Raw genomic sequence first — 54,971 nt, forward strand, 5'->3', positions numbered from 1 at the left:
CGGATCGCAAGCGCTCCTGCTGCAACTGACCACCAACCTCGTGCACAACGCGATCGTCCACAACCTGCCTGATCAGGGCACCGTGTGGATCAATACGAGCGTCCTCCCCAAGACTGTGATGCTCACGGTCGAGAACACCGGCCAAGAACTCACCCCCGAACTGGCCTCGACACTCACCGAACCATTCCAGCGCGGCACCGAACGCGTACACGCCGACCATCCAGGCGTCGGCCTCGGCCTGGCAATCGTCAAGACCATCACCCACGCACACGACGGAACACTCACCCTCACCCCGCGCTCTGCCGGCGGAATACGTGTCACCGTGGAACTACCCGCGACGGCCCCGTACGTCCCGCCACCGGCCACAAACAAAGCCTGTTGCTGACAGGCAGGAACGGCCGGAGCCGTTCCCACATGATCGGCCGGACAGTCCTAAGAGGTGATGATGCCGCGTTCGTAGTCGTCGACCGCCTGGCGTACGGCGCTGACGAAGCCGTTCCAGAAGTAGCTCTCGTTACGGGTGCCCACGCCCGCCGTGTTCCTGCGGTTCGCGGCACTGGTGATGTCGCCGAACATCCCGTCCCGCAGGGCGCGGGAGATTTCCAGTTGGGCGCCGAATCCCGTGCGGGTGCGGTTGACGATGTTGTCGGCGTCGTCGCCGTCGAGCCGGTCACCGGGGCGGGCCATCACCACCTCTACCGCGCGGGCGGGGTCGCTGCCGCCGGCGGCGTAGTACTTGGCGAAGGCGGCCCGCAGGTTCTTCTTCAACTGCAACGGATTGTCGGGTCTGCCCGGGACAGGATTGTTGAGGTCGGGATTGTTCGGGTCCTCGGGTGCGCCCCCGATGATGATCTTCCGGGCCGCGTCGCCGTCATCGAACCCGTGCAGGGAGACGGCGTACATGCTGCCGCCGCAGATATGGAGCGCAGCCGGGTCGTCGCAGAGGGTGGACGTGACATGGAGATTCCTGGAGTCGGCCACCCCCTCGAACATCCAGTAGTCCCGCTGCGGCACACCCGGAAGCGGAGCGGGAGGGGTGGCTCCCGGTCCGGTGAGCGTGTAGCCGGCTATGGCCAGGCACAGTTCGCTGGTGCCGTCTTCGATACCGCCGCCGTGCGGCGCGATGATCGCCGTGCTGCGGATGGGTTCGCTGGTGGAGCTGGAATTTTCGATCAGCTCGAACGGCGTACGGCGGAAACGGCGCGCCCAGTGCTTGCCTTGCGTGTGGATCTTGCTGTTGAACAGGTTGGTGTAGGAGGTGTACGGCGGCTGTGGCTCGGCCGTGGCCGCCGCGGCGGTCTGACTCCGGCCTGACAGATCGGTCAACAGGGGCAGGCCGGCAACGGCCGCCACGGAGGTCAGGACGGTACGACGACTGGTGGGTTTCATCCGAAGATCATCTCTGAAAGCCCATCACCTGCCAAGGGAGATCGATTTCCTCACCGGTGCCGGGCTGGTGTCGGAGGGTGGTGGCACAGTGGGTCTCCGAGGCTGATCGACAGGAGGTGGGGGACGGTGGGTGACTTCTTCGAGCGCATCGTTGATGTCGAGGTGACCGGGGAGGAGGCCGGGCCGCTGGCGGAGCGGGTGGTCGACTGGATGGTCACAGAGGGTGTGATCACGCGTGAGCTGTCCAGAGACGGGGTGTACAGCCTGACCATGGACCAGGGCTATGTGCCAGGTCCCCACTGGGCACGGGCCGTTGCCGACTCATCTGACCCGGACTGGCTGCCGGGCCCGGTGGCCGTCATCGTCGGACGGGATTACCACGTCGGCGGTCAGGGAGCGGACGAAGCGGCGTACGCCGTCTGTCCGAGGTGCGAAACCAGGACCGTGATCATCGACTATCCGGAGGAGTTCGAGGCGGACGAGGACGCGTGGCGGCCGTTCAGGGACGGCATCGCCGCCTGGAAGGAAACGGGAGAGGGGAGTGCCCCCTGCTCCACCTGCGGAGCCTCGGTCCCGGTTACCGACTGGCAGTGGGAGTCCGGTTTCGCGGTGGGCGCCCTCGCCTTCGACTTCTGGGGCTGGCCCCCGCTCTCCGACGAGTTCTGCACGGCCTTCAGTCGGCAGTTGGGGCATCGCACCGCGCAGCACATGGGCAAGTTCTGAGCTTGTCGTTTGTCGTCTGGCCCCGGCGGAGGCTCGCGGCGAAGGACGTTCAGATCCAGTTGCCCCAGCCGAACGTGGCGATGTAGGCCCGGCGAACAGCGTCCCAGCCACGGCCGCTACCGACGTGGATCACCGCCAGTGCAAGAAGGAACCAGGCCGTGAACGCGCCAGCAACGATCAAGGTCCATCGAGGGCCGGAGAAACTGGCGACGACGATCAAGGCGATGACGGTCACACCCAAACCCAGATGGGCGGCGGGCAAGTCAGAACGCAAAGCCTCGCGCAGAGCGTGCCGTTCTGCCTGCATGTCCCGGGCGTACCGAGAACGAGCGGCGCTTTCGCTGTTCTTCTGCCCAGAGCTGTGCTCCATGGCTGCCCCCTGAAAATCTCCGACTGAAGCTGCAACCCGAGCAGCCTGTTGACAGCCATCATCGGCTGTTCGCCGGGGCTTCGTCCCCTTCTTGTGGTGTGCGGGTTGGCTGTAGGACTCGCCCCTGGCGAGAACCCGTCCGACGTCGTAGCGGGTGGCTCTCCGCCGGCTCTTCGAGCCGAGTGGGCGGCCGGGGCCGGGCCGGCTGGGTTTCGGTGCACGGCAAGGACGAGTCAGGTTCAGCGGTCGGCGGCCCGCGGGTCCCGCAGCTTGGGCCGGCTCCAGTCGAGGGTCTGCTTGAGCGTCGGAAGGTGTGCTCGGCGTCGAAGCGCCTCAGGAAGGACTGCCAACAGCGGTCGGTGTCCTGTGTGGTGGCACCGGTGCCGGACCACCACAGCCAGACGGGGGTGGAGCCGGTCCCACCTCTTGGGTAGGCGCCTGGCCCGGCAAAGTGCCACCTGTAGCCGGCCCAGGAAACTGGTGTCGTCCGAGGGCTGACTAACCCTGCTTCTCCGCACTCGCGTTGGCACCGCTATTCATCCGTGGCTGGGATGCCCTCCAGCGGCAGCCGGTCTCGGTAGTACTCCGACTCCAGCCACTCCTCCGCTACGACGAGTGGGCGGGAGAGGCACACGTCCCCGATCTGCTGTGACCGCATAAGTATCCCGAGGTCGGTCAAGGAAAGCGAGTTATCGGGGTGTACAGCAGGCAGTTCCCATGCTCGGCGGCGAAGTCGAGGAGGTACTGGTGCGCTTGCTTGAGATCGCGGCCTGCCAGCGCAAAGCCCCCAAGGAAGACCTGCGGGCCGGTGACCGCGTCCAGCGACACGCACACCAGCTTGCCCGCGTCGTAGAACGCCTTCACGCCGTCGGCGAAGTCTTCCTGCCCGTATGGGCCACCCACCTGTACCTGCGGCCAGACACCTGCAGTGCGTCGGCGACCTCGGCTGGGCTCATCTCGAACCGCAGGGGTCCTACACCGACTTCGGGCAGCAGTTCCCAGCGCTCCCGTGTCTCACCCGTTCCCACACCCACACCCGTTCGTCCGGCGAGCTTATAGCCGCGTCCATACCCGTGCCCCAGCGCCGCGTGTGCGGTCACACCCCCAAAATGCCAACTGAGCTGTTCAAGTACCAACTCAAGACGAGGGCCATGCGATCAGAGACACCCACTGACGGGAACCGGCAGCCTCACATCCGACCAGAACCAGCAGTTTGGGCGGGGATGAGTGCGTCCCACTGCTCGCGGGTCGGGCCGTCGTGTTGAGGCGCGAAGTCCGGGTGGGCGGTCAGCCAGGCGGTGACGTGTCGGTTCACTTCGTCGGTGCCGTAGGCGTCGTGGGCCGGGCGCAGGAGGTGGCGTACCTGGGCTCGGGCTCTCATGACGACGGGATCGTCGAAGGCGCTGGCCGCCAGAGCGGCTGCCCGCCGGTCTGTGGGTGGTGAGCTTTCGGCGAGGCGCTGCCCGTCGGCGCGGTCGGACCTCACCTGTGTGTCGAACCACGGGCGAAGGGTCTGCGCTGCCCAAGTGTGGTAGCCGGTGGGGTTCGTGGCGATCTGGTCGGCATGGGTGGCCAGGTGTTGGGCGGCGCGCAGGCCGAGGGCGACGCCATGGCCGAAGGTCGGGTTGGTGTGGATGAGGCTGTCCCCGGCATGGACCAGGCCGGTGACGACCGGTCCGTCGTCATCGGCGAGCGCGGTCCAGCGGTTGTCCAGCCCGGCCATCGCCAGGACCGGTGACTGTGGTTCGGGGCCCAGGTCGAGCCAGGCGGCGGTGGCTGGGAAGCGGCGGGCGGCGGCCTCGAACACGGCAGGGTCGGTGAGTGCGCCGCGAGTCGGATCACTCGTGGAGAGCACCAGGCTCACCGCGAAGGTGTCGTTGTCGGAAGGGAAGACACCGGCGAGGGCGAACGGTGCGGTCGAGCCGGTCTTCACCCGCCCGGGGTCACGCGGGCCTTCGGCCCTCACGCGGTACCAGCGGCACAGATAGGCGATCCCCGTGCGGTGGCTTTCGACCACGGGCGGGCGGCAGCCGGCCGCGATCAGCCAGGCGGGAACCGGCGAGCGGCGACCGGACGCATCGACGACGAGGTCGGCCTGGTGCCTTTCCGTGCCCACCTGAACGCCGGTGACCCGGGCAGGGCGGTGGCCCTCCCGCAGGGCGAGGGCGTGCACCCGGCAACCTTGCCGTACATCAACGCCGGGTTCCCGCCGCACGGCCGCGCTCAAGGCGGCCTCCAGCACGATGCGGCGCGTGCGCAGGGTCACCAAGTCCTCATCACCGGCCCGATGCGGCGGATGCTCACCGAACCAGTCGAAGTCGTGGTACTCCCGGGCTCCGCGCGCCAGCAGATCCCCGTACACATCAGGGGCCTCCGTACGCAACACGGTGCGGACGGGCGCGAGGAGGGAGTGGGGCTGGTTCGCCTGCGGCACTCGGGGCCTGGCCCACCGGAAGAAGTCCCGGTTCAAGTCCTCCCCGGCCTCACGCGCGTCCTGCTCGAACAACGTGACCGTGTGACCCCGCCGGCCAAGCATGAGCGCCGTCCCCAGCCCGCTGATACCCGCACCGATCACCGCAACCCGCGCCACTGAGCTACCCCTTCGCGTCGTGTTGCGGAACGAGCCTACTGCGCGGCGATCTTCGATCGGCAACCGGCGTTGCCCCGATGCGGATGCGGATGTGGATGCGGATGCGGACCTGCGCATACGTGTCCTTGACGGTCCGGAGGGACAACGCGTCGCCGCGCCAGGGCTTGGGGGATGGGGTCAGCCCAGGGATGCGCTCGCCGCTCGCAACTCGTCGAGGGCCGCGAGGGCGTATCCGGCGAGTCCGTCCTCGGTGCCGCGATCGCTCTCGGACCATTCGGCGAAGCCGCGTTTGAAGGCGAGGACGCCGAGTTCGCCTGCGAGGGCGGCGGTCGGGTCGGGTATGCCGCGGGCGATGAGGGCGGTGGTCATCGCGGCGGCGAGGCTGACGGTCTTGAGGGCGTCGCGTTCCTGGAGTTCGGTGCTGGCGGCGACGGCTGCTTTGAGACGGGGGGCGAGTTCGCGGTTCATGGGGCCCATTGCGCCGGCGGCGCGCTGGAGTCCGGCGGCGACGGCTTCGAGCGGGCTCGCGCTGTCCGGCGCCTCGGCGATTCCTTCGGTCAGCAGCCGGCTCAGCGTCTCCTGCCCGGCGACCAGCAGTTCGCGTTTGTCGGGGAAGTGCCGGAAGAAGGTGCTTTTCGTGACTCCGGCGCGCTCGGTGATCTGCGCGACTGTCGTGGCGTCGTAGCCCTGTTCGGTGAACAGGTCGACGGCGGCTATGACGAGGCGTTCGCGTGCACCTGGTTCCCATCGGCTCATGGGTCCACCTTATGTGATGGGACTCTTGTCCCGTCACCCTGTTAGAGTGACGGGACAAGAGTCCCATCACTTGTGGGAGGGTTCCATGCGTGTATTTGTCACCGGCGGCACCGGTCTGATCGGTTCCGCCGTCGTCGCCGAACTGGTCGGCAACGGCCACACCGTCCTCGCGCTCGCCCGTTCCGACGCGTCCGCACGGGCCGCCGAGGCGGCCGGCGCCGAGCCGCTCCGGGGAGCCCTCGCCGATCTGGACGTCCTTCGCGCGGGCGCCGCCCAGGCCGACGGGGTGATCCACCTGGCGTTCAGCAACGACTTCAGCAGCCCCGATGCCCTCGCAAAGTCGGTCGCCGAGGAGAGTGCCGCCCTCGCGGCCCTCGGCGAGGAACTCGTCGACAGCGACCGGCCCTTGGTCACCGTCTCGGGTACGCCCCATACGCCGGGCCGCGCCTCCACCGAGGCCGACCCGCCGCCGACCGACGGGCCCGTTGGCGGCCGTGGCCGCGCGGTCACGGCTGCGCTGGACCTGGCCGAGAAGGGGGTGCGCAGCACAGCCGTACGCCTGCCGCGCACGGTCCACAACCAGGGGACGGGTGGGTTCGCCGGAATGCTGACCGGCATCGCACGACAGTCCGGAGTGTCCGGCTACCCGGGAGACGGCACGCAGCGCTGGCCGGCCGTGCACGCGCTCGACGCCGCAGTCCTCTTCCGGCTCGCGCTGGAGCAGGCGCCGGCCGGTTCCTCCTGGCATGCCGTGGCCGACGAGGGGGACGAGGTGCGTGACATCGCGGCGGTCATCGGTCGGCGGCTGGGCCTGCCGGTCGAGCAGGTGCCGGCGGCGACCTACGGCCCTCTCGGCCCGATCTTCGAGGCCGACCAGCCCTCGTCCAGCGCCCGCACCCGGCAGACGCTCGGCTGGGAGCCCAAGCACCCCGGTCTTCTGGAGGATCTGGAGAAGATCCAGCCCTGACGGGTGACCGCTGCCCCTTACCTCCCGGCCGCGTTCGGCTCGCCGCAATGCGCGGACGCGCGCATGCGTGCTTCGGCGTCGCGAAGCAGTCCCGGAGCGAGTCGCCGGTGGACGGCGGACAGCGGGCGCCATATCGCGCGGCCTGGAGGGCGGCGGTAGTGGAGGAAGGTGCCCAGCGACAACTGCCCGCGGGGTGACCGGACGACAAGGGTGCAGTCCAGGAACCAGGACGTCGCCTCAAGCCGGATCCAGTCCTCACCACGACCGGCGATACGCCAGCCGGCCACGGTGTCCGGTGACCGTCCACCGCTGAGCCGCAGACCCAGCAGGCCGCGCCAGATGAACCGCTCGGCCGGGCTCGGGATGTCGCCGAACAGGGCACGGGCCCATCGCTCCGGCGTGGCGGTGGCCTCGGTTGGAAGGGCGAAGTGATCGGCGTAGTCGAGTCCCGGCAGAGCGCTCAGGGTGCGTAAGGGCCCGGGGATCCGATGCACTCCCACCGTGCCTGACACGGTGCCCGGCGAACGGGTGGTGCGGTCGGGCCCCCGGCGCACGGGTTCCGGCTTGCGGCTGTAGAAGGGCATGGTGTCCTCCGCCTGGTTGTACGGTGGCGTATAGGACGACGCTAGCTCAGTTATACGCAGCCGTATAGTGGCTGCGGGTGAGGTGGGAAACAGTTGGGTGCGCTACGAACCCCGCGGGAGCGATGGATCGAGGAGGGTCTTCGGGCGCTGGCCACAGCGGGCCCCGACGCCGTCCGTGTCGAGGTGCTCGCCAAGCGGCTCGGCGTCACGAAGGGTGGCTTCTACGGGTACTTCGCCGACCGGAACGCACTGCTGGCGGCCATGCTCGACACCTGGGAGCGCGAGAGCACCGAGGAAGTGATCGACCGTATCGAGGAGGAGGGCGGAGACCCGAAGTCCAAGATCCATCGTGCTGGCATGCTCACCTTCTCCGATGACCGACTGCTCCCCATCGACCTCGCGATCCGCGCCTGGGCCCGGCACGACGAGTCCGTCGCGGAACGCCTGCGCCGGGTCGACAACCGGCGGATGGCACTGCTGCGCGAGATGATCGGCACCTTCTGTTCCGACGCCGAGGAAGTCGAGGCCCGGAGCCTGCTCGCGTTCTGCGCGGCGATCGGCGCCCACTTCCTGGCGGCCGACCATGGTGAGTTCACCCGGACCCAGGTACTCGACCGCGCCGCCGACCTGCTCCTCGACCGCCCCCGTACCACGCAGGTCGGACAGGCCGGACAGGGCAGGGGCGCCGCATCCCCACCGGCCGACGTCTGACGCCTGCGGCTCCGTCGGCATCCGGTGTACGGGCCGCCCTGTGGCAAGGTCACGAAGGTCGCGCGGGTCACGACGTGCCGACGCCGTCGACGTTTTCCCGTCCGGCGGGCGTCACCTCCTCCAGGTAAGGTCCGGCCATGAAGTCCGACGGTGCATAAGACGGCGGCCGGGAAAGAGCCTGCCTGACCTGCGGATATGTCACAGTGGTCGGCTTTCTGCCGCTGCTTGTCACATTCAGCGGTGTGCCGGTCGTCGTGTTCATGTAGTTCATGAGGGCGGACAGCCCAGCAGTAGTAAGAGAGGCCGTGGAAGCCGTGCCGGACGAGGACAAGAAGCGGGCAGCTCACCGAGCCCTGGTGGATCGCGTGCTGAGCGGGGAGGGCAGGGCATCCAGGGAGCAGCGCTCACGTGCCTTCAGCAACGACGGCCTCGCCCCGCCGTTGGACGCGCTGATCGGCAAGGTCGCGGACAGCCCTGCGCAGGTCACCGCGGCTGACTTGGATGCGGCGAAGGCGTCGGGCTGCACCGAGGACCAGCTGTTCGAGCTGGTGGTATGCGCTGCGGTGGGCGAGTCCGACCGGCTGTACGAAGCCGGACTGGCGGCCTTGGCCGAAGCGAGTGGCGAGGGCGGGCCGGATCATGCGGCTTGACATCCTCAACCACGGTTACGGCCCCGGAACCAAGCTGCTGTTCGCGGTCATCCGGCTGTTCTCCAGGCACCCGCTACCTGACGCCGCCAAACTGGTCTTCTACCGGCCCGACTTCTACGGAACCCGGGCGAAGGTGTTCACCCACGAGGCGATGCGCGGGCCGTCCGACTGGTCGGTGGGCGACCGGGAGCTGATGGCGGCCTACGTGTCCAAGGTGAACGGGTCCGCGTTCTGCGTCGGCGCACACACCGCGACGGCGAGTCAGGCATACCAGGACGGCCCGCGCGTCGCGGCGGTACTGGCCGACCTGGAATCGGCCCCCGTCGCGGAGCCACTGCGGGCAACGCTACGGATGCTCGGGAAGCTGACCCAGGAGAGAAACATCAGCGCCGAGGACATGCGGGCAGTGCTGGCCGCCGGCGTCTCCCGCAGGCAAATCCAGGACGCACTGGCGGTCTGCGCCGCCTTCAACACCACCGACCGTCTCGCCGACGCCTTCGGGTTCGAACTGCTCAGCCCCGAGGGCTTCGAGGCAGGGGCCAAGTACCTGCTCAAGCGGGGGTACCGGTAGCCGCGCAGCGGGGGCCACGATCGGTTTCGCACATTCCCCATTCCACATTCCCAGGAACAGCATGTGGGTGCTGGTTTTTGGTGTGTCAGCGTGAGAACGGTGACGGGTGCTGTGGTGCGGTCGCCGGGGTCGGCGGGCGCTGGATGTCCACGACGACCGCCGTTCCGGCGAGGGTCCGGTCCTCGTGCATGGTGATCACTTGACCGGGTTGAAGGTGCTGCCAGTTCGACGGGGAGAGTGGTGCGAGGCGGACCGTGGCGCGCCCGCCGGGTTCCATGGAAGGCGTGAACTCCGCCCACAGGGCGGCGACGCAGAGGTCCGGTTCGCCTGTCGGGGTCCGGCGCCCGATGTCCCACATGGGTCGGAGTACGCCGGCTCCCGAGAAGGGTGTCTTTCGGCGGGCCTTGTCGGCAGGTGTGAGGGTGAGGTCGGCTCGGATGATGCCATGCCGGGTTTCGTAGCAGCGCCAATGAGACCAGGCCGCGCTTCTCTCCAGCCGCAACTGCTCGGCGGCGGTGGCGAGTGCCTGCCAGAAGCCGAGCGGAAGCGGGTGGACCTCAGCTCGTTCCTCCAGTAGCTCCTCCAGCAGACCGAGAGTCACTTCCCACTCGTCACGGGTGAGGTACTCCCAGACGTCGTTCACCGTGACGTCGTTCTCGGTGGCGACCTCCTCCGGGACCAGCAAGGAAGCCGCCTCCAGCAGCCTGGGAACGTCCATGCACTGATTCTGGACGATGGTCTGCTCCTGCGGGTCGGCGCATCTCCCGCTCGCAGGTTCCGTCCGGCGCGGTCAGCCGGTGGTGGTGGGGGACGCCTCGGACCGCGAGACCTGCGGGGCGGATTCCGGGCCGGAGCCGTAGTCGGATTCGGGGCGGGAGTCGGAGTCGGCCGGGGTGGCGTCCGGTTGGGCCAGGGTGCCGGCGACGAAGAGGACGCCGAGGATGAGGAGCAGGGGTACGCACATGGCCGCCCGGTATGAGACGGCCGCGCCGACCGCGCCGACCAAGGGCGGGCCGATCAGGAAGCCCACGTAGTTGAAGAGGTTCACGCGGGCCACGGCGGTGTCCACGGCCCCCGGCAGGCGCTGCGCTCCGACCACGAAGAGCTGGGGCAGGATCACGGACAGGCCCGCGCCGAGGACCGCGAAGCCGAGCGCTCCGGTGAAGGGTTCCGGCGCGGCGGCGATGACGGCGAACCCCAGGGCGGCCAGCAGGGCGCCCACCCGTACCACGGTCACCGCTCCCCACCGCCGTACCCAGCCGTCCCCGAGACCGCGCCCCACCAGGGTGGTCGCCATGTAGAGGGCGTACGGCACAGTCGCCATGGCCTCCGAGCTGTGCAGGGTGTCCTCAAGGAACTTGGCGCTCCAGTTGGTCGCGGTGGAGTCGGCGACGACGGCCACGGTCATGATGAGGCAGAGCGGCAGCAGCGGCTTCCAGGGGACTCCTCCGCGCGGGCGGTCGGACCGTGAGGAAAGGGGCTGCGTGGACGAGGAGCGCGCGGCCGGTTCGGCCGCGGCACGGCCGTCGGCCACCGTTCCTGCCCCGCCGGTCTGTCCGGTCAGGCGCGAGCCGACCAGCACCGCGAACGGCAGCAACAGGGCCACCGAACCGGCGAAGAGGACGAGAAGAGAGAGGTGCCAGTGGGCTCCGGCCCAGGCGAGCACCGCACCGAGGATGCCGCCGAGGCTGGCGGCACCGTGGAAGCCCAGCATGATGCTGCGACCGTAGCCGCGCTGGATCCCCACGCCCGTCATGTTCAGGCTCGCCTCCATGGCACCCACCAGCAGCCCGAAGACCCCCAGACAGGCGACGAGTTGCCAGACGGCCTCGCCCGCGCCGACCCCGACCAGGCACAGACAGATCAGGGGCTGGAGGACACGTACCACCACGGGGGCGGGAACCCGGCGCACCACACGCGAGACGGTGACGCTGCCGACGCCGGCCAGGACCGGCACGGCGGCGAGAAACATGGGGAGCGCGGCGTCGCTGAGCCCGTAACGGTCCTGGATCGCCGGGATCCGGGTGACCAGCAGCGCGAAGACCGCGCCGTGGACGAGAAAGACCAGGAGCAGCGCGGAGCGGGCCCTTCGCAGCCGTACGGGGATCTCCATGGCGCCTCCATCGGTAGCCGCCGCCACCCACCCGAGGGCAGCGCCGGGCGTGACCATAGACAGCGCCGCTGAAGCGCGGCTTGAGCGGGGGCGGGACGACGGTCCCGAGGAGGCCGCCCGGGGTGCGGAGGGCGCGGGTGCGCTGTGGAGCCCGTGAGTCGAAGCGGCGGCTTCTCGACCATTGACACCGCGTTCCGTCCTTCCTAGCGTGACGCCCCGTCATTACATCGATGTAAAGGCATGTCCGGCATGTCGATGCGAAGAGCTGCGGAAAGGACCCCCATGTTTCCCAGCGCCGCCAACCCTCCTCGGGCGCGTACCGCCCTCCTCGTCGCCGCCCTCCTCGGGCTCCTCGTGAGCCTGCTGCCCGTGTCCGCCGTTCCGGCCGGCGCGGTGGAGCCCGCACCTGATGCCGCGCCGCGCGTCCCCGCCGCGGCGGCCGGCACGTTCCGCAACCCCCTCAACACCGGCCCCGATCCCTTCATGACGCACTGGAAGGGGAACTACTACCTCACCTCGACCCAGGGCAGCAGCATCCGGATGTGGCGCTCGCCGTCCCTGGGCACACTGGTGACCGCCGACCCGGTCACCGTCTGGACCGACTCCGACCCGTCCCGCAACCGCAACATCTGGGCGCCGGAGTTCTACCGCTTCGGTGACCGCTGGTACCTCTACTACACCGCCGACGACGGCGTCGACGAACACCACCGGCTGTACGTCCTGGAATCGGAGGGCGACGACCCAGCCGGTCCGTACCGCTTCAAGGCGAAACTCGCCCCGCCCAACCACGCCAACGACTTCGCCATCGACGCGGGCATCCTCCAACTGGGCGGCCGGCTCTACCTCGCGTACAGCGGCATCAACCAGTACCAGCACAACGGGCTCAACATCGCCCCGATGTCCAACCCGTACACCGTCTCCGGCGACGCCGTCGCCATCAACGGCGCCGGCGGCTGCCCCGAGGTGCGGGAGGGGCCGGAGTTCCTGTATCGCAACGGGCGGGTCTGGATGACCTACTCCACCTGTGACACGGGCAAACCGGACTACCAGGTCTGGATGATGTCGATGCCACTGGGCGCCGACCCGCTCGTGCCGGGCAACTGGAGTCAGCACCAAGGTGCGGTGTTCTCGCGGGCCGACGACCGGGGGGTGTTCGGACCGGGCCACCACGCCTTCTTCCAGTCTCCCGACGGCACGGAGGACTGGATCGTCTACCACGCGAAGACCACGTCCGTGAACACCTACAGCAACCGCACGACACGGGCGCAGAAGTTCACCTGGCGGGCCGACGGCAGCCCCGACTTCGGCCGCCCCCTCGCCATGGGCGCCACCCAGGACCTGCCCTCCGGCGACCCCGGGTCCGGCAACTACTGGATCAACGACGACGGCCGCTCCAGCGGGCCCGGCGGCGTCACCTACACCGGTACGTGGAACTCCGGTACGGGCTGTGCCACGCAGTGCTTCTGGAGCGACGACCACTGGAGCGACCGGGCGGGCGCCACAGCGACCTTCACCTTCACCGGTACCCGCATCGCCCTGCTCTCCGTCAAGGACACCGGCAACGGCTACGCGGCCATCAGCGTCGACGGCGGTCCGGAGCAACAGGTCGACTTCCACAACGCGATTCGCGTCGGCGAGGCGGTGCAGTACGTCAGCCCAAGGCTTCCCCACGGCAACCACACACTGCGCGTCCGGGTGACGGGAGAGCACAACTCCCAGTCCGGCGCTTCCTTCGTGAGTGTCGACCGTGCCGAGGTCTATGTGAACTGAGCCGAGGTCTACGCGAAACGAACTGACAGAGCCGGCCTCCGCCCCCTCGGTGGCGGAGGCCGGCTCTGTCTCACCTCCAGCGCAGTCGGTTGCCCGTCGCGTTGCGGGCCAGGAACAGCGTGAGATACAGCTGTCCCGCCATGGCGCCGATGCGGTGTTCCCGCCCGTAGTAGGTGTTCTCGCCGGTGGCGCCGTAGGTCCGGCCGTCGCTGAAGCGGGACATCAGGGCGAGCTGTGCGTCGTTGTGCAGGCGCTCCCACTCCGCCGCGCGCGGGGTGATGCCCCGGTCCTGCCCGGTGAGGGAGACCAGAAGGTCGAAGTTGCCGAAGTAGAAGGGGAAGTGACTACCCCAGTCGTTGCCCTCGGGATAGTGGATCTCCGCGGAGCCCGGTCGGTAGATGGGTGTGGCTCCTCCACCCGGCAGCGGGAACGGCTTGTCCACCAGGGCCGCGTACGTCTGCTTGATGTTGTGCAGTGCCGCCTTCGGCGCCGCCCGGCCCGCGAGGCCGAAGACGAAGCCCTGGTAGAGGCTCTGGTCGAACGACACCATGTACAGGGGGTGCAACCGTGCGTGGTTCTCCAGCGTGCCGTCGTCGGCGATGTTGGTCCCCTGCAACCAGGTGGACAGGCGAATCCCGTTGACGGTCGTGCAGCCGGTGAGGTCGGCCGGTCTGGCTGCCGCTGCCAGCAGCAGCTCGATGTTGCGACGTGTCCAGCGCGCGGCGCCTGGGTGGCCCGGCATCATCGACGCGGCCAGGGAGAGCGCGGCGGCGCTCCAACTGTTCTCCTCGGCCTTGCTGTCCCCGGGGGTGACGACGGTGCCGTCCCGGCGGGTCATGTAGAGCTGATCACCGCTGGTCCCGATGAGGTGGACGCCGTTGCCGGTGGTGAGCCGGCCCGCTTCCCACACCAGCATGGCGACGAGATGACCGCGCGTGGTGTCGTCCAGCCGGTCCCAGAAGAGCCAGCCCGACAGCGCCGTGTAGTACGCCCACAATGCGGTCTGCCAGCCGCCGCCCCAACGGGTCGCGGTGTCGGTGTTGTTGGCCAGGTGCCGGGCGGCGAGGGTCCGGATCAGATTGCGGGTACGGATGGTGGCGTTCGCGGCCGACAGCGTCCGCGGGTCGTATACGCCCGTGACCAGGGCAGTGGTGGCGGCGACCGCGGCCATTGCAGGCAGGCGGACGGCCCGCTCGTCGCTTCCCCTGAGATCGATGTAGCCGTCGGGAAGATAGTGGGTGTACGTGGCGGCGTACCAGGGCCCGATCAGGTAACGGGCGCTCCCGGCCAGGACAGTTGTCACCCGGACCCCGGCCGCGTCCGCTCCTGAGTAGGAACCCAGCCCCGGCCAGTTGATCGGTACGACGCTGCCGCCGTCCGCTGCCTGGGCGGAGACCGTCGTACCGGCTCCGATCACACCGGCGATTCCGAGGGCGCCCGTCGCTTCCAGGAAGCGGCGCCGGGAAAGCGGAGACAGGTCGAACACAGCAGAACTCCTCCTCGCGAGAGGTGTCGGACGGGTTCCTACTCGAAGAACTTGAGGCTGTACCCGACGTCGGTCGGGGCGCCGGGAACATTGGCCCTGCGGTACGTGGTGTTGCTCCACCAGACGGCCGTACCGGAGTACCAGTAGCGGTTGGACCACGAGTACGGGGTGCCTTTCGCGACCGCGTGGAACATGGTCGGGAACCGGTTGCCGGACGGCGGCCCTGCGGCGACGTCGCCGCGCGGCAGGACGAACGTGTGGTGGCCGGGGCCGTCGACGTTCAGCGTGGGGGTCCAGCCCGACATCATCGTGGAGGCGTACGAGCCGAACAAGCAGCCGTTGCTCTTGTACCAGTCCCATACGTACGTGGGATCGCCGCCGGCGCGCAGCCGCAGGTCGGCGATGCAGTAGTTGCTGCTCCAACTGCCGTTCGCGGAGTACACGATGTGCAACTGCCCGCTGGGGTCGACAATCGGCTGGGGCGCCTCGTTGATGTACGGGTTGCCGACGACCCGCTCCCACGGCTCGCGCGGCTGCGACACGACGTAACGGCCGCCGGTCGCCGCGGTGGGGCTGCTCATCCTGGCGACGTAGAGGTTCTGCTCGACGTTGGTGTCACCGGACCAGCCGGACCACACGAACCAGCGCTGGCCGCCGAAGGTGAAGGGCACCCCGTCGATGGCCCATTTGTCGTCGGGCAGGGCCACCTTGGTGGCGGCGGAGTATCCGGTGTCCGGGCTGGCCGAGCCGATGTGGTACATCCGATGGGCCGCGCCTCGCCCAGCGGCGAAGTAGATGCGGTACTGACCGTCATGGTGCACGATTTCCGGAGCCCAGACCTCGCCGAGATCGCCGGTGTCCTGCCACACCTGGTGCTTCGGCGCGGTGGCCACGTCCTCCAGGTTGGTCGCCGTCCGCACCGCGATCCCGCCGTCCACGGACTTGGCCGAGACATACAGATCGCCGACCTTGATGACGCTCGGGTCGGCGCCGCCCACGAGGGGGCGGCCGAGCGTGGACGGCCGTCCGTCCGTCACCGAGGCGTGTGCTTCGGCGGGTCCGGCGGTGGTCGCGACGTGCCCGAGGACAAGTACGCCGACGAGTCCGAGCGGGATGATGCCGGCGAGCCAACGGGAGAGGGACATCAGGCTTCCTCCTGATCATGTCCGCGACAGAAAGCGCTCTCAACTAATCACCATGAGGTGAGCGGCCGTCAAGAGGGCGACCATTTCTACGACGTCAGGAGACGGCGTTCCTCGGCGACCAGGGCGCGTATTCGCTGCCGCTCCTGGCGTCCCCATGTCTCTTTGGTGCTGAGGATTCCGACGAGGCCGATGACGGCAGCGCCGAGATACAGCAGAGCGGCGCCGGGCCAGCCGAAGGCCCCCACCAGGGCGGCGGCGAGCAGCGGCGCGAAGCCGCCGACGGCCGCGGCCACTTGATAGCCGAGCGAGGCTCCCGAGGTGCGTGTGGCGGTACGGAACTGCTCGGTGAGCAGCGACCCCTGCGTCCCGGTGAGCGAGGCGTGGATGAACCCGATTCCGATGATGAAGACCGACACCACGAGTACCGGCCGGTCGGTGTTGGTGAGCAGATACATCGGGAAGGCGAACAGGATCGCTGCCGTGCAGCCCGCGATGTAGATCGGGCGGCGCCCGATGTGGTCGGTGAGCGTGCCGGCGAGGAAGGTGACCACGATGGCCAGGATGCTCGCGGCCGTGATGGCCCCGAGAGCGACGGGGCGCAGGTCCGCGTCGCGTTCGGTGATATAGCTGAGCAGATAGGTCGCGGTGGAGTAGTAGGCGAAGGACTCGACCACGCGCAGGGCGATCACCCGCAGAATGCTCCGCCAGTCGTCGCGGAGGGACGCACGGAGCGGGTTCTTCTCCGTCCGGCCACTGGCCTGGGCCTCCTGGAACTCAGGGGATTCGGAGAGCCGGGAGCGCACGATCAGCGCCACGACGACGAGGACGGCACTGAGCAGGAAGGGCGTTCGCCACTGCCAGTCGCCGTTGAGTGTGGCGCTCCAGGCGAACACGCCGCTGGCGAGTGCGATACCCAGGGGGTTGCCGGACTGGGGGATGGCGGCGAACATGCCGCGGCGGTGCCACGGGGCGTGTTCGTAGGCCATGGTGATCGCCCCGCCCCATTCGGCGCCGAACGCCAGGCCCTGGACCATGCGGATCGCCACAAGCAGGATCGGTGCGAGCACACCGACCTGCTCATAGGTCGGGAGCACGCCGATGAGGAAGGTGGCGGCGCCCATGACGACCATGGCGGCGACCAGGACGGGCTTCCGGCCGAACTTGTCCGCGAAGTAGCCGCCGATCGCGCCTCCGAGCGGGCGCATGACGAAGCCGACCGCGAGGGTGGCGAACGACAGGAGGGTGCCCACGAACCGGTCGCTCTCGGGGAAGAAAACGGCTCCGAAGTAGAGCGCGGACGCCGTTCCGTAGGCGATGAAGTCGTAGTTCTCGACGCTGGTGCCGACGGCTGCGGCGACCGCGGTCTTGAAGCGGTCCTTCGAGCCGAGCACGCTCCGCCGTCCGGCAACGGTGCTGGTGGACATGACGGTTCTCCTTGCGGGTGGTCTCCGGATCGCGTGTGTGCGTGGTGGGGGTGAGCGTGGTGGGGGGTGTGCGTGGTGGGGGAGTTCCGGGCCGCCGCACGGGCTGGGCCGGGGGCCCTTTCCGGTGCATCTGGGTATGGCGAGGCGACGCACGTCGATGCACGGCGGCGTTCGGCGGCGTTCGGTGGGGGTGTACGGGGAGGGCGTGGCGGGATCTCGCCCGCCGGCGACCAGTCAGGCGGGCGGTATCAGGCCGGTGGGGTCAGAGTGTCGAGCGCGTTGAGTTTGGCGACCCTGCGGCGGGTGTCCTCGTCGTCGTCGAAGGTGGCGGCAAGGAACTCGCGGACGATGTCCGGCACGAGTGCGTGCGGGACGAGCCAGGCGCCCATGGCGATGACATTGGCGTCGTCGTGCTCGACGGCCTGGTGGGCGGAGTAGGGCTCGTGAGCCAGACCGCAGCGGATGCCCGGCAGTTTGTTGGCGGCCATCACGGCACCCTGACCGGTGCCGCAGACGAGCACGGCCCTGTCCGCCGTGCCGGAGAGCACCATGTCGCAGGTGGCGCGGGTGATGTCTGGGAAGTCGACGGGGTCGGAGGTGTGGGTGCCGCAGTCGACGATCTCGTGGCCGAGGTCCTCGATGGCCCTGCGCACGGCGTCCTTCAACGGGTATCCCGCATGGTCTGCTCCGAGAGCGACTTTCACCGGCTGGTCCTTTCGGAGGGGAGGGCCTGAGTTCGGCCCGGTAGGGGATGGCGGCGCACGGGGTGTGCGCAGGGAGGTGGGGTCACGTGGCCGGCGTCGGACGCCGTGGTGATGGGGTGCTCCACCGCGTACTCAGGCACATGGCATCGCCCGAGCTGACACGGCCCACGGCGGTGATTCACGCGCTCATCGGACGACCCCTCATCGGACGACCCCGGGGGACCGGTCGACAAATGAGGTGGCGATACGTTGCCCGGGTGCGTCGCGGCCGGCGAGGAGGTCGACCAGTCCGCGCACCCCGAGGCGGCCGATCGACGACGCGTCGTTGCGGACCGCGCTGATGGGTGGTGACGCGAACTCGAACCAGTCGAGATCGTCGAAGGAGACGACCTCGACGGATGCGGCCCGCTCCACACCGAGCCGCTCACGCAGCGCGCGGACGGCTCCGAGCGTCGTGAGGCCGTTCGCACCGAAGACGGCAGTGAAGGGCACGCCCCGGTCGATGATGCGGCCCATCGCATCGGCCGCGCCGTCGGCCAGGAAGTCACCGGCGTCGAGGAGCCTGTCGTCTGTGCTGATCCCGTATTGCTCTCGCCCGGCCAGATAGGCGGCACGGCGTTCCGCGCCGGTGGAGATCGTGTCGGGTCCGCCGATGAACGCGACGTCGCGGTGCCCGCGTCGGCGTAGCCAGGCCAGGACGTGTCCGACGCCCTCGGCGTTGTCGGTGCCGTACAGCGGGGCGTCGACGCCCTCGATCGTACGGTTGAGGAAGACGAGCGGCAGCCCCGAGGCGAGCGTGGCCGCGAGCTGCGGCGAGACCGTGCCCTGCGGGGAGAACAGCAGGCCGTCGATGCGTTGCGACGCGAACGTCCGCAGGTATGCGTCGGCTTGTTCGGCGTCCTCGTTCGCGTTGGCCAGCAGCACGGTGTACCCGTGGTGACGGGCTTCCTGCTCCGCGGCGTGGGCGAGTTCGGAGAAGAACGGGTTGCGGATGTCCGAGACGAGCAGCCCCAGCACATCGGTACGGGAGCGCCGCAGCGAACGGGCAGGACCGTTGGCGATGTAGCCCAACTCGGCCGCGGCGGCGAGAACGCGGGACCGGGAATCGGGCGACGTCTGGCTGCTCCCGCTGAGTACGCGGGACGTGGTACCCAGCGAGACTCCGGCCCGTGCCGCGACGTCCTTGATCGTGGTCACCGGCTCCACCTCCTCGTGGAAACGTTTCCATGGCGCGAATGCCTCAAAGATTGCACACGGAACGCGAAGGGGGCAAGACCCGTCCGTGTCCCGGTACGCGGCGAGCGGATCGACGCGGCGAGCGGATCGTCGTGTACGCGGGACACCGGCGACGGCGGGGGAGTTGAACGGATGCCCGGATCGGCAGATGGCTAAATCGTGGCCCTGCGCGAGTGGTGTGCGGAGTTTCCGTTCACCGCCGTCCGTACATACGGCTGATTCGCCTTGGAGGCGTTATGGGCTTCCGCTGATCCTTCCCTGGGGCCGTGGTTCTCGTATCCTGCGACACGGAGCGCGGCCACCTCGGCCATTGCGGTACTGCCTGGAGCAGTGGCGGGCCGGGGAATGGAGTGCGCGGGCATTTGATGCAGCAACGCTTCAGGGTCTGCGGTCCGGCTGTTGTGCACGGGAAGCGGCGGACAGTAATTCCCTGCATCCTGAGGCAGAAGGTTGGTGGCGTAGTAAGTCATTCCCTGGGTTATCGCACCAACCCCACCCGCTACGGGGCCGAGGATGCCGGCGCTGTACGCACCGTAGACCGCGGCTCCGGCCATGTTGGCGAATCCGCTGCCCATCCTGTAGTAGTTCGGCTTCGGGTGGGCGTCGTTCGGATGCCAGTATATTTTCAGACACCGTTCGGCTTCGTTGACGACTTGCTGGAGTCCCACGAGTCCATTCACCGCGATTCCGGCCCCATAGACGGTGAGATTGTCCGTGACCGTACCGATCCCCTGAAGGATGAGCGGAAACCCCTCACGACTGGCGTCCGCCATCTTTCGACTGAAAGAGGAATCATTGAATTCCCCCACGGCCCGGGGGAGGAACTTTGCCGCATAGTAGGACAGTCCCTGAGCTATAGCACCCACTCCACCCAAGGTGGAACTGAGTGCGCCCGCACTGGATGCGCCGTAGATGACCGCTCCAGCCGTATTGACGATCCCGCTGCCTACTTGGTAGTAATTGGGCTCCTGGCTCTCCCGGCTCTCCTGAATCGGGTGCCGATGGATGTGCAAATATCGACCGGCTTCATCGGCGATCTGCTTTATTCCCACCGCCCCATTCACAGCCACCCCGGCCCCGTACACCTTGGTGTTCTTCGCAATGGTGCCGATTCCTTGCAGGGTGTGCGGAAATCCCTCAAGGCTGGACTCGAATATTCGCTCTGAATAAGAGGCATCATCGTTCGTCATTCAGGCTCCCTCGCCGGTTCTCGCGGATGGCATGTCTTGCATCCGATCTGGACGACGTACGGGAGATTCCTTGGTTCGGAGCGCTGACGCGTTCGATACGGTCAGGGGCGCCTTCTTAGCGGGTCTCGAACGAGTCGGCGGCAGCGGAGACATGTGTGACCGACCGAGGCACATTACCTGCACGCCACCCACAACGCGCCGGCACGACCGGCGTCATGCCGCACGAACATCAAGTCACGCGACATGTCCCGGTACGACGAGCCCGATTCCCACGGCGAGAAGCGTGGGTGAGTGCACGTTCCATCTGACGAGCATGAGCACGGCGCCCGCTCCCCAGAGCCTGGGCTGCCGCCAGGGTCTCGACAACACACATGATCACACCAGAGCCGCACCGCCGCCGCGCACCAGCCCCGAGAAGCCGGCGAGCGCCAACTCCCCGTCTCGGTAACGACGTTAAAAACTAGCTATGCCTTGATCGGTGCGGCCGACCTGGCGGCCTCCTCGATCTTCGCGCAGTACGCTGCGCGGGCTTCTTCGTTTATCTGCTGCTCGTGTTCTGCGCGCAGCCCGGTCCGGCCGTCGAGGCCCTCGCGCAGGATGTCGGCGTGTCCGGCGTGCCGGACGGACTCGCTGAGGACGTGGGCCATGACGGCGAACAAGTTCGTGTTGAGATATGGCTCAGGCCACCACGGCACGTGGCCGGGGGCGTCGAGGGGAAGCTCGTTGATCGTCGCGTCCGAGTGTTCCCACGTGCGCCGGTAGAACCCGATGATCTGATCGCCGGTCTCGTCCTCGGTGGCCCACAGATCGCTGCCGTCGTGGTCCTGCCATCGGGGCAGCGGTTCCGGGGAAGGGCGGTCGAAAACCTCGCCGAAGTACCTGGCCTCAACGGTGGCCACGTGTTTGACCAGGCCGAGGAGGTTGGTCCCGGTCGCCGTCAAAGGTCGGCGGGCGTCGTATTCGGACAGGCCGTCGAGTTTCCAGAGCAGCGCCTCGCGGTCCCGCCGTAGTCTCCCGTGCAGATTGTCCTTCGCGAACTCATCGATCATGCGGCTTGAGCCTGCCATGGCCTGCTCATGGTCTCAAGATCCCGTACGTGGTCAAGGGGTGTCGGTAGTGGTGAAGTCCCGATCACCTGTCGCTTGCTGACGGTGGTTCGGTGAAGGCGCCCGCTGTTGCGGCGAGGGCGGCGGTTCTGGCCGCGCAGGCGGGTAGGTGCGGGTCGGGTGGCGTGCGGAGGAGCACCAGCTCGTGGTACAGCGGCGCCGTGGCCGCGACGAGCAGTCGCCGAGCGTCAGTGCGCGGCGGAAGTTCGTCGCGCCGGACAGCTCGGCCGACGATGATCTCGCAGCGGGCGTAGCGGTCCTCCCAGAGCCGCTGTTGGGCGTCGGCGGCCTTCTCGGAGCGGAACGAGGCGGCGATCAGAGCCGTGACGATCGGCGGCTCTGCGGTCAGGGCCGCCTGGATCTCCTGGTTCAGTGCAGCCAGGTCGCCTTCCAGCGAGCCGGTGTCCGGTGGCTCCCAGTCGTCGTCGCCCGCCGCGTCGAGAACGTCGGCGAGCAGGCCGCCGACGTCCCCCCAGCGCCGGTACACCGTGGTGCGGTGCACGCCGGAGCGGGCGGCGACGGCGTCCATGGTGAGCCCGTCGTAGCCGTGTTCGCCCAGCTCCCCGAGGACCGCGTCGAGTACCTGCGTACGAATACGGGCGGTACGGCCTCCGGGGCGGCGTCGTCGGGTCGTCGGCGGCCGGGTGCCATCCGACTCAGGGGCTGGGTCTCGGTCTGGGGCTGGGTCGGTTGGAGTCATCACCGGTTATCTGTTTGCTCAGCGGGCGGCCTTGTGGCAGCATCTTAATGCATCAGTTGTCGCACTAGTGGAGTGATCGATGTTCTTCCGAAGCGTTCGCCCGGCCGCACGGCTCTCGATGGCCGTCTCGTACCCGAATGCTTTGGAGTCTCCGCATGCCTACACAGATCACCGCGCTCGCCGTCAGCAAGTCCTTCGACGGCAGGCTCGTTCTTGACTCGGTGACCTGCTCGCTCGCCGCGGGCGAGCGCACCGGGGTCATCGGTGAGAACGGATCCGGCAAGACCACCTTGCTGCGCCTGCTCGCCGGGCGTGAACGGCCCGATGAGGGCAGGGTTGTCGTCCAGGCCACCGGCGGCGTCGGCTACCTCGCCCAGGACGAGCGGATGGAGTCGGCCACCGTCCAGCAGATCATCGACCGGGCCCTGAGCGATCTACGCACCATCGAGCGGCGCATGCGCCGCCTGGAGGCCGTGATGGCGGGCGGTGACGAGTCGGGCATGGCCGAGTACGGCGAACTGATGACGGTCTTCGAACTGCGTGGCGGCTACGACGCCGACGCCCGCGTGGAACGCGCACTGCACGGACTCGGCCTGGGGTTGGTGGGCCGTGACCGTACCGTGGGCAGCCTGTCCGGCGGAGAACGGGTCAGGCTGCGGCTGGCCGCCGTCCTGGCGGCGGCGCCGGAGGTGCTGCTGCTGGACGAGCCGACCAACCATCTCGACGACGACGCCCTGAGCTGGCTGGAAGAACACCTGCGTACCCGGCGGGGCACCACGGTGGCGGTCTCCCACGACCGGGTCTTCCTCGAACGTGTCGCCACCAGCCTGCTGGAGGTGGACGCCGATCGGCGCCGCGTCGTCCGGTACGGCAACGGCTACACCGGCTACCTCGCCGAGAAGACGGCCGCCCGGCAGCGCTGGGCCCAGGCACACGACGCGTGGCGGGCGGAGATCGACCGGCTGCGCGAGGCCGCCGCGACCACCGCCCGCCAAGTGGCCCCCGGCCGGGCGATGAAGGACGGCAACAAGATGGCCTACGACCGGGCGGGCGGCCGGGTGCAGCAATCGCTCGCCAGCCGGGTGCGCAACGCCGAGGAACGGCTCCGTCGCCTCCTCGCCGACCCGGTCCCACCCCCGCCGGAGCCGCTGAGCTTCACCCCCGTACTGCGAGCCCGACGCCTGGACGGCGTCGTACTCGAAGCCGCCGACATCGCCGTCACCGACCGACTCGACCGTACGAGCCTCGCGGTCAGGGCGGGCGAGCGCCTGCTGATCACGGGGCCGAACGGGGCGGGCAAGAGCACCCTGCTACGCGTCCTGGCCGGGGAAGTCGCCCCCGACAGCGGAAGCGTCACGCGCCGCGCCAGGATCGGCCACCTGCCCCAAGAGCCGCGTCCCGGGAACCCGGACGAGACCGTGCTGGTCGCCTTCGCGCGAGGACGGGCGGGAGATGCCGCCGGATTCGCCGAACAGCTACTGTCCCTCGGCCTGTTCGACCACGAACAGCTCCACGTGCCGCTCGGCCGGCTGTCCGCCGGGCAGCTCCAGCGACTCGCCCTGGCGCGATTGCTCAGCGAGCCGTCCGACGTCCTGTTGCTCGACGAACCCACCAACCACCTGTCGCTCGCCCTGGTCGAGGAGCTGGAAACCGCTCTGACCGCGTACGACGGCAGCCTCGTCGTCGTCAGCCACGATCGCCGACTCCGCCGCAACTGGCGAGGCACCCACCTGGCCATGCGGGCGACTCCCCTGTCCACCGCCAAAGCCTGAGCCACTCCGGACACAAGCCGTACCGAAACCCCTTGAGAAAGGAAGCAATTCCTCATGCCGCCTGTTCCCGCCGACCCGACCGCGCTCCATCCGATGCCCGAGCAGCCGCGAGTAGTGCTGCTGAAGCCGCTTATCACCTCGCCGCTGATCGAGGTCGGTGAGTTCTCCTACTACGACGATCCCGACGATCCGACCGCCTTCGAGACCCGCAATGTGCTGTACCACTACGGGCCGGAGAAGCTTGTCATCGGAAAGTTCTGTGCGCTGGGCGAGGGTGTGCGGTTCATCATGAACGGCGCCAACCACCGCATGGACGGCCCCTCGACGTTCCCTTTCCCCATCATGGGCGGCTCCTGGGCCGAACACTTCGACCTCATCACCGGCCTGCCCGGACGGGGTGACACCGTGGTGGGCCATGACGTCTGGTTCGGATACCGGGCCATGGTGATGCCGGGCGTCCGCATCGGCCACGGAGCGGTCATCGCTTCCGGCTCCGTCGTCGTCGACGACGTCCCCGACTACGGCATCGTCGGCGGCAACCCCGCCCGTCTGATCCGCCGCCGCTACAGCGACGAAGACATCAACCGCCTCCTGGCCGTGGCCTGGTGGGACTGGCCACTCCAGCACATCACCGAACACCTGCGCACGATCATGTCCGGCAGCATCGACGACCTGGAGAACGCGGCGCCCGGACACACGACAGACACCTGAACGACCCGCCACACAGGACGAACGGGCCCGCTCGTCATCAGACGCCACGTCCAAGCCGACGGCCGCACCACTGATGCGTTTCGCAGGCACCGACACCCCGGCGGCCGGTGGATCCTTGCTTCCCGTCCTGACACCGACAGAGACAGGTGCCCAGCGCGTCAGACGTGCGGCGGATCGTCCCCGACAGCAAGTCCGACCTCCTCCCGCAGTTCGCGGCGCAACGCCGCAAGTGGCGTCTCGCCCGGCTCGATCCTCCGCCGGCAGTTGCCCACACCCCACCCCCTTCCGATTGCGACATCACGTCCGCGCGGTGGGGCAAGGTCAGACGCTGACCACGATCTTGCCCCGCGTGTGTCCGCGCTCCGCGTATGCGTGCGCTTCCGCCGTCCGTTCGAACGGGTACGTCCGCTCGACGCGTGGTGTGTAGCGGCCTTGCCTGCCGAGTTCGGCCGCTTCGGCGAGGAGCGTGGAGTCGTTCTCGGCGTTGGCCACACGTACCCCCAGTCGATGCGCGTTGGTGTGGTCGGCGACCGTCGACACACGAGCAGGGTCGCCCACGATCGCGACGAGATCGGCCAGGGACCCGGAGGCCGCGGTGTCGAGCGCGATGTCGACACCGTCCGGAGCCAGAGTGGCCACGCGCTCCGCGAGGCCGCTGCCGTAGGTGGTGGGAACGGCTCCGAGAGAGCTGAGGAACTCGTGGTTGCGCTCGCTGGCCGTCCCGATCACGGTGGCGCCCTGAGCCACCGCGATCTCGACCGCGGCACTGCCCACACCTCCGGCGGCGCCCTCGATGAGAAGGGTGCGCCCCCGCAGCGGACCGAGCGCCTTCAGCCCGCCCATCGCGGTCACGGACGCCAGACCGGCGCCGGCCGCCTCCTCGTCGGTCCACGTGGTGGGCGCGTGGGCCCAGGCCGACAGCACGGCCAGCTCCGCTGTCGCGCCGGTCACGCCGCCCAGCCCGAACACACGATCGCCGATGCTCACCCCCTGCACACCCTCACCGGTCTCGTCGACCACGCCGACGACATCACGCCCAGGAATGGCGGGCAGGTCCACGGGAAGCACCTCGTGCACCGCACCGGAACGCACCTTCCAGTCCACGGGATTGACACCGGCCGCCGCGACGCGGACGCGGATCTCGCCGGGCCCGGGATGCGGGTCCGGCACCTGCTCGACCACAAGGGTCTCCACACCGCCGTACTCGTGATAGCGGACTGCGCGCATGACGTTCTGCCTTTCCACGCGGCCTGAACTGGCCGTTCGTGAGATCAGTGGGGTGAATGTCCGGCCGACGCCGACGCCCCTACGCTAAAAGCTGACGCCGGTGTCAGGTGCAAGTCGGAAGGGCGTAGAAGGGGACGGCGTTCGGCGGTGGTCTCCGCCCCTGGTCGGAGTTCGGGGTTCGACCGTGGGGGGATGACCGGGAGATCACCGCGTCGGAAGCTTCGGGCATGACCTCTTCACAAGCATGCGTCGGGGACCCGGTGGCCATCAGGGTCGAAGGGCTGACCAAGAGTTACGGCCGTAGAGCGGCAGTGGCCGACCTGTCGTTCACCGTCGGGTCCGGAAGGGTGACGGGGTTCTTCGGCCCGAACGGGGCCGGAAAGACCACCGCGCTCAAAGCGGTCGTCGGCCTGTCACGGCCCACCGCGGGCCAGACGTTCGTTCAAGGCACGCCGGTTACGGCGATCAAGCCCGACGCCCGCCTGCTCGGCGTACACATCGAACCGTGCGGGGCCCATCCCGGGCGGACCGGCCGGGCGCATCTGCGGTCGCTGGCCGCGCTGGCCGGACTACCTCGTCGCCGGGTCGGCGAGGTCCTGGAACTGGTCGGCTTGGCGGAGGCGGCCCGGGTCAGGGTCGGCAAGTATTCGATGGGCATGCGGCAGCGGCTCGGGCTTGCCGCGGCGCTGCTCGGCGATCCGGAGATCCTGGTCCTCGACGAGCCGGTGAACGGCCTGGACCCGCAGGGAATTCGCTGGTTGCGGACGTTGCTGCGGGATCGGGCCGCGAACGGCGGCACGGTCCTGCTGTCCAGCCACATGTTGGGTGAGGCCGCCCAGACCGTCGACGACGTGATCGTGATCGACCGGGGCCGGCTGGTCCACGAAGGCCCGATCCGGGACCTCGAACGCTCCGGGGAGAGCGGGGTCGTGGTACGTACCGCGGAGGCCGAGCGCCTGTCGGACCTGGTGGTCGCGGCCGGTGGCCGCACACAGAACGAGGACGGCGGCGGGCTGCTGGTCGAAGGTCTTGATGTCGCGGAGGTGGCACGGCTGGCACACCGCGAGGACGTTCTGCTGGAGGAGATCGTCCAGCGGACCGCTTCGCTGGAAGATGTGTTCTTCGGTCTGACGGGAGGGTCCAGCCGATGAACCATCTGCTGCGAGGCGAGCTGATCAAGACCGTGACGACCCGGACTGTGCTGGGTTTCGCGGTGGGCGGGGTGGCGTTCGCGGTCCTCAACGTTCTGGTGGTCGCGTTGGCGTCGGGCACGCTGGACGAGGTGGCCGAGAAGGAGGAGGCACTGTCGGGGTTGCCGATCCTGCTGCTGCTCTGGGGGTTGGTCGGCGCGGCCGGGGAGTACCGGCACCGGACGGCCGCGCCGGCGGCTCTGGTGGGCCGCCGTGACCGAGGGGTCGTGCTGTCGGCGAGAATTGCCGCTTACGCGCTGACCGGGCTCCTGCTCGGCGCGCTGACGACCTTGGTGTCGGTCGGGCTCGCGTTGCCGCTGCTGAGTGACCAGCCCGGTCCCGACCTCACCTCGGGAGACGTCGGCGGCGTCGTGGCGGGCAACCTCGTGGCGTTCGTCCTGTCCGCGATCCTGGGTGCCGCCCTCGGCGCCCTGATCCGTAGCCCGGTCCTGGGAGTGGTCGTCCTGCTGATCGTGAACTTCGCCGTGGTCCCGCTGCTGTCCGGGGTCTGGGAATCGGGTGTCAACCTCACACCGTTCGGTGCGGTAGGAGTTCTGAGCCGGATGACGCACAACACGACCCTGTCGGTGGTCTCCGCCGGATGGGTACTGGCCGCATGGACGGTCGCGGTCACGCTCGTCGCGGTCTTCGTCGAGCGACGGCGCGATCTGGCGTGAACCGGTTCCTTGAGCGGGTCCGGGCGGCGTACGACCTGCTGGTCGCGCGCCGCTCGGCGCTGTTCGACATCGCGCTGGCGGTGATCACGACCGGAGTGGAACTGGGGCTGCTCTTCGACGACGGGACCCCGGTCGGCGTGATTCCGGTCGTGGTGACGGCGCTCGCCGGCTCCGCCCTGCTCCTCCGCCGCCGCGCACCATTGGCGGTGCTCATCGCGGCCTGTGCGGGCGCCGCGGTGCTCGTGCCGCTGGGCTACTCGCCGGGCGGGGCGCCCGTCGTGGTCGCCCTCGCCTCGCTCGCCGACCTGCGGGACCGGCGGATCTCGGGGGCGGCGCTCGTGCCGACGGCGCTGTTCCTGCTGCTGGCAAGCATCTCCTCGCTGCCCATCCCGATCGGGGCGTGGGCCCTCGGCTCGTACGTGCAGACCCGGCGGCGCTACACCTGGGCGCTGGAGGATCGCGCGGCCACCCTGGAACGCGAGCGCGAGCAGCTCGACCAGATCGCGGCACAGCGGGAACGCACATCCATCGCCCGCGAGTTGCACGACATCGTCGCCCACTCGGTCACCGTCATGCTGATCGGCGTGCGCGGCGCCCGGGACACCCTGCCGACCTCACCTCAGGTCGCGGCTGAGACCCTGGAACGGGTCGAGGTCAGCGCGGAGCAGAGCTTGGCCGAGCTGCGCCGGATACTCGGCCTGCTGCGGACGCCGGACAACAGCGCGCAGTGGAGACCGCAGCCGTCGCTCGACCAGCTCGCCGAGTTGGTCGCCGAATACCGGACAGCGGGGATGCCAGTGCTGTTGAAGCTCACCGGCGAGGCCCGGCCTCTGGCCGGCGGCCTCGAACTGTCGGCGTACCGGATCGTCGAGGAGGCGCTGACCAACGTGCTCAAACACACCCACCCCACTCAGGTCACGGTGACGCTCGACTACAGCCGGACGCATTTGAACGTCACGGTCGAGGACGATGGCGGCGGAGGTGGTGGCGGTGGCGGTCGCGGAGGTGGTGGCGGTGGTGGTGGCGACCCGGTCTCCTCGGCCGATGGGCACGGCATCCTCGGGATGCGGGAGCGGGCGGCGGTGGCAGGAGGCAGCCTCGACGCCCGCCGTACCGCGGTCGGATTCCTGGTGACCGCCCGGCTGCCCGCCGGTGATACGGGTGATACGGGTGATACGGCATGACCATCCGCCTTCTGATCGTCGACGACCAGGAGTTGATCCGGACCGGCTTCCGCCTGTTCCTGCAGACCCAGAACGACCTGGAGGTCGCCGGCGAGGCCGCCGACGGTCATGAAGCACTCACCCAGGCCGCCGCGCTGCGCCCCGACGTCGTCCTGATGGACGTCCGAATGCCGCGCATGGACGGTGTCGAGGCCACCTCCCTGCTGACCGCCGCCGGGTCCTCACCCCGGGTGCTGATCCTCACGACCTACGACCTGGACGAGTACGTCTTCGGCGCACTACGGGCGGGCGCATCGGGTTTCCTGCTCAAGGACGCCTCACGCGAGCGCCTGCTGGAAGCGATCCGGGTCGTGCACGCCGGTGAGGCGCTGCTGTCGCCGTCGATCACCCGCAGGCTCATCGAGGACTACGCCACCCGCACCGAACCGCTACGGCCCCGCGCCAAGCTGCTGGCCGAACTCACCCCCCGGGAACGGGAGATCCTTCTCCTGGTGGCCAGGGGCCTGTCGAACCCGGAGATCGCCACGCACCTGGTCGTGACGGAGGCGACGGTGAAAAGCCACGTTGGCAGCATGTTCGCCAAGCTGCATCTGCGGGACCGCGTCCAAGCAGTGGTGTTCGCCTACGAGAACGGCTTCGTCCTCCCAGGCAGCTCGGGCTGAGTCCACAACCGCCGCAGCAGAGATCTGAGCGTCCCCGCCGCCGACGTCGCATCGCTTCACTTGAACGACATCTTGATGCGGTCCGGGGAGGCCCAGCCCTCGTGGGCCGGCACCATGAACCAGTACTCGGCCTTCACCTTGCTGAAGAGCCACCGGCCGTCGACGCGCCGGTACTCGTCGTCGAACCGGCCGGACACCAGGAAGCTCTCCCCTCGGTATACCGGTTTGGCCTCCAGGAAACTGATGCCGATGGCGCGGTCGGAGTCCGCTTCGTCGAAACGTACGTCGTGCGCGTGGATGAACTGTTTGACGAACGGGGGCTCTGTCGGGGACTCGCTGCCGGTCACCCCGGCGGCAGCCCCGTTGAAGAATGCGGCGATCTCCTCATGGCCGTGGCACACGCCCAGATGTCCGTAGTCCATCACCGCGTCGGCCGTGAACAGCTCTGCCCCGTGCTCCTCCCACGTGTTGGTGTTGACCAGCTCGTGGTAGCGGTAGCGGAGCTTGTGGAGCGCCTCGATGTCCTCAAGCCGTGTGAGCCGGCGCTCGATGTTCGCGAGTCGCGCTGCGTCCAGATCGGTCATGACGACCCTCTCCGTCCTTCGATGGGTTGACCCTGCCTGGCCCCGGCCTGCCCGGCCGCGCCGAGCGGTTCGTCCTTCCCAGTCAAATCCGCGGGGCAGTGAACCTGAAGGACCGATCCCGTCTCCACCGATACCCCTCCGGTATCAATCGACCGGCACGACCGGTACCACCGTCGGGATCCGGTTCAACAGGAAGGGCGGGTGTCTACCAGCACACCGGCAGCTCTCGCAGGCTCCGCATGAGACTGGTGCGCCACTGCGGTGTGCCGTCACCGTCGAAGGCCAGGCCGGGAAAGCGGTCCAGCAGGATGCGCAGGGCGAGGGTCGCCTCCAGGCGGGCCGGCGGGGCGCCCAGGCAGTGGTGCAGGCCGTGCCCGAAGGCGAGGTGGGCGCGGGTGGCGGCCGGATCGCGGTGGATGTCGAAGCGTGCGGGGGCGGAGAAGCGCGCGGGGTCGCGGTTCGCGGCGGCGAGGGAGAGTACGACGCGCGCGCCCGCCGGGATACGGACGCCGCCGAGGTCGACGGGTTCGGCGGGGTAGCGGTACGTACCGGCCGGCGCGGGTGGTTCGAAGCGGAGCGTCTCCTCGACGGCGCCCGTCAGCAGCTCGGGGTCGGCGCGGAGGGCGGCGAGCTGTCCGGGACGGCCGAGCAGCAGGTGGACGGCGTTGGCGATGAGGTTGACGGTGGTCTCGTGCCCTGCGACGAGCAGCAGGAAGGCCATGCCCATCAGTTCCTCCGGGGTGAGCCGGTCGGCGCCGTCCCCGTCGTGGGTGCGGACCAGGGCGTGCAGTACGTCGCTCTCCGCCGCGTCCCGCAGCCGCCGCTTCTCCTCCGCCAGCCCCGCGAGGTACGCGGCCATCTCCCGCGAGGCGAGGGCGGATTGTTCCGCGTAGTCGAGAGCGACGACCTTCGTCGACCACGCCCGGAAAGCGGCCCGGTCCGCCTCCGGCACGCCGAGCAGCTCGCAGATGATGGTGAGCGGCAGCGGGTAGGCGTATGCGGCCACAAGGTCGGCTCGGCCGTCGGCGGCCACGGCGTCCAGGAGCGTACCGGCCGCCTCCTGGATGCGGGGCCGCAGCGCCTGGACACGGCGGGCGGTGAACCCGCGGGCCACCAGCGTCCGCAGGCGCGTGTGATCGGGCGGATCGACCTGGAGCATGTTGCGGCCGACGGAGTACAGCCCGTCGTCCTCGAAGTCGGCGGAGTGCCGCACGTCGTTGCGCAGCCTGGGGTCGGCGAACGCCGCCCGCGGCAGCTGACCGGCTTCTGGCTCGTGGCCGGTTGCGGCCTGGTCGGTCACCAAGTGCGATGAGGTGCGCCATGCCTCCGCCGACCCTCGGCTGGGGAGCGATCTTCTCGTTCGGTGTTGTCTGTCGGGAGGTGGTGTCAGTGGGGGCGCGGGCGGCAGCGGAGTAGTTCGGGGGCGGGTCTGCCGGTCACGAGTTCGTCCGCGATGAGTCGTCCGGCGGTCGGTGCGAGGGTGACGGCGGAGTGCATGACGGCGACGTAGACGGACCGGTCGTGTGTCGGGTATCCGATGACGGGTCCGTGCGCGGGCACGGGACGTCTGGCGGTGTGGTGGCTCACCAGGCGGCACTGGTCGCTTCCGTGGAAGGCCGACTTCAGGCGCTGGAGCACGTCCTGCGCGTCCCGTTCCAGCGGTGCCGGGCCGCCTTCGGGGTGCGGCAGGCCGAGCAGGAGGTCGCCGTCCCTGACTTCCCGGACCTCGAAATCGGGGCTGGCCACGATGGTCCTGACGAGGCCCGGCGGAGCTGTGACCCGCGCCAGGGCGGCCGGGGATGCGGCGATGGCGAGGTCGGCCGACAGCGGCTCGCAGAGTTGGGGGATGTTGGTTCCGGCGGTGAGTACGACGGTTGCGGCGGCGTGGAGTCCGCTCGACGACAGCACTCCCTCGACGCGTCCGTGTCTCATCCGCAGGGAGGTGACGGCGGTGTTGTGGAGGACGGTTGCTCCGTGGGCAACGGCGGCTGCCACGAGTGCGTGGGTCAGTGCCGTGGGGTCGACGCCTGCGTCGCTGGGGATGTGGATGGCCTGGGCGGGTGGGTTCCGGAGGTTGGGTTCCAGGGCTTTGATGTCACTGCGCCCGACGCGGAACTGGCCTGGCCCCGGCCGTGAGCCCTCGGCCGGTGTGTCGGTCCAGGACAGCGACCCGGTCCGGCGGACCGTGACATCGGGCAGTTCGCTCTCCAGGCGCCCGTAGTCCGCCAGAACGTACTCGCGCAGGTCTTGTGCCCCGCCGGGCCACTCGCCTCCCGAGCCGCCGACCCAGGCGAAGGAGCCTCCTGTGACCCCGCAGGCCGGCGCGGGCCCCTGTTCGAGAAGGGTGACGCGGACGCCCCGTCGTGCCAAGTGGTAGGCCACGGAGGAGCCGACGATTCCCGCACCGACAACAACTACATCGGCTGACATAGAGGCCCCTCTTCCACAGGTCGACGACCGTTTCAGGCTGTGGTTGGTTGCAGCCGTAGAGACACAGTCGGGTGGCTGCCGGGCCGGCGCAACGGGATTTTCTGCGAGGCGACTTGTGGTGCGCGCGCCTATTCGTCGGCGTCGGCGTCGGGGCCGGGTTCGGCGTCGAATGCAGGCCCGATGCGGCGCGGCTCGGTGTGACCGGCCAGGTGTGCCTGGAGCAGGGAGACTCCGTCCGGGACGAAGTGCTCGCAGATTCTGATGTGGTTGGCCTGGTTGCGGCGCTTAGCCTCACGTAGACGGGCTGTGGTGCTCCGGATGTCTACGCGGTCGTGCTCCGGTGTGTGGGGGAGATCCTTGACGGTCCGCAGCAGTGTCTGCAGCTGTGCCGTCATGGTGCGGTGCTCGCGGTTGAGCCTTCCGGAGAAGCCTGCCGGCAGGAAAGGTGGCTCCATGGTGGGCCGCACATCGCGCCGGTAGGCGTCGGCGCTGAACGCGGCGGTGTAGGTCATGGTGGCGGTCGCGGCGTCGTAGAGAATGACCAACTCGTCCATCGCGAGGGTGAGTTGCCGGATCCGGCCATGCCGGGCGGCGGCCAGTGCGCCGTCCAGGACCGTGAGCATCCGCCCCAGTTGCAGATGGAAGAGCTGGTGCCCGAGCCGCCAGCGGCGCAGCGCGTACGACTGGTCCTGGTCCGTGTCGCTGCGGGTGGGCGGCTCAGCGGGCGTGGCGGTGTCCGGTGGGTCGGATGTGGGCTGTGCCCAGGCCGCCAAGGCAGCGCGGTTCAGCAGCGCCAGTCCTGCGACGAGCCGGGCGCGCTCCGCCTCGTCTAGGTCGGCTGCCGGCAGATCCTCAAGGACGCTGTCCTGGATCTGCAGGCAACTGCGTGTCCAGGTCAGCAGCCCGGCCTGGGTTCTCGCGATCCGGAAATACTGTTCGTACTCGGCGTCGCTCGCGTGCTGCGGTGCCCGTAGGTCGTCAGGCAGCGACACCTTTTCGACGGGGGCGCCGTCGGGTGTCTGCGGCGCTGTCATCGCAGAACGTCTTGCGGGTCCGCGTCGGCCTGGCTGGAGGAGGGCCCGGGGGCGCCTGCCAGCCGCTCGACTCGCTCGTGGAGCCTTTCCACATACAGTTCGGCCTCCGGCTTCATCAGCGCACTGCGCAGGATGCGCGCCTGACTCAGGTCGGCGTGGATCTGCGGGTGCCGTGCGGTGAAGGCGTGGGCGTCGACACGTGCCACGCTGAGGTAGACAGGGGCTTCCCGCCGCGCCATGCCCTGTTCCAGCACCCTGGCGCTGGAGTTGTCGATCGCGCTCAGCGCCGCAGGGCGCGTACGCGGGAAGTAGGTGACGATGTCGAGGGCCGGTGGCTGGACAGATCTAGGTGCTCGGAGGTGCGGATGAGGTCGGCCCAGTGCAGGGCGGCGCGACGCCCCGCGGCGAGACACGCCCCCAGCCTCTGCGCGGTGAGCGGCAGCAGTTTCTGAGTCAGCCACAGTGCGGCTGCGGCGGCACCTGACCGGGAGCATTCGAGGCTGATCTCGCCCAGGTGTCTGTCGGGTGACGTGAAATACGTGTACGGGGAGTCGTGGTCGTAGAAGCGAGCCACCGAGGGGTCGCTGAACAGCACGGCGCCGCACCCGTAGGGCTGGAGTCCGTGTTTGTGCGGATCGACTACGACCGAGTCGCACCGCGGGATCGCGCGCCAGGGGTCGGGAGGTACGAGCCGGCTCTGCTCGTCCTGGGCGAGGAGGGTGAAGAACCCGCCGTAGGCGGCGTCCACGTGGACGCGGGCGCCGTGGCGGCGAGCGAGGTCGAGGATGTCGTGCACGGGGTCGACCGCGCCCAGGCTGGTGGTGCCGGCGGTTGCGACGACAGTGCCGATCTCACCGGTGGCGAGAAGCGCCGCCAGTGCGTCGAGGTCCATGCACCCGCTCTTGTCGACGGCCACGGTACGGGTGGGTACACCGAGGAGGCGGCACATGCGGGCGTGGGTGTAGTGGGCTTCGGAGCTGAAGGCGATGGCCCGGCCGGGGTGGCACTGCCGGGCGACGAACAGGGCCTCCAGGTTCGCAACGGTTCCGCTGCTGGTCAGATGCCCCAGGAAGGGGTCGAGGCCGAACATGGCCGCGAGTTCGCCCACCGCCTCCTCCTCCAGTGCGGAGGTGGCGGGACCGCCGTCCAGGGCATGGTTGTTGGGGTTGATGAGCATGGCCGCGAGGTAGCCGACGACCGCGACCGGATGTGCGGGCTTGAGCATCTGGCCCGCGTAGTACGGGTGGAAGAAGGGATAGCTTCCCGCCAGGCGCCCGGTGAGTTCACCGAAGGCCTCGTGGAGCGCGGCGTCATCCACGGCCATGGCGGGGTGCGGGTCGAAGGCTTCCCAATCGTCGGCCCACTCCTGGATCTCCTGCACTGCCTGACCGAGCCAGTACGTCAGATCCACGTCGCCGTTCCTTCCACCTCGTTCGGACCCCCGCGTGCGGGGTCGTGGTACCGACCGTGGCCGAGCGCAGCCTCAGGCGGCATCTCCATGCCGTGACGACGAGGCATGTGCCCAGACAGACACGTACCGTCACCATTCGAGCATGGTGTGTTTGTTGCCGCAATCCGGCCATGTCTGAAGGGACATCACCAGACAACGCCAGACATCACCACCACCGACCGCCCCCCGAACCCTCCCAGCGCATTCCGGGCAAGCGACACACGCGGGGCGTGCCTGGCGTGGTCGTGAGAGCCTTCGATATGCGCACTTACCGTGGCGTTGCCACTCATAGGTGGCGTTCGCGGGCATCGCTGACAGTGAGGTGACGAGTTGAGCGCACTCCTTCCCGACGGCCTGGACCAGTCCACCTGGAAGCAGGCACTGCGTGCGCTGGAGGCCGCAGTCGGCTCCGCCGGCCTGACGACCGAGCCCGCCGAACTGCGGGAGTACCGGGACCCTTACGGGGCCCAGGGCGGCGACGAATTCGACGCCTCGGCCGTGGTGCTGCCCGCGACCGTCGAACAGGTCCAGGCAGTGGTACGCGCCGCCAACGAGTTCCACTTCCCGCTGTGGACCTTCGGATGCGGACGCAACTACGCCTACGGAGGCCCCGCGCCCAGAGTCCGCGGTTCCGTTCTCGTCAATCTGCGCAGGATGAACCGGGTCCTGGAGGTCGACAGCGCACTCGCCTACGCGCTTGTCGAGCCGGGCGTGCAGTTCTTCGACCTCCACGACCACCTCCAGGCCGGCGGCCACCGGCTCTGGCCCTCCCTGCCCGATGTCGGCTGGGGCAGCGTCATCGGCAACTCCCTGGAGTACGGACGCGGCTACACCCCCTACGGCGATCACGCCTCCAGCGCTTGCGGTATGGAGGTGGTACTGCCCGACGGTGACGTGCTGCGCACCGGCATGGGCGCGATGACACACAGCCGCTCCTGGCAGCTCTACCCGCACAGCTACGGACCCTCGCTGGACGGACTGTTCAGACAGTCCAACCTCGGCATCGTGACCAAGATGGGCGTCTGGCTGATGCCTGAACCGGAGCACTACCTTTCGGGCTGGGCCAGAATCTCCGACACCGCCGCCATCGCGCCGGTCGTCGATGCGCTGCGTGCCCTGATGCTGGAAGGCATCATCCGCAACTGCCCGATTCTGGGGCGGGGCCTCGGCGTGGGATACGGCAAAGCCGACTGGCAGTCACACAGATCCGACTGGGGCCTGCGCTTCGCCCTCTACGGCCGCCGCGAACTTGTCGAAGCCCAATTCGCGATCGTACGGAAGGCCCTCACCGCGACCCCCGGAGTCAGCGTGGACTTCCGGGCCTTCGCGGGCTGCGACAGACTCAAAGCGGACCAGACGGACGACATGATCCAGAGCGGTGTCCCGAGCCTGGAGGCATTCGACAGGTTCAAACCCTACGGCGAGCACACCGGCCACGTGGACCTCGTACCCGTCGTGCCCTTCACCGGCGAGGAGATCAGCGCCTCGATCCGCCGTATGGACGCACTCTGCGCGCGATACGGCGACGACTGCCATGCCACGGGCATCCTCGTCATGGGTCGAAGCGCCATCCACGCCACCATGCGCTTCTTCGACACCAGCGACCCCGGCGCCACCGCCGACGCGTACGCGGCACACGCGACGATGGCCACCGCACTCGCCAAGGAGGGATATCCCTTCTACCGCGCCAACCTCCGTCACATGGACCTGATCGCCGACCAGTACGACTTCAACTCCCACGTCCAGCGAAGGATCACGGAACGCCTCAAGGACGTGCTGGATCCCGGCGGCATCCTCTCGCCGGGCAAGCAGGGCATCTGGCCTCGCCGGCCAAGGGGCTGACTCCGGCCGAGCACAAACGGAACCACCGTCAGGAGAACTCGCATGAGCCTGTCACCGGCGGCCCACGCAGAGGGCAGCGCCGACCGCATCGTCATCGATCCGCTGGTCAGGGACTGCGAGGCCGAGAACGCCCGGCTGCGAGCGGCCGGCCCGCTCGCCGCGGTGCAGTTGCCCGGAGGCGTGCCGGCCTGGGCGGTGACCCGCCATGCCGAGGCGGTACAACTCCTCACCGATCCCCGGCTTGTGAAGGACATCGGGGTGTGGGATCTCTGGCGCCGCGGCGGCGTGCCGCCCGGGTGGCCGCTGGTCGGACTGGCCAACCACGGCCGCTCCATGTTCGGTGTGGACGGTGCCGAGCACCGCCGTCTGCGCAGCCCGATCGCGCGGGGCCTCAACACCCGCACGGTGGAAGCCATGCGTGACCGCATCGCGCAGTTGACCGGTGAGCTGCTGGACGCGTTTCCGCTGGACGGCAGCGTGATCGATCTGAAGGCGGCCTTCGCCTATCCGCTGCCGATGACGGTCGTCAGTGAACTGATGGGCGTCCCGCCAGGGCACCGGCCCGCACTGCAAGCCATGTTCGACGCGTTTCTCTCGACTCAGACACCCGCCGACCAGGTGACGGCCAATCAGACCGCGCTGACCGGGGTGATGCGCGCCCTGATGGAGGATCACCGGGCCTGTCCGGCACAGGACCTGACCAGCGCACTCATCGACGACGGTGCGGGAGGCCCCGGGTTCACCGAGGAGGAGATCGTCAGCACCCTGCAGCTGATGATCGGTTCCGGGTACGAGACCACGGTCTGTCTGATTCTCAACGCCGTCCTCCATCTCTCCCTCCACCCCGAGCAACTCTCCCTGGTCCGCGCAGGCCGAGCGGGCTGGGACGCGGTGGTGGAAGAGACGATGCGCTACAGCGCGCCGAACTCCAACTTCCTCATCCGCTTCGCCACCGAGGACATCCCCGTGGGCGGTGCGGTGCTGCCACGGGGGGAGGCCCTTGTCGTCTGCTACGGCGCGATCGGGCGCGACGAGCATCGGCACGGCCCAACGGCCGGGACCTTCGATGTCACCCGCGCCCCCAGCCGCCACATCTCCTTCGGCCACGGACCTCATGTGTGTGTCGGCGCGGCACTGGCACGCCTGGAGGGACAGGTGGCCCTCGCCGCGCTGTACGACAGATTCCCCGACCTGACCCTGGCGATTCCGGCAGCGGACCTGCGAAACAAGGCGTCGGTGACACAGAACGAACTGCTCGAACTCCCCGTACGGCTGGGGCCCGTCGGACGGCCCTGACGCCTCCGGGTCAACTCGGCCACGTGCGAGGGGGCGGCCGACATGATGTCGACCGCCCCGCACGCCGAAGGCCCGGCACCCCACACCAGCGGTGCCGGGCCGCCGTCTCAGTGCCAGCCGAAGATGCCCAGGAACGTCAGGTGGTCCCACTCGCGCTCGGTCTCGCCGTGCGAGGCGTAGACGGGGCCGACGCCGTCGATGACACCGGCGAACTGCGAGAAGCTGGCCCGCTCGGCCGCGTGCGCACCAGTGCCGCGAACAAGCCCACTACCACCGTCGTTGGCCAGGGCGGCGCCGGCGCCACCGAGCAGGACACCGGCGGTGAGGACCGACGCGGTCAGGGCAGAACGCATACGCATGACTACTCCTATGGAACTCCGGAAGACGCGCCGGAACCGGTCGCGCCAGGCCGTTCAACGCCACAGAACGATCACGGGTAACGGCAGCTCACTCCAATGCCCCGGGGAAAGCCTGTCGTCTACGCGGGAACCCGTCCCTCCTGAGGTTCGACCGGCCCGATTTCCGTGGTCAGTTCGGCGTGCGGAAGGCGATCACGCCGGGGGCGGGTACGGACGTGGTGTTGCCGGTGGGCTCCAGTGCGCCGCTTCGGGGGTCGACGGCGAACTGCACCACGCTGTTCCCCTGGGTGCTGTTGACGTAGAGCCACCGGCCCGTCGGGTCGACGGCGAAGTTGGTCGGACCGTTCACACCCTCCGTGGCGAAGCCGAGGGAGGAGAGCCTTCCGGCAGAGCCGTTGATCCGGTACGCCGCGATCGTCCGCGAACCACGGTTGGAGCCGTACAGGAAGTGCCCGGACGGATGTACGGCGATCTCGGCGCCGCTCTGCCCTCCGGTGTGGTCGGCGGGCGCGGTGGGGACCGTCTGGAGCGCACGGCCCACGCTTCCGGTCGCCGGGTCGTAGGCGAAGGCCATGATGTTCCCGTCGAGTTCGCCGATCGCGTAGAGCGTCCTGGCGTCCGCCGAGAAGGCGATGTGCCGAGGGCCCATGCCGGGCGGCACCGACACCTCGCTGACCCGCTGGAGCCCACCGCCCACGAGTCGGAAGATCTCCACCTTGTCGATGCCGAGATCGGCCGTTCCCAGGAACCGGCCCGACGGGTCGAAGGTGACGGCGTGGGGATGCGACGAGTCCTGGCGCGGGTGCGGTCCGCTGCCCGTGTTGCGCAGAGAGCCGCTGACCGGACCGAGCCGTCCGTCCCTCCCGATGGGCAGGACGACGTACTCGCCGTAGTAGTAGTTGGCCACCACGACATGCCGTCCGTCGGGTGCGACCGTCAGATGGGCGGGGCCGCTGTCGCCCAGGGACACCCGGTTCAGGAGAGTCAGTGTGCCGTCGCGCGGGTCGATCGCGTAGGCGACGACATCGCCCACTCGCGGTGTGTCCGTGCCCGAGAGCGAATGGCAGGCGTAGAGAAAGCGGCGGGACGGATCGATCTCGATCCAGGCCGGACCGGAACCGGGAATCTGCTGGAGGGGCGTCAGCGAACCCGTCGCCGGATCGAGCCGGAAGACATAGATCGAGACGGCGTCCGGGTTGCTGTCCGGGTTCGCGGAACGGTTGGCGAAGGAGGTGACGTACACATACGTCGGCCTGCCGCCGGTGGACCGCTCGCCCGCCAGGGCGGGCTGCGCGGCCACACCCGGCACCGCCGAAACGGCCACGCCGGCGGCGCCGACGGCCAGTATCTTCCGTCGGCCGATGCCTCGGGCCGCCGAACCTGCGCCATTCACGTGGATGCTCTCCTCTGGTCTGGCTGTGGGGGTGGGGGTGGGGGTGGGGTGAGAACCGGCGAGGGCGCCCGACCGCTGATGTGACCAGTGTCGGGTGTGGGTTGCCGGTGCCGCCATGTGCACGGGGCGTGCGCCGGTGTCCGTGGTTTGTGCCGGGGACCAGCGCGGCCGACGCGGCTGCTGCCGTCAAAAGGTTGACCCTCCCACACTCTGCTTATATAACTATGACATATATGAAGCGGAGGAGTTTGCGGTGTCTTCGACAACATCTGCCGTCCCCCTCTCCGAGGCCGGACTGCCAGAGCTGGATCTCCGGTCCGACCGGTACGCCGACGACCCGAAGGGGGTGCTCGCCGAGACATTGGCGCGCGGCCCGCTCGCGGTGAGCAAGCGCGGCGTCGAGGTGCTCTCCTACGACCTGATCTCGCAGGCGTTTCTCGCCGCACACCTCGACACCGCGGGGCCCGAGCACTACACGAGACTCGGAGCCGGGCCCCACCTGCTGCGCTGGGTCGACAACGGCCTGCTGTCCACGATGGAGCGGGCGCGGCACGACCCGATCCGCCGACTGATGCTCGCGGCGCTCAGCTTCCGCAAGGTCGGCGCACAGCGCGCCCTCGTCGCCGACACCGCCCGGCGGATGGTCGAGCCATGGCTCGAACGGGGCACGGTCGACCTGGTCGGCGAGTTCACCGAGTACTACCCGATCACTGTGCTCTCGGAGATGATCGGCTTCCCCCGCGAGGACATCCCCGCGTTCGCCGCGGCGGCCCACGAACTGCATCTGCTCGCCGCGGTGCCGCTGGCACCCGGCCTTCCACGCGTCGAGCAGGCACTCGCCGAACTGGAGACATACGTCCGCGATCTGCTGAAGGCGCGCCGCACGACCCCCCCGCGACGACTTCGTGAGCGCGCTGCTCGCCGCGCAACGGGACCAGCACAAGCTCACCGAGGACGAACTCGTCGGCAATCTCGTCAACCTGATCTTCGCCGGCATGGGCACGACGACCCGGCAACTGGCCTCCGCCGTCGCCGACATCGTGACGGCGGGGGAGTGGGAACGCCTGGCCGCCGAACCCGAGCTGATCGGACCGGCCATCAACGAGTCACTGCGCTTCTCTCCGGTGACACAGCTCGTCGTACGGATCGCGCAGGAGGACTTCGACTTCGGTGGAGTCCGTTTTCCTAAGGGCACGCGGTTCCTGCTGAACCTGCTCGCCGCCAGTCGCGATCCCCAGAAGTTCCCGGACCCGGACACCTTCGACATCTCACGGGTCACCGATGACTCCCGTCTGCCGTTCGGCTGGGGCGTGCACCGCTGCCTCGGCCAGCCGCTGGCCCGGCTGCTCATGGAGGAAGGGCTGCGCCTGACGCTGGCGCGGCTCACCGAGGTGGGCATCGTCGAACGCGACCGCGGCCCTCATCCGGCCGAGATGCTGGGCGGTCCCGGCCGGCTCGTCCTCACCTTCGGGCGGCGCTGATGCCGAAGGTCGTCTACCGGCACGCCGACGGGACCGAGACCACGATCGACGCCGACGCGGGCCAGTCGGTGATGCGGGCCGCCGTACAGCACGGTGTGCCCGGAATCGTCGGTGAGTGCGGTGGCGAGACACCTGCGGCGCAGAACTGACGCCACCCGCCGTACCGACAGAGGCGACGGAGGCGACGGTGACCAGGGAGAAGAACATGCGGACAGTGAGGACATGACGACACCACAGGGAGCACCGATGCCCGGCGCCGCGCGAGTCTTCTCGCATCTCGCCCTGGTGGTCACGGACATGGACACGATGGCGGACTTCTACGTCGACGCCTTCGGCTTCGTACGCGGCACACCGTGGCAGGCCGCCGGCCGCCGCCTCGCGGGGCTGATGGACGTCGAACCCGATGGACTCGACAGCGTCTTCCTCGCCCTCGGCGACTTCCGGCTCGAACTCCTCGCCTACCGGTCACCGCACCCCCCTGGCGAGCGGCCCCGCCCGGCATCGAAGCCGGGGTTCGCCCATATCAGCCTGGTCGTGGACGACTTCGCGGGCACGCTCGCCGCGGTGGAGGCCGCGGGCGGCAGGCCGTACCGCCGGATGGGGCACACCTATGTGGGGCCGGGAGATGTGGGGCCGGGAGAGACGGCCATCGCCTTCGTGCTCGACCCGGACGGCAACCGCGTCGAGATCATCTGGCACCCCTCGGCCCAGGAGGCCGCCGCGCACACGGCCTTCCTCGGCCTGACCCACCTCGGATGGCCCGCGCGCGACCAGGTGCGGATCGGAGAGGCCCCCACGACCCCGTAAGCGGCGCCCCGGTCCTTGGTGCTCCCTCCCCGAGCGCCCGCCGCAACCTGCCAGCCCGCCACGCGCTAACACAACGATGTTGCGGTATCTGTGGGTCGATGTTTAACTAGGTTATGCAGGTGAACCGGGAGCGAGGGGAGATCATGAGCGAGCACATCCACCCGTCGGGCCACTACCAGTACAAAGAGCTGCTGATCGGGGGACGATGGGCCGAGCCCGGCTCCGAGCGCGTCTTCGAGGTCCGCTCTCCCCATGACGGCCGTCTCGCCGGACGCACTCCCGAAGCCGTCGAGCTGGATGTGGACCGGGCCGTGGCCGCCGCGCGGCGGGCCTTCGACCTGGGGCCCTGGCCCCGGATGAGCCCGTCCGAGCGGTCCGGGGTGATCGCCCGCTTCTCGGCCCTCCACCGGGCCGAGGCCGAGGAACTGGCCGCGCTGACGACCGCGGAGAACGGTTCGGCGATCTGGTTCACGCGCATGTTGCAGAACATCGTCGGCGACCGCACCGACGACTTTCTGCGACTGGCCGCCGACCACCCCTGGGAAGAAGAACTCGTGGACGCCTCCGGGCTCCGTACGCTCGTGCGGCGCGAGCCGGTGGGCGTCGTGGCGGCGGTCATCCTCTGGAACGCCCCGCAGCAATCGGCGCTGGTCAAACTGATCCCCGCACTGCTGGCGGGCAACGCCGTCATCCTCAAGCCGTCGCCCGAGACCGCCCTGGACGGCGTACGACTGGGCGAGTTGAGGGCGAGGCTCTCGTCCTCGAACAGGTCGAGCGCCAGTTCGGCCACGACCCGCTCGGAGCGGACGATCGCCACCCGGGCGAGGCTCACCACGAGGTCCTCCGGACGGTTCTTGATCCGGGTGTCGATGGCCCGGTAGACGAGCAGACGCGCGGCCTCGCAGGCGGCCTTCGCCTCCGCGAACCGGGTCCGCACCCCGTCCCGCTCCATCCAGTCCCGGGACTCGGCCAGCGCGGCCAGCCGCTCGGTGATCAGCGCGGCGCGGGCATAGCGCGGGCCGCCGATCCGCTCGTGCGACAGCGCCTCGCGCACCACCCGCCAGCCGTCGTTCTCCGGGCCGAGCCGGGCGCCGACGGGCACCCGCACATCGGTGAAGGTCATCCGGTTGAACTCATGGATGTCCAGCACGCTCGGTATGGGTTCGATGGTGAATCCCGGGGTGTCGGTGGGGACCAGGAACACCGAGATCCCGCGGTTCCCCTTCGACTCGGGGTCGGTGCGGGCCAGCAGGAAGCAGAACTCCGCGGCACCCGCGTACGAGGTCCACAGCTTCTCCCCGTTGATGACGTACTCGTCCCCGTCCCGCACCGCGCGGGTCTCCATGTTGGCGAGGTCGGTTCCGGCCTCCGCCTCGGAGAAGCCCTGGCACCAGAACACATCGCCCCGGCTGATCCGGTTGAGGTGGTACTCCCGCTGCTGTTCGGTGCCCGCGTTGATGATCGCCGGGCCGATCCAGTTGACGTTCATGTACTGCGAGCCGCGCGGCTCGCCGGCGCTCCACAGCTCCTCGCCGAGAATGATGAACTGCCATCCCGACGCGTCCCGGCCGCCGTACTCGGCGGGCCAGTGGGGCGTCAGCAGTCCTCGCTCGCCCAGTGTGCGGCAGAAGTTCAGCACGAAGTCCGATGCCATCTCCTCGCCGGGGATCAGGCCGGACCAGCGGTCGGGCAGCTCCGCCGAGATCAGCGCACGCAACTCGTCCCGGAACTTCTGGTCGTCGTCAGACCATCCGAACTCCAACACGCCCTCCCAATGTCCGACGCTACGGGCTGCTCATAATAAGCATAGTAAACTATGTTGTCAAAGTGCTCCTCTCTACCCTTCCGTCGGCGCGGGAAGGGCTGACGCACCGGCCACGGGACAGACGAAGGGGGCCGCCATGCCTGGCGGCCCCCTTCGGTTGCTGGTGTCGGCCCAGCTCACTCCATGCTCACTCCATCAGTTCGATGATGGACAGTTCGTCCGTGCTGGACAGCAGCTTCTTGCCGACCTCGGCCATGTGCGCGGCCCAGAACTGCTCGGCCTCCGCACCGGACCGCTTCTCCATCAGGCCGACCAGCTTCTTGTGTGCCCGGTAGGCGCTGTCCCGCTGCCGGTCCCCGTCGGCCCACCGCAACAGCGCCGCCTGTGCGTGCCGTTTCGAGATGTGCTCAAGGGTCTCGGCGAGCACGGTCATGGTGATGTTGCCGGAGAGGGTGACCAGGGTGGTGTGGAAGCGCCAGGCGACCTCGGGGAACCGGTCGGCGTCGCCGCGGACCTCGTGCTCCTCCTCCAGCAGGGCGCGCAGCCGGGCGAGGTCCTCGTCGGTCGCCGTCTCGGTGGCCATCCGTACCGCCACCGGCTCGAAGACCATGCGGAACGCGTAGATGTCGGCGAGCGTTCCCTCGCGCAGCTGCAACAGCATGCTGAAGCTGCGGGCCGTCACCGAGGTGTCCGGGTGGCTGACGACCGGACCGCGGTGCGACCCGCGCCGCACCGTGATGAGCTGCTCGGCCTCCAGGAGCCGCAGCGCCTCGCGCAGGGTCGGCCGCGAGACGTCGTACTCCTCGACCAGTGAGGACTCGGACGACAGCGAGTCGCCCGGCTGCAATGCTCCACTGAGGATCTTCTGCCGCAGTTCGGAGGCGACGACCTCGGCCATCTTCGGCAGGCGCCGACGCGCTACGGGAGTTCGCTGATCGTTTCGCTGACTGTCCGGCACGTGCTGCCCCATCTCCGGCGATATTGTCCTGCGAGCCCTCCGTGACGGGCCCGTTCCAGTATAGCCAGCGGAATCCAGCTAAGCTAACTATGACATACGGCCCCTGGCCGCCTTGAAACCGGCCACACCCCGCCAAGGGGGGAGCGGCTAGGCTGGGGATCATGCCGTCCCCACGCCGTACCGCGCGCCAGAGAGATCTGCTCGAACGGCTGGTGGCGTTGCTGGCGGCGGAGGGTTTCGCGTCCTTCACCCTCGACGAGCTGACCGAGCGGCTGCGCTGCTCGAAGACCACGTTGTATCAGCTGGCCGGCAGCAAGCAGGAATTGGTCCGCGAGGCGGTCAAGCACTACTTCCGGGAAGCGACCCGGGCCATCGAGCAGCAGGTCGCGGACGCCTCGGCGCCCTCCGACCGCGTGGTGGTCTATCTGAACGCGGTCGCCGAGCAGCTCAAGCCGCTGTCCCGGCGGTTCCTCGACGACATGGCCCAGTTCGAGCCCGCTCGCGAGGTCTACGAGGCCAATACCCGCATCGCCGCCGGCCGGATCAGGCAGCTGGTCACCGAGGGCGTGGCCGCCGGTGCCTTCCGCGATGTGCACGCCGCGTTCGTCGGCGAGGTCGTCGCCGCCACGATGCAGGAGATCCAGCGCGGCGAGATCGCCACCCGCACCGGTCTGACCGACTCGGAGGCGTACGCCGAGCTGGCGTCGCTCATCGTCCACGCCCTCTCGCCCTGAGCGCGCCGGGTCAGGGCCGGACGCCCCAGCTCCTGAGCACCGCCTCGGTGTCCGGCTCCCGCTCCGCTCGCGGCGGTGCGGGTTCGCGGCCCGGTGTCCGGGAGAACCGCGGCGCGGTTGCCGCCTGGAGCACACCGCCCGCCTCGACCAGGGTGCGACGGGCCACGAGGTGCGGGTGCGTGGCGGCCTCGGCGAAGGTGAGGACGGGGGTCACGCAGGCGTCCGTCCCGGCGAAGTGCTCGGCCCAGGCGTCACGCGTGCGGGTGGCGAACCGTTCGGCGATCCGGGCCCGCAGCTCGGGCCAGCCGGTGCGGTCGTCCTGGGCCGGGAGTCCGGCCGGGTCGATACCGAGGCCGGCGAGCAGGGCGGCGAAGAAGTGCGGTTCGAGCGCGCCTACGGCGACGAATCCGCCACAGGCGCAGGCGTACGTGTCGTAGTAGGGGGCGGCCCCGTCGAACAGGTTGGACCCGCGTTCGTCCGACCACCGGCCCATGCCGCGCAGGGCGAACGTCATCTGGGCCAGCAGGGCCGCCCCGTCGACCATGGCGGCGTCGACGACCTGCCCGGCGCCGGACCGTGACCGTTCGAAGAGGGCCGCGAGGACCCCGACGACCAGCAGCATGGAGCCGCCGCCGAAGTCGCCGACCAGGTTGAGCGGCGGGGGCGGCGGACCGTCCGGGCGGCCCATGGCGTGGAGTACGCCGGTGAGGCCGATGTAGTTGAGGTCGTGGCCGGGCGCCTGGGCCAGCGGGCCGTCCTGGCCCCAGCCGGTGATCCTGGCGTAGACGAGCCCCGGATTGCGGACGGAGCAGTCGGCGGGGCCGACCCCGAGCCGTTCGGCGACCCCCGGCCGCAGCCCCTCGACGACGATGTCGGCGCGCTCGGCCAGCGCCAGCACCCGGGCACGGTCCTCCGGCCGCTTGAGGTCCGCGAAGACCGAGCGGCGTCCGCGCAGCACGATGTCGGTGGCCCCGTCCGGACCAAGGCGCAGCGCCTTCCCGGCGGGCCGTTCGACCCGTACGACATCGGCGCCCAGGTCGGCGAGGAGCATGGCCGCGTGGGGAGCAGGCCCGAGTCCCGCCAGCTCAAGAACGCGCAGGCCGGCAAGAGGACCCACGGATCCATCTCTGGGAAGCATGGCATTACCGTACCTCAGACGATACTGTTGTATCGCTTGGCGTATCAATATTCCCAGTGATGACCGGGGGAATCCCATGCCCGCTACCCGTACGCTCCCTTCACCGGAAGCCGTCGACCTGATCGAGCTGACCCGTGAGCTGGCCGGGAAGGAGCTGGCCCCACGGGTCGCGGAGGCGGAGGCCGAGGAGCAGTTCCCCCGCGAGGTCTTCCGCACCCTCGGCCGCGCCGGACTGCTGAGCCTGCCCTACCCGGAGGAGTACGGCGGCGGCGGGCAGCCCTACGAGATCTATCTCCAGGTCCTCGAAGAGATCGCGGCGGTGTGGTCCAGCGTCGCCGTCGGAGTCTCCGTGCACGCGCTGTCCTGCTACGCGCTCGCCGCATTCGGCACCGAGGAGCAGAAGAAGGAGTGGCTCCCGGACCTGCTCGGCGGCGAACTGCTCGGCGCCTACTGCCTGTCCGAGGCCCACGCCGGTTCCGACCCCGGGGCGATGCGCACCCGGGCCGTCCGGGACGGCGACGGCTATGTGCTGAACGGCGCCAAGGCATGGATCACCCACGGCGGGCACGCCGACTTCTACACGATCATGGCGCGCACCTCCGACGACCGCTCGCACGGCGTCTCGTGCTTCCTCGTCCCGGCCGACACCCCCGGGCTGATCGCCGACCCGCCCGAGCGGAAGATGGGGCTGACCGGCTCCGCCACCGCCACCGTGCGGCTGGAGAACGTCCGCGTCCCGGCCCGCCGCCGTATCGGCGAGGAGGGTCAAGGGCTCGCCATCGCGTTCGCCGGACTGGACCGCGGACGGCTCGGGATCGCGGCCGTGGGGGTCGGGCTGGCCCAGGGGGCCCTGGACCACGCCGTGCGCTACGCGCGAGAGAGGGAGACCTTCGGCCGGCCCATCATCGACCACCAGGGCCTGGCCTTCGTCCTCGCGGACATGGCCGCCGCGGTCCAGTCCGCACGGGCCACCACCCTGGCCGCCGCGCGCCTCGGGGACCAGGGGCTCCCCTTCGGGAGCGAGGCCGCCATCGCCAAGCTGGTGGCCACCGACAACGCCATGAAGGTGACCACCGACGCCGTCCAGGTGCTCGGCGGCTACGGCTACACCCGTGACTTCCCGGTCGAGCGCTACATGCGCGAGGCCAAGGTGATGCAGATCTTCGAAGGCACCAACCAGATCCAGCGCCTGATCATCAGCCGTGCGCTGAAGAACCACGACCGAGGCCACCTCAGGGTGCGGAAGCAGGAGCACTGATGCGAATCGAGAACACCGCGGCGATCGTGACCGGCGGTGCGTCCGGGCTCGGGGCGGCGACCGCGGCGGCCCTCGCCGAGCAGGGGGCGCGGGTCTTCGTCCTCGACCTCGCGGCCGGTATCGAGAACGCCGCCGCGATCGAGGGCGTCACCTACCTCGCCACCGACATCACCGACGGCGCCGCCGTCGAGGAAGCAGTCGTCACGGCCTCCTCCAGCGGTGTCCCGCTGCGTACGGTCGTCAACTGCGCCGGCATCGGCCCCTCCATGCGGATCCTCGGCAAGAAGGGCGTGCACGACCTGGGCCTGTACGCCAAGGTGGTGCAGGTCAACCTGATCGGCACCTTCAACGTCCTCGCGCTCGCCAGTGAGGCCATCGCGCAGACCGAGGCGGACGAGCACGGCCAGCGCGGGGTGATCGTCAACACCGCGTCGGTGGCGGCGTACGAGGGCCAGATCGGCCAGGCGGCCTACGCCTCCTCCAAGGGCGGGATCGTCGGCCTGACCCTGCCCGCCGCGCGTGACCTCGCCCAGTACGGCATCCGGGTGTGCACCATCGCCCCCGGCATCGTCGAGACACCGATGCTCGCCACCATCTCCGAGGAGTTCCGCGCCTCCCTCGCCGCCGGTGTCCCCTTCCCGCAACGCCTCGGCCGCCCCGACGAGTACGCGCAACTGGCGCTGGCGATCATCGAGCACGACTACCTCAACGGCGAGACCATCCGCATGGACGGAGCCCTGCGAATGGCACCGCGTTGACCACGAGCGAGGTGAGCGGGGTGGGCGACGCGAGCGAGGTGGGCGGCGGGAGTACGGACGTGGTCCTGGTCCGTCACGAACGCGCCGTCGCCGTCATCACGCTCAACCGGCCGCACGCACTCAACGCCATGACCCGGCCCATGGCGACCGCCTACGCCGAGGCCCTGCGGGCGGCCGACGCCGACCCCGCCGTACGCGCCATCGTGGTCACCGGGGCAGGGCGCGGCTTCTGCGCGGGCGCCGATCTGGGCGTACTGAAACAGGGCCCGCAGGCCATCCGCGCCTTCGTGCCGCCCCCCGACGACCTGCCCGACCTCGCGCTGCGGCTGCGCAAGCCGGTGATCGCGGCGGTCAACGGCCCGGTCGCCGGGATCGGATGCGCCTACCTCCTCGGCAGCGACATCCGCTACGCCGCCAGGACCGCCACCATCAGCACCAGCTTCGCCCGGCTCGGCCTGGTCGCCGAGTACGGCATCTCCTGGCTGCTGCCCCGCGTGATCGGCACCCCGCACGCCCTCGATCTGCTGCTGTCGGGCCGCACCATCGACGCCGCGGAAGCCGCGAGCATCGGCCTGGTGCACCACGTCACCGAGCCCGGTGACGTCCTCGCACGCGCCGTCGAGCACGCCGCCGACCTGGCCGCCACCGGGGCGCCTTCCTCGCACGCCGCCATCAAGGCCCAGATCTACGCCGACCTCGAACGGCCCCGCTCCGAGGCGCTGGCACACACCTTGAAGCTGATGGACGGCTCCTTCGACGGCCCCGATCTGGCCGAGGCACTGGCCGCCCGTACCGCGAAACGGCCCCCCGCCTTCGCGCCGCTGCCACCGCCATGACCGCGACACCCAGCCCCTCCCCAGCCGGCCCGCCCACCATTCCCAGGGACACACCATGCGCTCACCACGTCACCCCGCAACCGCCCCCGTGGGCGCCCCCGGCCACGAGGTCGCGGCGCTGATGCTGCGCGCGACGCTGGGACCCATGCTGATCGCCCACGGCTGGAACAAGGTCCGCGGGCCGGGGGGCCTGGACGGCACCACCGGCTGGTTCGAGAGCCTCGGCCTGAAACCGGCCGCGGCCCACGCGCGCATGGCCGCGGCGACCGAACTGGCCGCCGGTGCCGCGCTGACCCTCGGCGTGGCCGCCCCCCTCCCCTCGGCGGCGGCCGTCGTGCTGATGGCGGTCGCGGCGCGCACCGACCACCGCGGCAAGGGCTTCTTCGTCTTCAAGGGCGGCTGGGAGTACACCGGCGTCGTGGCAGGCGCGGCCGTCGGGCTGGCCGCCCTCGGGCACGGCAGGTACTCGGTCGACGGTCTGCTGCGCCGCCGTCCGGGCCCGGCGCACGCGCTGGCCGCGGCCGGACTGGGCACGGCGGCAGCGGCGGCGCTCCTGGCCCTCTGCTACCGCCCGGCGGACAAGCCGCAGGACGACACGCCGGACGACACCTCCGGCGCAGGGAAAACCACCTGATCACACCGCTTCCACGACGACTGGGCCTGCCCGACCACCGGTCGGACAGGCCCAGTCGACAGGAAGGGGGACGGGGCGTCAGCCCTCGCCCGGGATCAGCAGGGTGGCGAGCCGGTCCTCGTGCCAGGCCGGGCCGCCGAGCAGCAGCTCGTTGACCTTGGCCCGCCGCAGATACAGATGCAGGTCGTGCTCCCAGCTGAAGCCGATGCCGCCGTGCAGTTGGAGGGCGTACGTGGCGACGAAGCCCGTACCCCGCCCCACGACCGACTTGGCGACGCTCACCGCCATGGGCACACCGTCGCCGGCGTCCACGGCCTCGGCCGCCGCCCGGGTGGCCACCCGGCCCGCCTCGACCTCGATGAGCATGTCGGCGATGCGGTGCTTGAGCGCCTGGAAGCTGCCGATCGGCACACCGAACTGGGTGCGCTGACCCGCGTAGGTCACGGTCATCTCCAGCAGCCGCGCCGCGATGCCGTTGCTCTCCGCGCATTGCAGGACCGTGCCCAGACACAGCAGGTCGTCCGCCGCGGACCCCCCGGCGGGGAGCGCGAGGCCGTCCGGGATCTCGGCACCGTCGAGGACGATCCGCCCGTATCGGCGGGTGATGTCCATGGTGTGCATGGGCCGGACCGACACCGCGTCGAGGCGCAGCGGCACCACCACCAGACGGCTTCCGCTTTCGCCCTCGGCCCGCAGCACGGCATGGGTCGCCGCCGCCGCGTCCGGCACGTAGTCGCGGTGTCCGGTGAGCCGGAGCGTCCCGTCCCGCTCCCGTACGGTCACCCCGTCCTGGCCGCCGGGCTCACCGACCGCCCACGTCACCACGGCGTCACCGGTCCCGATGTCCGCCAGCAGCCGGCGGATCGGCTCACTCCGGCCGTGTGCGGCCAGCACCCGGCCCACCGCCAGGGTCTGCACCAGCAGACTGGGCTGGACGACCCGCCCGAACTCCTCGGCCACCACCGCCAGATCGCAGGCGGAGCCGCCGAGCCCGCCGTACTCCTCCGGCAGGGCGAGGGCGGTCCAGCCCAGGTCCGCCGTCAGCTTCCACAGGTCGCCGTCGTGGCCGGTGCCGGAACCGGCGATCCGTCGGACGCGTTCGGACGTACTGTGCGCCGTGAGCAGATCGCGGCACACCTCGCGCAACGAGAGCTGGTCGTCAGTCGGCAATCGCACGCTGTGCTCCTCGTCTGTCGCGCCCGTTCACTTCGGCAGCCCCAGCCCGCGCTCGGCGATCAGGTTGCGCATGATCTCGTTCGAACCCGCCGAGATGGTGAACCCGCGGGCGAACAGGAACGCCTTCTGCCAGTGCCCGTCGTCGACCGCGTCGGGGTCCTCCTCGACCAGCACTCCCCGGGACCCGAGCAGTTCGAGCGCGTACGTCGCGATGTCGAGGTTGGTCTCGGTGAACAGCACCTTGACCACGGGCGCGTCGTAGGCGCGGGTGCCCCCGGCCGCGTCCTTGAGCACCCCCTCCAGTCCGAGCAGATCGGCGGCGACCGAGCGGGCGTACAGCCGTCCGAGTGTGCGGCGCACCTGGTCGTCCTGGATGAGAGGGGTGCCGTCGCCCGCCGGGGTCGCGGCGAGGCCGACGAGTCGGCGGACGGCGTTGGTGGCGCTGTCCTCGCGCAGGCTCTGCGAGCGCTCGTGCGCGAGCGCGGTGCGCGCGATGGCCCACCCCTGGCCCGGCTCGCCGATCAGGCTCCCGGCCGGGAGCCGCACCTCGTCGAAGAAGACTTCGTTGAAGTCGCTGGACCCGGTCATCTCGCGCAGCGGGCGCACGGTGATGCCGGGGGCGCGCATGTCCACCACGAACGCGCTGACGCCCTGGTGCTTCGGTACGCCGGGGTCGGTACGGGCGAGCAGGAAGCCCAGGTCGGCGATGTGGGCGTGAGTCGTCCACACCTTCTGCCCGTTGACGACCCACTCGTCACCGTCCCGCACCGCGCTGGTCCGCAACGACGCGAGGTCGCTGCCGGCGTCCGGCTCGCTGAACAACTGGCACCACAGATCCTCGAACGCGCGGATGCGGGGCAGGTAGTGACCCTGCTGCTCGGGCGTGCCGTACGCGAACAGCGCGCCGCACACGAGATTCCAGGCGCCGATCGGCCGGGGCACCTGGGCGTCGGCCAGCTCCTCGTCGACGACGAGGTCGCGCAGCGGATCATGAGCGCCGGTGCCGCCGAACCGCTCCGGCCAGTCGGCACCGATCAGCCCCGCCGAGAACAGCGACGCGCACCACTCCCGGTACATCGGGAGCTGGGCGGCCTCGGGGCTCCGGGTACCGGGCAGCCGGGGCATGTCCGGCCGATGCGCCGCGATGTGCTCACGCACCCTGTCGCGGAATGCTTCGCACTCCGCGGTCGGTTCGAGTCCGTTCCTGTCGCCGTCTCGACTCATTTGGCCGCCTGGACGCCGTGGACCTTGCTCAGGACCTCGCTCACAGTGCACTCCGCGTGGATGATGGTGGGGTGGGAATGATGGACATTCGTAGTATACGTAGTTAACTATGGCGTGGCTATCGTGCCGGCCGGGGGGTGTGGGTGTGGGCCGCCGTCAGGCCACGGCTGTGCCCAGCCGCTCACGGATCACGGCCTCGGCGTCGGACACGATCCGGTCCACCACATTGCGGCAGGTGTCGATGTCATGGATCAGACCCTGTGCCTGGCTCGCCCACCACATGCCGCCCTCCATCTCCCCGGCCCCGAGCACCGCGGACCGGCCGCGCCGGCCCGACGCCAGGTCGGCGATGTCCTCGAAGGCGGCACCGGGCCGGCTGCCCAGGTCCGCGATCCGCTCGGACACCGAGTTGCGCGCCACCCGCGCCGAGTTGTGGAACTCGCGGAAGACCAGCACCGTGTCCAACTCCGTGTTGGCCACGATCTGCTTCTTGACGTTGTCGTGGATGGGCGCCTCGACGGTGGCCATGAAGCGGGTCCCCATGTTGACGGCGGATGCGCCGAGCGCGAGCGCGGCCACCAGTCCGGCGCCGGTCGCGATACCGCCGGAGGCGATCACGGGCACACCGAGCGCGCGGCAGGCCGCGGGGATCAGTACGAGGCCGGGCACGTCGTCCTCGCCGGGATGGCCCGCGCATTCGAAGCCGTCGATGCTGATGGCGTCGACACCCAGTCGTTCGGCCGCGAGCGCGTGCCGCACCGAGGTGGCCTTGTGGATGACCTTGACCCCGGCGGCGCGGAAGTCCGGCAGGTGGGGCCCCGGGTTGGACCCCGCCGTCTCGACGATGCCGACGCCGGATTCGATGATGGCCGCCCGGTACTCGTCGTAGGGGATGGGCTCGATCGTCGGCAGGATCGTGAGATTGACTCCGAAGGGCCTGTCGGTCAGGTTCCGGGTACGGGTGATCTCCTCGGCGAGCGCCTCGGGGGACGGCTGGGTCAGGGCCGTGAGGAAGCCCAGCGCCCCGGCCTCGGCCACGGCCGAGACCAGGCCGGCTGTCCCGAGCCCTGTCATTCCGCCGCACACGACTGGGTGCTCGATCTCGAACAGCTCTGTGAAGCGTGTGGTCAGCAAGGTGCGGTCCTCTTCCGTGATTCTGCGGTCATCGACACTCCCGGCCAGTTAACTAAGTAAGCGTTGAGAGAACCATCCGTCAACCCCGAACCCTGCTCGATTCATCGGTCGCACCGCGCGAAGAACCCTGTGGACCTGCGGAAACCAACTCACTGTGACTCCATCGCTGCCAGAGCGGGCCGTTCGTCGACGCCCGTCATCTTCCGGCATTGCGCGCAAGGTCTTGTTCAACCTAGCTAACTGGGATAGCTTGTCCGGGCCGTCAAGTAGCCGCACGGCACTGTGAGAAGACGATCATCCGAGCGGTGTGCGTCAGCCGCCGCGCCCGATCGACGCCGGATCGCAGACCCCCGAATGGTCCCGGCGATCCGGCCTCGTGTCCCGATACCTCCGCCCGGCCGATGTGGTCCGGGCGCCGCTTCATTCGGAGCACACATGACCCAGTCCGCACCCCTCGACGCCTCACCGGACACCCCCACCGGACCGGCGGCCCGGACCCCTGTGCAGGCGCGGCGCGCGGCCTGGGCCGGGTTCGCGGGCACCTTCGTCGAGTACTACGACTTCGCGCTCTACGGCGTACTCACCGTGTTCTTCGCCCCGCAGTTCTTCCCCGCGGCGAACCCGGCGACCTCCCTGCTGGCCGGCCTCGCCGTGTTCGGCGCCGGCTTTGTCAGCCGCCCGCTCGGCGGGATCCTCTTCGGCCGCATCGGCGACCGCTACGGCCGCAGGCCGGCGCTCGTGTCCACGCTGGTCCTGATGGGACTCTGCTCCGGGCTCGTCGGGCTGCTGCCCACCTACGCCTCCATCGGCGTATGGGCTCCCGTGCTGCTGGTGCTGCTCCGGCTCGGACAAGGCATCTCGGCCGGGTCCGAACTGCTCGGTTCGGTGACGTTCGTACTGGAGTCGGCGCCGAAGTCGAAGCGGATCTTCCTCGCCTCGATGACACCGTTCGGCGCGAGCCTCGGCACCGCCGCCGCGACCGCGTCCGTGTGGGCCCTCAGCTCCTCGGCGGGCGGCGACTGGATGAGCGACTACGGCTGGCGGCTGCTGTTCCTGCTGGGCTTCCCGCTCA

Annotated in this window: 58 protein-coding genes and 2 pseudogenes (2 of these 60 only partly in view); 25 read left to right on the forward strand and 35 right to left on the reverse strand. The window is 69.4% G+C overall.

What is annotated here, in order from left to right; genetic code table 11:
- Positions 1-385 carry the 3' end of a sensor histidine kinase gene (locus ACIQNU_RS17870; RefSeq protein WP_401367121.1) on the forward strand. 737 nt of this gene lie to the left of the window's left edge, so only the last 385 of its 1,122 coding nucleotides appear in the window; the start codon falls outside the window, past its left edge; it ends in the stop codon at positions 383-385.
- Positions 386-432: 47 nt separating this feature from the next.
- On the opposite strand, the gene ACIQNU_RS17875 is transcribed toward ACIQNU_RS17870, so the two are convergent.
- Positions 433-1,389, reverse strand: coding sequence for a poly-gamma-glutamate hydrolase family protein (locus ACIQNU_RS17875; protein WP_401366927.1), 957 nt, complete (start codon positions 1,387-1,389; stop codon positions 433-435).
- Between the two features lie 126 nt (positions 1,390-1,515).
- Between ACIQNU_RS17875 and ACIQNU_RS17880 the strand changes: the two genes are divergently transcribed.
- Positions 1,516-2,112: a hypothetical protein gene (locus ACIQNU_RS17880; protein WP_401366928.1), complete on the forward strand. Its 597-nt coding sequence runs from the start codon at positions 1,516-1,518 to the stop codon at positions 2,110-2,112.
- Positions 2,113-2,161: 49 nt separating this feature from the next.
- On the opposite strand, the gene ACIQNU_RS17885 is transcribed toward ACIQNU_RS17880, so the two are convergent.
- From ACIQNU_RS17885 to ACIQNU_RS17905, 5 genes and pseudogenes are all read right to left on the reverse strand, one after another.
- Positions 2,162-2,482 (reverse strand): hypothetical protein, encoded by a 321-nt coding sequence (locus tag ACIQNU_RS17885; protein ID WP_401366929.1) that lies wholly within the window; start codon positions 2,480-2,482, stop codon positions 2,162-2,164.
- 63 nt (positions 2,483-2,545) lie between these two features.
- Positions 2,546-2,912, reverse strand: a pseudogene (locus ACIQNU_RS17890) (transposase); the annotation flags it as partial.
- Positions 2,913-3,157: 245 nt separating this feature from the next.
- A complete protein-coding gene (locus tag ACIQNU_RS17895) occupies positions 3,158-3,346 on the reverse strand; it encodes a hypothetical protein (RefSeq protein WP_401366930.1) in 189 nt (62 codons plus the stop codon).
- 325 nt (positions 3,347-3,671) lie between these two features.
- Positions 3,672-5,072: an FAD-dependent oxidoreductase gene (locus tag ACIQNU_RS17900; protein ID WP_401366932.1), complete on the reverse strand. Its 1,401-nt coding sequence runs from the start codon at positions 5,070-5,072 to the stop codon at positions 3,672-3,674.
- Positions 5,073-5,249: 177 nt separating this feature from the next.
- Positions 5,250-5,828 (reverse strand): TetR/AcrR family transcriptional regulator, encoded by a 579-nt coding sequence (locus tag ACIQNU_RS17905; protein ID WP_401366934.1) that lies wholly within the window; start codon positions 5,826-5,828, stop codon positions 5,250-5,252.
- 85 nt (positions 5,829-5,913) lie between these two features.
- Between ACIQNU_RS17905 and ACIQNU_RS17910 the strand changes: the two genes are divergently transcribed.
- A complete protein-coding gene (locus ACIQNU_RS17910) occupies positions 5,914-6,795 on the forward strand; it encodes an SDR family oxidoreductase (protein WP_401366935.1) in 882 nt (293 codons plus the stop codon).
- A gap of 17 nt (positions 6,796-6,812) precedes the next feature.
- Here the strand turns inward: ACIQNU_RS17910 and ACIQNU_RS17915 are convergent, their stop codons facing one another.
- Complete coding sequence (locus tag ACIQNU_RS17915) at positions 6,813-7,379, reverse strand: hypothetical protein (RefSeq protein WP_401366937.1); 567 nt, start codon at positions 7,377-7,379, stop codon at positions 6,813-6,815.
- Between the two features lie 93 nt (positions 7,380-7,472).
- Between ACIQNU_RS17915 and ACIQNU_RS17920 the strand changes: the two genes are divergently transcribed.
- On the forward strand, positions 7,473-8,090 hold the full coding sequence (locus tag ACIQNU_RS17920; protein ID WP_401366939.1) for a TetR/AcrR family transcriptional regulator: 618 nt from the start codon (positions 7,473-7,475) through the stop codon (positions 8,088-8,090).
- Between the two features lie 67 nt (positions 8,091-8,157).
- Here the strand turns inward: ACIQNU_RS17920 and ACIQNU_RS17925 are convergent, their stop codons facing one another.
- Positions 8,158-8,352, reverse strand: coding sequence for a hypothetical protein (locus ACIQNU_RS17925; RefSeq protein ID WP_401366941.1), 195 nt, complete (start codon positions 8,350-8,352; stop codon positions 8,158-8,160).
- 43 nt (positions 8,353-8,395) lie between these two features.
- On the opposite strand from ACIQNU_RS17925, the gene ACIQNU_RS17930 reads away from it, so the two are divergent.
- Both ACIQNU_RS17930 and ACIQNU_RS17935 read left to right on the forward strand, forming a co-directional pair.
- Complete coding sequence (locus tag ACIQNU_RS17930; RefSeq protein WP_401366942.1) at positions 8,396-8,740, forward strand: hypothetical protein; 345 nt, start codon at positions 8,396-8,398, stop codon at positions 8,738-8,740.
- Positions 8,730-9,311 carry a carboxymuconolactone decarboxylase family protein gene (locus ACIQNU_RS17935; RefSeq protein WP_401366944.1) on the forward strand — a complete coding sequence of 194 codons (582 nt, stop codon included), beginning with the start codon at positions 8,730-8,732 and terminating at the stop codon, positions 9,309-9,311. Before ACIQNU_RS17930 ends, ACIQNU_RS17935 begins: the two co-directional genes overlap by 11 nt.
- Positions 9,312-9,396: 85 nt before the next feature.
- Here the strand turns inward: ACIQNU_RS17935 and ACIQNU_RS17940 are convergent, their stop codons facing one another.
- A complete protein-coding gene (locus ACIQNU_RS17940) occupies positions 9,397-10,029 on the reverse strand; it encodes a hypothetical protein (protein ID WP_401366946.1) in 633 nt (210 codons plus the stop codon).
- A 72-nt stretch (positions 10,030-10,101) separates the two neighbouring features.
- Positions 10,102-11,424 carry an MFS transporter gene (locus ACIQNU_RS17945; RefSeq protein ID WP_401366948.1) on the reverse strand — a complete coding sequence of 441 codons (1,323 nt, stop codon included), beginning with the start codon at positions 11,422-11,424 and terminating at the stop codon, positions 10,102-10,104.
- Positions 11,425-11,706: 282 nt separating this feature from the next.
- On the opposite strand from ACIQNU_RS17945, the gene ACIQNU_RS17950 reads away from it, so the two are divergent.
- Entirely contained in the window at positions 11,707-13,194 is a 1,488-nt protein-coding gene (locus ACIQNU_RS17950) for a glycoside hydrolase family 43 protein (RefSeq protein WP_401366949.1), read from the forward strand.
- Between the two features lie 70 nt (positions 13,195-13,264).
- Here ACIQNU_RS17950 and ACIQNU_RS17955 read toward each other — a convergent pair whose 3' ends face one another.
- The 8 genes from ACIQNU_RS17955 to ACIQNU_RS17990 form a co-directional block, all read right to left on the reverse strand.
- Positions 13,265-14,680: a twin-arginine translocation signal domain-containing protein gene (locus tag ACIQNU_RS17955; protein ID WP_401366951.1), complete on the reverse strand. Its 1,416-nt coding sequence runs from the start codon at positions 14,678-14,680 to the stop codon at positions 13,265-13,267.
- A 38-nt stretch (positions 14,681-14,718) separates the two neighbouring features.
- Positions 14,719-15,678 (reverse strand): glycoside hydrolase family 43 protein, encoded by a 960-nt coding sequence (locus ACIQNU_RS17960; RefSeq protein WP_401367123.1) that lies wholly within the window; start codon positions 15,676-15,678, stop codon positions 14,719-14,721.
- A 233-nt stretch (positions 15,679-15,911) separates the two neighbouring features.
- Positions 15,912-17,249: an MFS transporter gene (locus tag ACIQNU_RS17965; protein WP_401366953.1), complete on the reverse strand. Its 1,338-nt coding sequence runs from the start codon at positions 17,247-17,249 to the stop codon at positions 15,912-15,914.
- Between the two features lie 248 nt (positions 17,250-17,497).
- Positions 17,498-17,953 (reverse strand): RpiB/LacA/LacB family sugar-phosphate isomerase, encoded by a 456-nt coding sequence (locus ACIQNU_RS17970; RefSeq protein ID WP_401366955.1) that lies wholly within the window; start codon positions 17,951-17,953, stop codon positions 17,498-17,500.
- A 201-nt stretch (positions 17,954-18,154) separates the two neighbouring features.
- On the reverse strand, positions 18,155-19,150 hold the full coding sequence (locus ACIQNU_RS17975; RefSeq protein WP_401366956.1) for a LacI family DNA-binding transcriptional regulator: 996 nt from the start codon (positions 19,148-19,150) through the stop codon (positions 18,155-18,157).
- A gap of 191 nt (positions 19,151-19,341) precedes the next feature.
- Positions 19,342-20,379, reverse strand: coding sequence for a hypothetical protein (locus ACIQNU_RS17980; RefSeq protein WP_401366958.1), 1,038 nt, complete (start codon positions 20,377-20,379; stop codon positions 19,342-19,344).
- 464 nt (positions 20,380-20,843) lie between these two features.
- Complete coding sequence (locus tag ACIQNU_RS17985; protein WP_401366960.1) at positions 20,844-21,428, reverse strand: DinB family protein; 585 nt, start codon at positions 21,426-21,428, stop codon at positions 20,844-20,846.
- 82 nt (positions 21,429-21,510) lie between these two features.
- On the reverse strand, positions 21,511-22,185 hold the full coding sequence (locus ACIQNU_RS17990; RefSeq protein ID WP_401366962.1) for a TetR/AcrR family transcriptional regulator: 675 nt from the start codon (positions 22,183-22,185) through the stop codon (positions 21,511-21,513).
- A gap of 155 nt (positions 22,186-22,340) precedes the next feature.
- Here ACIQNU_RS17990 and abc-f point away from each other — a divergent pair, with 155 nt between their 5' ends.
- Both abc-f and ACIQNU_RS18000 read left to right on the forward strand, forming a co-directional pair.
- Entirely contained in the window at positions 22,341-23,957 is a 1,617-nt protein-coding gene (abc-f, locus tag ACIQNU_RS17995) for a ribosomal protection-like ABC-F family protein (RefSeq protein WP_401366963.1), read from the forward strand.
- Positions 23,958-24,011: 54 nt separating this feature from the next.
- Positions 24,012-24,668, forward strand: coding sequence for a CatB-related O-acetyltransferase (locus ACIQNU_RS18000; protein ID WP_401366965.1), 657 nt, complete (start codon positions 24,012-24,014; stop codon positions 24,666-24,668).
- Positions 24,669-24,826: 158 nt separating this feature from the next.
- Here the strand turns inward: ACIQNU_RS18000 and ACIQNU_RS18005 are convergent, their stop codons facing one another.
- Together ACIQNU_RS18005 and ACIQNU_RS18010 are read right to left on the reverse strand one after the other, a co-directional pair.
- The gene (locus ACIQNU_RS18005) at positions 24,827-24,940 is read right to left on the reverse strand and encodes an NUDIX domain-containing protein (RefSeq protein ID WP_401366967.1); all 114 of its coding nucleotides are present in this window, start codon (positions 24,938-24,940) and stop codon (positions 24,827-24,829) included.
- 49 nt (positions 24,941-24,989) lie between these two features.
- Entirely contained in the window at positions 24,990-25,895 is a 906-nt protein-coding gene (locus ACIQNU_RS18010; protein ID WP_401366969.1) for an NADP-dependent oxidoreductase, read from the reverse strand.
- A 227-nt stretch (positions 25,896-26,122) separates the two neighbouring features.
- On the opposite strand from ACIQNU_RS18010, the gene ACIQNU_RS18015 reads away from it, so the two are divergent.
- The 4 genes from ACIQNU_RS18015 to ACIQNU_RS18030 are packed head-to-tail and all read left to right on the forward strand — an operon-like array spanning position 26,123 to position 29,608.
- On the forward strand, positions 26,123-27,046 hold the full coding sequence (locus tag ACIQNU_RS18015; RefSeq protein WP_401366971.1) for an ATP-binding cassette domain-containing protein: 924 nt from the start codon (positions 26,123-26,125) through the stop codon (positions 27,044-27,046).
- The gene (locus ACIQNU_RS18020; protein ID WP_401366973.1) at positions 27,043-27,762 is read left to right on the forward strand and encodes an ABC transporter permease; all 720 of its coding nucleotides are present in this window, start codon (positions 27,043-27,045) and stop codon (positions 27,760-27,762) included. The genes ACIQNU_RS18015 and ACIQNU_RS18020 overlap by 4 nt, the downstream gene beginning before the upstream one ends.
- On the forward strand, positions 27,759-28,946 hold the full coding sequence (locus ACIQNU_RS18025; protein ID WP_401366974.1) for a sensor histidine kinase: 1,188 nt from the start codon (positions 27,759-27,761) through the stop codon (positions 28,944-28,946). The genes ACIQNU_RS18020 and ACIQNU_RS18025 overlap by 4 nt, the downstream gene beginning before the upstream one ends.
- On the forward strand, positions 28,943-29,608 hold the full coding sequence (locus ACIQNU_RS18030; RefSeq protein WP_401366976.1) for a response regulator: 666 nt from the start codon (positions 28,943-28,945) through the stop codon (positions 29,606-29,608). Before ACIQNU_RS18025 ends, ACIQNU_RS18030 begins: the two co-directional genes overlap by 4 nt.
- 56 nt (positions 29,609-29,664) lie before the next feature.
- Here the strand turns inward: ACIQNU_RS18030 and ACIQNU_RS18035 are convergent, their stop codons facing one another.
- From ACIQNU_RS18035 to ACIQNU_RS18060, 6 genes are all read right to left on the reverse strand, one after another.
- On the reverse strand, positions 29,665-30,192 hold the full coding sequence (locus ACIQNU_RS18035) for a nuclear transport factor 2 family protein (RefSeq protein ID WP_401366978.1): 528 nt from the start codon (positions 30,190-30,192) through the stop codon (positions 29,665-29,667).
- A 205-nt stretch (positions 30,193-30,397) separates the two neighbouring features.
- Entirely contained in the window at positions 30,398-31,492 is a 1,095-nt protein-coding gene (locus ACIQNU_RS18040) for a cytochrome P450 (protein ID WP_401366979.1), read from the reverse strand.
- 86 nt (positions 31,493-31,578) lie between these two features.
- Positions 31,579-32,622, reverse strand: coding sequence for an NAD(P)/FAD-dependent oxidoreductase (locus tag ACIQNU_RS18045; RefSeq protein ID WP_401366981.1), 1,044 nt, complete (start codon positions 32,620-32,622; stop codon positions 31,579-31,581).
- Between the two features lie 128 nt (positions 32,623-32,750).
- Positions 32,751-33,656 carry a hypothetical protein gene (locus ACIQNU_RS18050; protein ID WP_401366983.1) on the reverse strand — a complete coding sequence of 302 codons (906 nt, stop codon included), beginning with the start codon at positions 33,654-33,656 and terminating at the stop codon, positions 32,751-32,753.
- The gene (locus tag ACIQNU_RS18055; RefSeq protein ID WP_401366984.1) at positions 33,653-33,910 is read right to left on the reverse strand and encodes a hypothetical protein; all 258 of its coding nucleotides are present in this window, start codon (positions 33,908-33,910) and stop codon (positions 33,653-33,655) included. The genes ACIQNU_RS18050 and ACIQNU_RS18055 overlap by 4 nt, the downstream gene beginning before the upstream one ends.
- Before the next feature lie 26 nt (positions 33,911-33,936).
- Entirely contained in the window at positions 33,937-35,067 is a 1,131-nt protein-coding gene (locus ACIQNU_RS18060) for a pyridoxal phosphate-dependent decarboxylase family protein (protein WP_401366986.1), read from the reverse strand.
- Positions 35,068-35,436: 369 nt separating this feature from the next.
- Between ACIQNU_RS18060 and ACIQNU_RS18065 the strand changes: the two genes are divergently transcribed.
- Positions 35,437-36,948 carry an FAD-binding oxidoreductase gene (locus tag ACIQNU_RS18065; protein WP_401366988.1) on the forward strand — a complete coding sequence of 504 codons (1,512 nt, stop codon included), beginning with the start codon at positions 35,437-35,439 and terminating at the stop codon, positions 36,946-36,948.
- Between the two features lie 42 nt (positions 36,949-36,990).
- Positions 36,991-38,244 carry a cytochrome P450 gene (locus ACIQNU_RS18070; protein ID WP_401366989.1) on the forward strand — a complete coding sequence of 418 codons (1,254 nt, stop codon included), beginning with the start codon at positions 36,991-36,993 and terminating at the stop codon, positions 38,242-38,244.
- A gap of 107 nt (positions 38,245-38,351) precedes the next feature.
- Here ACIQNU_RS18070 and ACIQNU_RS18075 read toward each other — a convergent pair whose 3' ends face one another.
- The 3 genes from ACIQNU_RS18075 to ACIQNU_RS18085 all read right to left on the reverse strand — a co-directional run bounded on the left by ACIQNU_RS18075 (position 38,352) and on the right by ACIQNU_RS18085 (position 40,780).
- Positions 38,352-38,603 (reverse strand): hypothetical protein, encoded by a 252-nt coding sequence (locus ACIQNU_RS18075; protein ID WP_401366991.1) that lies wholly within the window; start codon positions 38,601-38,603, stop codon positions 38,352-38,354.
- 169 nt (positions 38,604-38,772) lie between these two features.
- Entirely contained in the window at positions 38,773-39,996 is a 1,224-nt protein-coding gene (locus ACIQNU_RS18080; RefSeq protein WP_401366992.1) for a lactonase family protein, read from the reverse strand.
- A gap of 214 nt (positions 39,997-40,210) precedes the next feature.
- Complete coding sequence (locus ACIQNU_RS18085) at positions 40,211-40,780, reverse strand: hypothetical protein (RefSeq protein ID WP_401366993.1); 570 nt, start codon at positions 40,778-40,780, stop codon at positions 40,211-40,213.
- 121 nt (positions 40,781-40,901) lie between these two features.
- On the opposite strand from ACIQNU_RS18085, the gene ACIQNU_RS18090 reads away from it, so the two are divergent.
- From ACIQNU_RS18090 to ACIQNU_RS18105, 4 genes are all read left to right on the forward strand, one after another.
- The gene (locus tag ACIQNU_RS18090; protein ID WP_401366995.1) at positions 40,902-41,477 is read left to right on the forward strand and encodes a cytochrome P450; all 576 of its coding nucleotides are present in this window, start codon (positions 40,902-40,904) and stop codon (positions 41,475-41,477) included.
- Positions 41,477-41,626, forward strand: coding sequence for a hypothetical protein (locus ACIQNU_RS18095; protein ID WP_401366997.1), 150 nt, complete (start codon positions 41,477-41,479; stop codon positions 41,624-41,626). Before ACIQNU_RS18090 ends, ACIQNU_RS18095 begins: the two co-directional genes overlap by 1 nt.
- A gap of 73 nt (positions 41,627-41,699) precedes the next feature.
- Positions 41,700-42,284 carry a VOC family protein gene (locus ACIQNU_RS18100; protein WP_401366998.1) on the forward strand — a complete coding sequence of 195 codons (585 nt, stop codon included), beginning with the start codon at positions 41,700-41,702 and terminating at the stop codon, positions 42,282-42,284.
- A gap of 143 nt (positions 42,285-42,427) precedes the next feature.
- Complete coding sequence (locus ACIQNU_RS18105) at positions 42,428-43,165, forward strand: aldehyde dehydrogenase family protein (protein ID WP_401367126.1); 738 nt, start codon at positions 42,428-42,430, stop codon at positions 43,163-43,165.
- Here ACIQNU_RS18105 and ACIQNU_RS18110 read toward each other — a convergent pair.
- Together ACIQNU_RS18110 and ACIQNU_RS18115 are read right to left on the reverse strand one after the other, a co-directional pair.
- Positions 43,060-44,049: pseudogene (locus ACIQNU_RS18110) on the reverse strand (acyl-CoA dehydrogenase family protein); the annotation flags it as partial. The gene ACIQNU_RS18105 and the pseudogene ACIQNU_RS18110 overlap by 106 nt on opposite strands.
- Before the next feature lie 187 nt (positions 44,050-44,236).
- Complete coding sequence (locus tag ACIQNU_RS18115) at positions 44,237-44,947, reverse strand: FadR/GntR family transcriptional regulator (protein ID WP_401367000.1); 711 nt, start codon at positions 44,945-44,947, stop codon at positions 44,237-44,239.
- Between the two features lie 221 nt (positions 44,948-45,168).
- Here ACIQNU_RS18115 and ACIQNU_RS18120 point away from each other — a divergent pair, with 221 nt between their 5' ends.
- Positions 45,169-45,741 (forward strand): TetR/AcrR family transcriptional regulator, encoded by a 573-nt coding sequence (locus ACIQNU_RS18120; RefSeq protein ID WP_401367001.1) that lies wholly within the window; start codon positions 45,169-45,171, stop codon positions 45,739-45,741.
- Positions 45,742-45,751: 10 nt separating this feature from the next.
- Here the strand turns inward: ACIQNU_RS18120 and ACIQNU_RS18125 are convergent, their stop codons facing one another.
- The gene (locus ACIQNU_RS18125) at positions 45,752-46,879 is read right to left on the reverse strand and encodes a CaiB/BaiF CoA transferase family protein (protein WP_401367003.1); all 1,128 of its coding nucleotides are present in this window, start codon (positions 46,877-46,879) and stop codon (positions 45,752-45,754) included.
- Positions 46,880-46,955: 76 nt separating this feature from the next.
- Between ACIQNU_RS18125 and ACIQNU_RS18130 the strand changes: the two genes are divergently transcribed.
- From ACIQNU_RS18130 to ACIQNU_RS18145, 4 genes are read left to right on the forward strand one after another with little or no spacing between them, the layout of a single operon-like run.
- Positions 46,956-48,137 (forward strand): acyl-CoA dehydrogenase family protein, encoded by a 1,182-nt coding sequence (locus tag ACIQNU_RS18130; protein ID WP_401367004.1) that lies wholly within the window; start codon positions 46,956-46,958, stop codon positions 48,135-48,137.
- A complete protein-coding gene (locus ACIQNU_RS18135) occupies positions 48,137-48,895 on the forward strand; it encodes an SDR family NAD(P)-dependent oxidoreductase (protein ID WP_401367006.1) in 759 nt (252 codons plus the stop codon). Before ACIQNU_RS18130 ends, ACIQNU_RS18135 begins: the two co-directional genes overlap by 1 nt.
- Positions 48,892-49,731 (forward strand): enoyl-CoA hydratase-related protein, encoded by an 840-nt coding sequence (locus tag ACIQNU_RS18140; protein WP_401367008.1) that lies wholly within the window; start codon positions 48,892-48,894, stop codon positions 49,729-49,731. The genes ACIQNU_RS18135 and ACIQNU_RS18140 overlap by 4 nt, the downstream gene beginning before the upstream one ends.
- Before the next feature lie 55 nt (positions 49,732-49,786).
- Positions 49,787-50,365, forward strand: a complete 579-nt coding sequence (locus tag ACIQNU_RS18145; RefSeq protein ID WP_401367010.1) for a DoxX family protein — start codon at positions 49,787-49,789, stop codon at positions 50,363-50,365.
- A 78-nt stretch (positions 50,366-50,443) separates the two neighbouring features.
- On the opposite strand, the gene ACIQNU_RS18150 is transcribed toward ACIQNU_RS18145, so the two are convergent.
- The 3 genes from ACIQNU_RS18150 to ACIQNU_RS18160 all read right to left on the reverse strand — a co-directional run bounded on the left by ACIQNU_RS18150 (position 50,444) and on the right by ACIQNU_RS18160 (position 53,899).
- Positions 50,444-51,541, reverse strand: coding sequence for an acyl-CoA dehydrogenase family protein (locus tag ACIQNU_RS18150; protein WP_401367012.1), 1,098 nt, complete (start codon positions 51,539-51,541; stop codon positions 50,444-50,446).
- A 27-nt stretch (positions 51,542-51,568) separates the two neighbouring features.
- The gene (locus ACIQNU_RS18155; RefSeq protein WP_401367014.1) at positions 51,569-52,765 is read right to left on the reverse strand and encodes an acyl-CoA dehydrogenase family protein; all 1,197 of its coding nucleotides are present in this window, start codon (positions 52,763-52,765) and stop codon (positions 51,569-51,571) included.
- Positions 52,766-52,921: 156 nt separating this feature from the next.
- On the reverse strand, positions 52,922-53,899 hold the full coding sequence (locus tag ACIQNU_RS18160) for an NAD(P)H-dependent flavin oxidoreductase (RefSeq protein WP_401367016.1): 978 nt from the start codon (positions 53,897-53,899) through the stop codon (positions 52,922-52,924).
- A 435-nt stretch (positions 53,900-54,334) separates the two neighbouring features.
- Between ACIQNU_RS18160 and ACIQNU_RS18165 the strand changes: the two genes are divergently transcribed.
- On the forward strand, positions 54,335-54,971 hold the 5' portion of the coding sequence (locus tag ACIQNU_RS18165) for an MFS transporter (protein WP_401367018.1). The gene runs 725 nt beyond the window's last position; the window shows 637 of its 1,362 coding nt (coding positions 1-637); its start codon is at positions 54,335-54,337; its stop codon lies beyond the right edge, outside the window.

It is taken from the genome of Streptomyces sp. NPDC091292, assembly GCF_044757265.1.
Taxonomy (GTDB): domain Bacteria; phylum Actinomycetota; class Actinomycetes; order Streptomycetales; family Streptomycetaceae; genus Streptomyces.

Excerpts from the sequence above, each read along its gene's own strand:
- ACIQNU_RS18020 (WP_401366973.1), top strand. The coding sequence starts at position 27,043 with ATGAACCATCTGCTGCGAGGCGAGCTGATCAAGACCGTGACGACCCGG.
- ACIQNU_RS18000 (WP_401366965.1), top strand. The coding sequence starts at position 24,012 with ATGCCGCCTGTTCCCGCCGACCCGACCGCGCTCCATCCGATGCCCGAG.
- abc-f (WP_401366963.1), top strand. The coding sequence starts at position 22,341 with ATGCCTACACAGATCACCGCGCTCGCCGTCAGCAAGTCCTTCGACGGC.
- ACIQNU_RS17965 (WP_401366953.1), bottom strand. The coding sequence starts at position 17,249 with ATGTCCACCAGCACCGTTGCCGGACGGCGGAGCGTGCTCGGCTCGAAG.
- ACIQNU_RS18105 (WP_401367126.1), top strand. The coding sequence starts at position 42,428 with ATGAGCGAGCACATCCACCCGTCGGGCCACTACCAGTACAAAGAGCTG.
- ACIQNU_RS18120 (WP_401367001.1), top strand. The coding sequence starts at position 45,169 with ATGCCGTCCCCACGCCGTACCGCGCGCCAGAGAGATCTGCTCGAACGG.
- ACIQNU_RS18030 (WP_401366976.1), top strand. The coding sequence starts at position 28,943 with ATGACCATCCGCCTTCTGATCGTCGACGACCAGGAGTTGATCCGGACC.
- ACIQNU_RS17950 (WP_401366949.1), top strand. The coding sequence starts at position 11,707 with ATGTTTCCCAGCGCCGCCAACCCTCCTCGGGCGCGTACCGCCCTCCTC.
- ACIQNU_RS18095 (WP_401366997.1), top strand. The coding sequence starts at position 41,477 with ATGCCGAAGGTCGTCTACCGGCACGCCGACGGGACCGAGACCACGATC.
- ACIQNU_RS18155 (WP_401367014.1), bottom strand. The coding sequence starts at position 52,765 with ATGAGTCGAGACGGCGACAGGAACGGACTCGAACCGACCGCGGAGTGC.
- ACIQNU_RS17915 (WP_401366937.1), bottom strand. The coding sequence starts at position 7,379 with ATGCCCTTCTACAGCCGCAAGCCGGAACCCGTGCGCCGGGGGCCCGAC.
- ACIQNU_RS18070 (WP_401366989.1), top strand. The coding sequence starts at position 36,991 with ATGAGCCTGTCACCGGCGGCCCACGCAGAGGGCAGCGCCGACCGCATC.
- ACIQNU_RS17940 (WP_401366946.1), bottom strand. The coding sequence starts at position 10,029 with ATGGACGTTCCCAGGCTGCTGGAGGCGGCTTCCTTGCTGGTCCCGGAG.
- ACIQNU_RS17910 (WP_401366935.1), top strand. The coding sequence starts at position 5,914 with ATGCGTGTATTTGTCACCGGCGGCACCGGTCTGATCGGTTCCGCCGTC.
- ACIQNU_RS17985 (WP_401366960.1), bottom strand. The coding sequence starts at position 21,428 with ATGATCGATGAGTTCGCGAAGGACAATCTGCACGGGAGACTACGGCGG.
- ACIQNU_RS17945 (WP_401366948.1), bottom strand. The coding sequence starts at position 11,424 with ATGGAGATCCCCGTACGGCTGCGAAGGGCCCGCTCCGCGCTGCTCCTG.
- ACIQNU_RS18100 (WP_401366998.1), top strand. The coding sequence starts at position 41,700 with ATGACGACACCACAGGGAGCACCGATGCCCGGCGCCGCGCGAGTCTTC.
- ACIQNU_RS18115 (WP_401367000.1), bottom strand. The coding sequence starts at position 44,947 with ATGGCCGAGGTCGTCGCCTCCGAACTGCGGCAGAAGATCCTCAGTGGA.
- ACIQNU_RS17875 (WP_401366927.1), bottom strand. The coding sequence starts at position 1,389 with ATGAAACCCACCAGTCGTCGTACCGTCCTGACCTCCGTGGCGGCCGTT.
- ACIQNU_RS18050 (WP_401366983.1), bottom strand. The coding sequence starts at position 33,656 with ATGACAGCGCCGCAGACACCCGACGGCGCCCCCGTCGAAAAGGTGTCG.
- ACIQNU_RS18145 (WP_401367010.1), top strand. The coding sequence starts at position 49,787 with ATGCGCTCACCACGTCACCCCGCAACCGCCCCCGTGGGCGCCCCCGGC.
- ACIQNU_RS18010 (WP_401366969.1), bottom strand. The coding sequence starts at position 25,895 with ATGCGCGCAGTCCGCTATCACGAGTACGGCGGTGTGGAGACCCTTGTG.
- ACIQNU_RS17980 (WP_401366958.1), bottom strand. The coding sequence starts at position 20,379 with ATGACGAACGATGATGCCTCTTATTCAGAGCGAATATTCGAGTCCAGC.
- ACIQNU_RS17885 (WP_401366929.1), bottom strand. The coding sequence starts at position 2,482 with ATGGAGCACAGCTCTGGGCAGAAGAACAGCGAAAGCGCCGCTCGTTCT.
- ACIQNU_RS17905 (WP_401366934.1), bottom strand. The coding sequence starts at position 5,828 with ATGAGCCGATGGGAACCAGGTGCACGCGAACGCCTCGTCATAGCCGCC.
- ACIQNU_RS17935 (WP_401366944.1), top strand. The coding sequence starts at position 8,730 with ATGCGGCTTGACATCCTCAACCACGGTTACGGCCCCGGAACCAAGCTG.
- ACIQNU_RS18085 (WP_401366993.1), bottom strand. The coding sequence starts at position 40,780 with ATGCAGTTCGTGGGCCGCCGCGGCGAACGCGGGGATGTCCTCGCGGGG.
- ACIQNU_RS17925 (WP_401366941.1), bottom strand. The coding sequence starts at position 8,352 with ATGAACACGACGACCGGCACACCGCTGAATGTGACAAGCAGCGGCAGA.
- ACIQNU_RS18045 (WP_401366981.1), bottom strand. The coding sequence starts at position 32,622 with ATGTCAGCCGATGTAGTTGTTGTCGGTGCGGGAATCGTCGGCTCCTCC.
- ACIQNU_RS17990 (WP_401366962.1), bottom strand. The coding sequence starts at position 22,185 with ATGACTCCAACCGACCCAGCCCCAGACCGAGACCCAGCCCCTGAGTCG.
- ACIQNU_RS18125 (WP_401367003.1), bottom strand. The coding sequence starts at position 46,879 with ATGCTTCCCAGAGATGGATCCGTGGGTCCTCTTGCCGGCCTGCGCGTT.
- ACIQNU_RS18130 (WP_401367004.1), top strand. The coding sequence starts at position 46,956 with ATGCCCGCTACCCGTACGCTCCCTTCACCGGAAGCCGTCGACCTGATC.
- ACIQNU_RS18035 (WP_401366978.1), bottom strand. The coding sequence starts at position 30,192 with ATGACCGATCTGGACGCAGCGCGACTCGCGAACATCGAGCGCCGGCTC.
- ACIQNU_RS18015 (WP_401366971.1), top strand. The coding sequence starts at position 26,123 with ATGACCTCTTCACAAGCATGCGTCGGGGACCCGGTGGCCATCAGGGTC.
- ACIQNU_RS18135 (WP_401367006.1), top strand. The coding sequence starts at position 48,137 with ATGCGAATCGAGAACACCGCGGCGATCGTGACCGGCGGTGCGTCCGGG.
- ACIQNU_RS18075 (WP_401366991.1), bottom strand. The coding sequence starts at position 38,603 with ATGCGTATGCGTTCTGCCCTGACCGCGTCGGTCCTCACCGCCGGTGTC.